This is a genomic window from Streptococcus mitis, assembly GCF_009496285.1.
Lineage (GTDB): Bacteria > Bacillota > Bacilli > Lactobacillales > Streptococcaceae > Streptococcus > Streptococcus mitis_BP.
This window is the reverse complement of sequence record NZ_WIJK01000009.1, coordinates 1-56904: the sequence shown is the minus strand read 5'-3', so window position 1 is coordinate 56904 and position 56904 is coordinate 1. Positions and strand designations below refer to the sequence as shown.

The 56904-nt window shown below is 40.4% G+C and carries 63 protein-coding genes, 1 pseudogene and 1 riboswitch (1 of these 65 only partly in view); of the genes and pseudogenes, 46 read left to right on the top strand and 18 right to left on the bottom strand.

What is annotated here, in order from left to right:
• From infB to groL, 17 genes are all read left to right on the top strand, one after another.
• Positions 1-373, top strand: partial view of a translation initiation factor IF-2 gene (infB, locus tag GEZ89_RS04365; RefSeq protein WP_153225101.1) — the 3' portion only. 2453 nt of this gene lie to the left of the window's left edge; only the last 373 of its 2826 coding nucleotides appear in the window; the start codon falls outside the window, past its left edge; its stop codon occupies positions 371-373.
• Positions 374-541: 168 nt separating this feature from the next.
• Positions 542-892 carry a 30S ribosome-binding factor RbfA gene (gene rbfA, locus GEZ89_RS04360; RefSeq protein ID WP_125389399.1) on the top strand — a complete coding sequence of 117 codons (351 nt, stop codon included), beginning with the start codon at positions 542-544 and terminating at the stop codon, positions 890-892.
• Positions 893-1048: 156 nt separating this feature from the next.
• Positions 1049-1540, top strand: a complete 492-nt coding sequence (locus GEZ89_RS04355) for a hypothetical protein (RefSeq protein ID WP_153225100.1) — start codon at positions 1049-1051, stop codon at positions 1538-1540.
• Between the two features lie 20 nt (positions 1541-1560).
• Positions 1561-2118 (top strand): hypothetical protein, encoded by a 558-nt coding sequence (locus GEZ89_RS04350; protein WP_153225099.1) that lies wholly within the window; start codon positions 1561-1563, stop codon positions 2116-2118.
• A 10-nt stretch (positions 2119-2128) separates the two neighbouring features.
• A complete protein-coding gene (locus GEZ89_RS04345) occupies positions 2129-3238 on the top strand; it encodes an SPFH domain-containing protein (protein ID WP_153225098.1) in 1110 nt (369 codons plus the stop codon).
• A gap of 201 nt (positions 3239-3439) precedes the next feature.
• Positions 3440-4219 carry a hypothetical protein gene (locus GEZ89_RS04340; RefSeq protein WP_153225097.1) on the top strand — a complete coding sequence of 260 codons (780 nt, stop codon included), beginning with the start codon at positions 3440-3442 and terminating at the stop codon, positions 4217-4219.
• A gap of 1 nt (position 4220) precedes the next feature.
• The gene (locus tag GEZ89_RS04335) at positions 4221-4403 is read left to right on the top strand and encodes a hypothetical protein (protein ID WP_045763661.1); all 183 of its coding nucleotides are present in this window, start codon (positions 4221-4223) and stop codon (positions 4401-4403) included.
• A gap of 327 nt (positions 4404-4730) precedes the next feature.
• Positions 4731-4964, top strand: coding sequence for a DUF1858 domain-containing protein (locus GEZ89_RS04330; RefSeq protein WP_153225096.1), 234 nt, complete (start codon positions 4731-4733; stop codon positions 4962-4964).
• Positions 4964-6298, top strand: a complete 1335-nt coding sequence (locus GEZ89_RS04325; RefSeq protein ID WP_153225095.1) for a DUF438 domain-containing protein — start codon at positions 4964-4966, stop codon at positions 6296-6298. The genes GEZ89_RS04330 and GEZ89_RS04325 overlap by 1 nt, the downstream gene beginning before the upstream one ends.
• A 9-nt stretch (positions 6299-6307) precedes the next feature.
• Complete coding sequence (locus tag GEZ89_RS04320; protein WP_049504265.1) at positions 6308-6562, top strand: DUF1912 family protein; 255 nt, start codon at positions 6308-6310, stop codon at positions 6560-6562.
• 76 nt (positions 6563-6638) lie between these two features.
• Positions 6639-6929: a DUF4651 domain-containing protein gene (locus GEZ89_RS04315; protein ID WP_153225094.1), complete on the top strand. Its 291-nt coding sequence runs from the start codon at positions 6639-6641 to the stop codon at positions 6927-6929.
• On the top strand, positions 6926-7243 hold the full coding sequence (locus GEZ89_RS04310; RefSeq protein ID WP_153225093.1) for a thioredoxin family protein: 318 nt from the start codon (positions 6926-6928) through the stop codon (positions 7241-7243). The genes GEZ89_RS04315 and GEZ89_RS04310 overlap by 4 nt, the downstream gene beginning before the upstream one ends.
• Positions 7244-7256: 13 nt before the next feature.
• On the top strand, positions 7257-7883 hold the full coding sequence (ytpR, locus tag GEZ89_RS04305; protein ID WP_153225092.1) for a YtpR family tRNA-binding protein: 627 nt from the start codon (positions 7257-7259) through the stop codon (positions 7881-7883).
• Positions 7884-7912: 29 nt separating this feature from the next.
• Positions 7913-8674 (top strand): SDR family NAD(P)-dependent oxidoreductase, encoded by a 762-nt coding sequence (locus GEZ89_RS04300; protein ID WP_153225091.1) that lies wholly within the window; start codon positions 7913-7915, stop codon positions 8672-8674.
• Positions 8675-8749: 75 nt separating this feature from the next.
• Entirely contained in the window at positions 8750-9145 is a 396-nt protein-coding gene (locus GEZ89_RS04295; RefSeq protein WP_049508919.1) for a single-stranded DNA-binding protein, read from the top strand.
• A gap of 155 nt (positions 9146-9300) precedes the next feature.
• A complete protein-coding gene (gene groES, locus GEZ89_RS04290; protein WP_049504255.1) occupies positions 9301-9585 on the top strand; it encodes a co-chaperone GroES in 285 nt (94 codons plus the stop codon).
• A 15-nt stretch (positions 9586-9600) separates the two neighbouring features.
• The gene (groL, locus tag GEZ89_RS04285; RefSeq protein WP_153225090.1) at positions 9601-11220 is read left to right on the top strand and encodes a chaperonin GroEL; all 1620 of its coding nucleotides are present in this window, start codon (positions 9601-9603) and stop codon (positions 11218-11220) included.
• A 98-nt stretch (positions 11221-11318) separates the two neighbouring features.
• Here groL and serS read toward each other — a convergent pair whose 3' ends face one another.
• From serS to GEZ89_RS04270, 3 genes are all read right to left on the bottom strand, one after another.
• Complete coding sequence (gene serS, locus GEZ89_RS04280; RefSeq protein ID WP_000884217.1) at positions 11319-12593, bottom strand: serine--tRNA ligase; 1275 nt, start codon at positions 12591-12593, stop codon at positions 11319-11321.
• A 213-nt stretch (positions 12594-12806) separates the two neighbouring features.
• Positions 12807-13178, bottom strand: coding sequence for a DUF956 family protein (locus GEZ89_RS04275; protein ID WP_153225089.1), 372 nt, complete (start codon positions 13176-13178; stop codon positions 12807-12809).
• Positions 13179-13180: 2 nt separating this feature from the next.
• Complete coding sequence (locus tag GEZ89_RS04270; RefSeq protein ID WP_153225088.1) at positions 13181-14545, bottom strand: aspartate kinase; 1365 nt, start codon at positions 14543-14545, stop codon at positions 13181-13183.
• 156 nt (positions 14546-14701) lie between these two features.
• Between GEZ89_RS04270 and GEZ89_RS04265 the strand changes: the two genes are divergently transcribed.
• The 15 genes and pseudogenes from GEZ89_RS04265 (at position 14702) to GEZ89_RS04195 (ending at position 26971) form a co-directional block, all read left to right on the top strand.
• Positions 14702-15259: a hypothetical protein gene (locus GEZ89_RS04265; protein WP_153225087.1), complete on the top strand. Its 558-nt coding sequence runs from the start codon at positions 14702-14704 to the stop codon at positions 15257-15259.
• Between the two features lie 110 nt (positions 15260-15369).
• Positions 15370-16155 (top strand): enoyl-CoA hydratase, encoded by a 786-nt coding sequence (locus GEZ89_RS04260; protein ID WP_153225086.1) that lies wholly within the window; start codon positions 15370-15372, stop codon positions 16153-16155.
• Between the two features lie 91 nt (positions 16156-16246).
• A complete protein-coding gene (locus GEZ89_RS04255; protein ID WP_075232026.1) occupies positions 16247-16681 on the top strand; it encodes a MarR family winged helix-turn-helix transcriptional regulator in 435 nt (144 codons plus the stop codon).
• Positions 16681-17655, top strand: coding sequence for a beta-ketoacyl-ACP synthase III (locus tag GEZ89_RS04250; protein WP_153225085.1), 975 nt, complete (start codon positions 16681-16683; stop codon positions 17653-17655). The genes GEZ89_RS04255 and GEZ89_RS04250 overlap by 1 nt, the downstream gene beginning before the upstream one ends.
• A gap of 56 nt (positions 17656-17711) precedes the next feature.
• The gene (locus GEZ89_RS04245) at positions 17712-17936 is read left to right on the top strand and encodes an acyl carrier protein (protein ID WP_000257838.1); all 225 of its coding nucleotides are present in this window, start codon (positions 17712-17714) and stop codon (positions 17934-17936) included.
• Between the two features lie 116 nt (positions 17937-18052).
• Positions 18053-19027, top strand: coding sequence for an enoyl-[acyl-carrier-protein] reductase FabK (gene fabK / locus GEZ89_RS04240; RefSeq protein WP_153225084.1), 975 nt, complete (start codon positions 18053-18055; stop codon positions 19025-19027).
• Positions 19020-19940 (top strand): ACP S-malonyltransferase, encoded by a 921-nt coding sequence (fabD, locus tag GEZ89_RS04235; RefSeq protein WP_153225083.1) that lies wholly within the window; start codon positions 19020-19022, stop codon positions 19938-19940. The genes fabK and fabD overlap by 8 nt, the downstream gene beginning before the upstream one ends.
• 32 nt (positions 19941-19972) lie before the next feature.
• The gene (gene fabG, locus GEZ89_RS04230) at positions 19973-20707 is read left to right on the top strand and encodes a 3-oxoacyl-[acyl-carrier-protein] reductase (RefSeq protein WP_153225082.1); all 735 of its coding nucleotides are present in this window, start codon (positions 19973-19975) and stop codon (positions 20705-20707) included.
• 22 nt (positions 20708-20729) lie between these two features.
• A complete protein-coding gene (gene fabF, locus GEZ89_RS04225; protein ID WP_153225081.1) occupies positions 20730-21965 on the top strand; it encodes a beta-ketoacyl-ACP synthase II in 1236 nt (411 codons plus the stop codon).
• Between the two features lie 2 nt (positions 21966-21967).
• On the top strand, positions 21968-22408 hold the full coding sequence (gene accB / locus GEZ89_RS04220; RefSeq protein ID WP_153225080.1) for an acetyl-CoA carboxylase biotin carboxyl carrier protein: 441 nt from the start codon (positions 21968-21970) through the stop codon (positions 22406-22408).
• The gene (gene fabZ / locus GEZ89_RS04215; protein ID WP_000565515.1) at positions 22405-22827 is read left to right on the top strand and encodes a 3-hydroxyacyl-ACP dehydratase FabZ; all 423 of its coding nucleotides are present in this window, start codon (positions 22405-22407) and stop codon (positions 22825-22827) included. The genes accB and fabZ overlap by 4 nt, the downstream gene beginning before the upstream one ends.
• An 11-nt stretch (positions 22828-22838) precedes the next feature.
• Positions 22839-24206 carry an acetyl-CoA carboxylase biotin carboxylase subunit gene (gene accC / locus GEZ89_RS04210; RefSeq protein WP_153225079.1) on the top strand — a complete coding sequence of 456 codons (1368 nt, stop codon included), beginning with the start codon at positions 22839-22841 and terminating at the stop codon, positions 24204-24206.
• Between the two features lie 34 nt (positions 24207-24240).
• Complete coding sequence (accD, locus tag GEZ89_RS04205; protein WP_153225078.1) at positions 24241-25104, top strand: acetyl-CoA carboxylase, carboxyltransferase subunit beta; 864 nt, start codon at positions 24241-24243, stop codon at positions 25102-25104.
• Positions 25104-25871, top strand: coding sequence for an acetyl-CoA carboxylase carboxyl transferase subunit alpha (locus GEZ89_RS04200; protein WP_153225077.1), 768 nt, complete (start codon positions 25104-25106; stop codon positions 25869-25871). The genes accD and GEZ89_RS04200 overlap by 1 nt, the downstream gene beginning before the upstream one ends.
• A gap of 384 nt (positions 25872-26255) precedes the next feature.
• A pseudogene (locus GEZ89_RS04195) lies at positions 26256-26971 on the top strand (CPBP family intramembrane glutamic endopeptidase).
• Positions 26972-27025: 54 nt separating this feature from the next.
• Here GEZ89_RS04195 and nusB read toward each other — a convergent pair.
• The 6 genes from nusB to gatC all read right to left on the bottom strand — a co-directional run bounded on the left by nusB (position 27026) and on the right by gatC (position 31756).
• On the bottom strand, positions 27026-27448 hold the full coding sequence (gene nusB / locus GEZ89_RS04190) for a transcription antitermination factor NusB (RefSeq protein WP_000203647.1): 423 nt from the start codon (positions 27446-27448) through the stop codon (positions 27026-27028).
• Positions 27441-27830 carry an Asp23/Gls24 family envelope stress response protein gene (locus tag GEZ89_RS04185; RefSeq protein ID WP_000510582.1) on the bottom strand — a complete coding sequence of 130 codons (390 nt, stop codon included), beginning with the start codon at positions 27828-27830 and terminating at the stop codon, positions 27441-27443. The genes nusB and GEZ89_RS04185 overlap by 8 nt, the downstream gene beginning before the upstream one ends.
• 28 nt (positions 27831-27858) lie before the next feature.
• Complete coding sequence (efp, locus tag GEZ89_RS04180; RefSeq protein ID WP_000568646.1) at positions 27859-28419, bottom strand: elongation factor P; 561 nt, start codon at positions 28417-28419, stop codon at positions 27859-27861.
• A 126-nt stretch (positions 28420-28545) separates the two neighbouring features.
• Positions 28546-29988, bottom strand: a complete 1443-nt coding sequence (gatB, locus tag GEZ89_RS04175) for an Asp-tRNA(Asn)/Glu-tRNA(Gln) amidotransferase subunit GatB (protein ID WP_153225076.1) — start codon at positions 29986-29988, stop codon at positions 28546-28548.
• Positions 29988-31454, bottom strand: a complete 1467-nt coding sequence (gene gatA / locus GEZ89_RS04170) for an Asp-tRNA(Asn)/Glu-tRNA(Gln) amidotransferase subunit GatA (RefSeq protein ID WP_153225075.1) — start codon at positions 31452-31454, stop codon at positions 29988-29990. The genes gatB and gatA overlap by 1 nt, the downstream gene beginning before the upstream one ends.
• Positions 31454-31756 carry an Asp-tRNA(Asn)/Glu-tRNA(Gln) amidotransferase subunit GatC gene (gene gatC / locus GEZ89_RS04165; protein WP_000705419.1) on the bottom strand — a complete coding sequence of 101 codons (303 nt, stop codon included), beginning with the start codon at positions 31754-31756 and terminating at the stop codon, positions 31454-31456. The genes gatA and gatC overlap by 1 nt, the downstream gene beginning before the upstream one ends.
• Before the next feature lie 212 nt (positions 31757-31968).
• Here gatC and GEZ89_RS04160 point away from each other — a divergent pair, with 212 nt between their 5' ends.
• Positions 31969-33513: a peptide chain release factor 3 gene (locus GEZ89_RS04160; RefSeq protein ID WP_153225074.1), complete on the top strand. Its 1545-nt coding sequence runs from the start codon at positions 31969-31971 to the stop codon at positions 33511-33513.
• Between the two features lie 1129 nt (positions 33514-34642).
• Here the strand turns inward: GEZ89_RS04160 and GEZ89_RS04155 are convergent.
• The 9 genes from GEZ89_RS04155 to trkA form a co-directional block, all read right to left on the bottom strand.
• A complete protein-coding gene (locus GEZ89_RS04155) occupies positions 34643-35971 on the bottom strand; it encodes a dipeptidase (RefSeq protein ID WP_153225073.1) in 1329 nt (442 codons plus the stop codon).
• Between the two features lie 18 nt (positions 35972-35989).
• Positions 35990-37498 (bottom strand): YfcC family protein, encoded by a 1509-nt coding sequence (locus GEZ89_RS04150; RefSeq protein ID WP_153225072.1) that lies wholly within the window; start codon positions 37496-37498, stop codon positions 35990-35992.
• Positions 37499-37568: 70 nt separating this feature from the next.
• Positions 37569-38516: a carbamate kinase gene (gene arcC, locus GEZ89_RS04145; protein WP_153225071.1), complete on the bottom strand. Its 948-nt coding sequence runs from the start codon at positions 38514-38516 to the stop codon at positions 37569-37571.
• Positions 38517-38774: 258 nt separating this feature from the next.
• Entirely contained in the window at positions 38775-39788 is a 1014-nt protein-coding gene (gene argF, locus GEZ89_RS04140; RefSeq protein WP_315640906.1) for an ornithine carbamoyltransferase, read from the bottom strand.
• 67 nt (positions 39789-39855) lie between these two features.
• A complete protein-coding gene (gene arcA / locus GEZ89_RS04135) occupies positions 39856-41085 on the bottom strand; it encodes an arginine deiminase (protein WP_153225069.1) in 1230 nt (409 codons plus the stop codon).
• A gap of 355 nt (positions 41086-41440) precedes the next feature.
• Complete coding sequence (locus tag GEZ89_RS04130) at positions 41441-42133, bottom strand: CPBP family intramembrane glutamic endopeptidase (RefSeq protein ID WP_153225068.1); 693 nt, start codon at positions 42131-42133, stop codon at positions 41441-41443.
• 60 nt (positions 42134-42193) lie between these two features.
• Positions 42194-42826 carry a hypothetical protein gene (locus tag GEZ89_RS04125; RefSeq protein WP_153225067.1) on the bottom strand — a complete coding sequence of 211 codons (633 nt, stop codon included), beginning with the start codon at positions 42824-42826 and terminating at the stop codon, positions 42194-42196.
• Positions 42827-42989: 163 nt separating this feature from the next.
• Positions 42990-44429: a TrkH family potassium uptake protein gene (locus GEZ89_RS04120; protein WP_153225066.1), complete on the bottom strand. Its 1440-nt coding sequence runs from the start codon at positions 44427-44429 to the stop codon at positions 42990-42992.
• Between the two features lie 3 nt (positions 44430-44432).
• Complete coding sequence (gene trkA, locus GEZ89_RS04115) at positions 44433-45782, bottom strand: Trk system potassium transporter TrkA (protein WP_153225065.1); 1350 nt, start codon at positions 45780-45782, stop codon at positions 44433-44435.
• Between the two features lie 392 nt (positions 45783-46174).
• On the opposite strand from trkA, the gene GEZ89_RS04110 reads away from it, so the two are divergent.
• From GEZ89_RS04110 to GEZ89_RS04050, 13 genes are all read left to right on the top strand, one after another.
• Entirely contained in the window at positions 46175-46678 is a 504-nt protein-coding gene (locus GEZ89_RS04110) for a tRNA (cytidine(34)-2'-O)-methyltransferase (RefSeq protein ID WP_045763706.1), read from the top strand.
• 48 nt (positions 46679-46726) lie between these two features.
• Positions 46727-46945, top strand: a riboswitch (FMN riboswitch).
• Between the two features lie 158 nt (positions 46946-47103).
• Positions 47104-47667, top strand: coding sequence for an ECF transporter S component (locus GEZ89_RS04105; protein ID WP_153225064.1), 564 nt, complete (start codon positions 47104-47106; stop codon positions 47665-47667).
• Entirely contained in the window at positions 47657-48307 is a 651-nt protein-coding gene (locus tag GEZ89_RS04100) for a phosphatase PAP2 family protein (protein ID WP_153225063.1), read from the top strand. Before GEZ89_RS04105 ends, GEZ89_RS04100 begins: the two co-directional genes overlap by 11 nt.
• 26 nt (positions 48308-48333) lie before the next feature.
• Positions 48334-48753 carry a chromosome partitioning protein ParB gene (locus tag GEZ89_RS04095; protein WP_153225062.1) on the top strand — a complete coding sequence of 140 codons (420 nt, stop codon included), beginning with the start codon at positions 48334-48336 and terminating at the stop codon, positions 48751-48753.
• Positions 48728-49210: a GNAT family N-acetyltransferase gene (locus tag GEZ89_RS04090; RefSeq protein WP_194251830.1), complete on the top strand. Its 483-nt coding sequence runs from the start codon at positions 48728-48730 to the stop codon at positions 49208-49210. The genes GEZ89_RS04095 and GEZ89_RS04090 overlap by 26 nt, the downstream gene beginning before the upstream one ends.
• Before the next feature lie 193 nt (positions 49211-49403).
• Positions 49404-49829 carry a 50S ribosomal protein L11 gene (rplK, locus tag GEZ89_RS04085; protein ID WP_001085808.1) on the top strand — a complete coding sequence of 142 codons (426 nt, stop codon included), beginning with the start codon at positions 49404-49406 and terminating at the stop codon, positions 49827-49829.
• A gap of 96 nt (positions 49830-49925) precedes the next feature.
• Complete coding sequence (gene rplA / locus GEZ89_RS04080; protein WP_153225060.1) at positions 49926-50615, top strand: 50S ribosomal protein L1; 690 nt, start codon at positions 49926-49928, stop codon at positions 50613-50615.
• A 211-nt stretch (positions 50616-50826) separates the two neighbouring features.
• Positions 50827-52527 carry an acetolactate synthase large subunit gene (locus GEZ89_RS04075; protein ID WP_153225059.1) on the top strand — a complete coding sequence of 567 codons (1701 nt, stop codon included), beginning with the start codon at positions 50827-50829 and terminating at the stop codon, positions 52525-52527.
• Positions 52520-52996, top strand: a complete 477-nt coding sequence (gene ilvN / locus GEZ89_RS04070) for an acetolactate synthase small subunit (RefSeq protein WP_001253809.1) — start codon at positions 52520-52522, stop codon at positions 52994-52996. Before GEZ89_RS04075 ends, ilvN begins: the two co-directional genes overlap by 8 nt.
• 65 nt (positions 52997-53061) lie before the next feature.
• Positions 53062-54084 (top strand): ketol-acid reductoisomerase, encoded by a 1023-nt coding sequence (ilvC, locus tag GEZ89_RS04065; protein ID WP_045763621.1) that lies wholly within the window; start codon positions 53062-53064, stop codon positions 54082-54084.
• Between the two features lie 80 nt (positions 54085-54164).
• Entirely contained in the window at positions 54165-55415 is a 1251-nt protein-coding gene (ilvA, locus tag GEZ89_RS04060; protein WP_153225058.1) for a threonine ammonia-lyase IlvA, read from the top strand.
• A gap of 82 nt (positions 55416-55497) precedes the next feature.
• The gene (locus tag GEZ89_RS04055) at positions 55498-56394 is read left to right on the top strand and encodes an SPFH domain-containing protein (RefSeq protein ID WP_153225057.1); all 897 of its coding nucleotides are present in this window, start codon (positions 55498-55500) and stop codon (positions 56392-56394) included.
• Positions 56395-56499: 105 nt separating this feature from the next.
• On the top strand, positions 56500-56715 hold the full coding sequence (locus tag GEZ89_RS04050) for a hypothetical protein (protein ID WP_001140700.1): 216 nt from the start codon (positions 56500-56502) through the stop codon (positions 56713-56715).
• Positions 56716-56904: the final 189 nt, after the last annotated feature.

Genomic DNA, 56904 nt, shown 5'->3' with positions numbered 1-56904 from the left:
GATCCGTCTCCACAGCATCATCTACAAGGTTATCGAAGAGATGGAAGAAGCCATGAAAGGGATGCTTGACCCAGAATTTAAAGAAAAAGTTATCGGTGAAGCGATCATCCGCGAAACCTTCAAGGTATCTAAAGTGGGAACAATCGGAGGATTCATGGTTACCAGCGGTAAAGTTACCCGTGACTCTAAAGTCCGTGTTATCCGTGATGGTGTTGTTATTTACGATGGCGCTCTAGCTAGCTTGAAACACTATAAAGATGACGTTAAAGAAGTTACAAACGGCCGTGAAGGTGGTCTCATGATTGACGGCTACAATGATCTTAAGATGGATGATGTGATTGAAGCCTACATCATGGAAGAAATCAAACGATAATAGAGAAACGATAGCCGATTTGACTCGTCGTCAACAGCGCCTTGATGAACTCGTAGTTCTATCTAAGGCTTGTTTCCTAGATTCAAATGGCTCTAGTTCCTCTATCTACTAGACAAAGCTAGGTCTGCTGGCCTAGCTTTTGGTTCAATTGAGAGAAAGGAAAAAAGCATGGCAAATCATTTCCGTACGGATCGTGTGGGCATGGAGATCAAGCGCGAAGTCAATGAGATTTTGCAAAAGAAAGTCCGTGATCCACGAGTCCAAGGTGTGACTATCACTGATGTTCAGATGCTAGGGGACTTATCTATGGCTAAGGTTTACTACACTATTTTGAGTAACCTGGCTTCAGATAACCAAAAAGCTCAAATCGGGCTTGAAAAAGCAACTGGAACAATCAAACGTGAACTGGGTCGCAATTTGAAATTGTACAAAATTCCAGACTTAACTTTCGTCAAAGATGAATCCATAGAGTATGGAAACAAGATTGACGAGATGCTACGCAATCTGGATAAAAACTAAGTAGAAAGAGGGGCAACCCTCTTTTTTGTGTGGAAAATAGGTGGAATTTAAAATGGAAAAATATTCTTTTAAAAATGAGATTCTGTATTTATAAAATGCTTTTTTTTTTTAGGAAATATGATATGATAATTTCATAAATAAAAGGAGATTCTATTAATGAATAATGTAAAAAAAGTTTGTCGTTTAGCCTTACTATGTCTGTCTGTTTCTACTCTAGTTGCTTGTAGTTCTCTGTCTGAAAAAACAAGTAATTCATCTAGTGATAGTAAAACAGAAAGTTCTGGGAAAAAAGGATTTTTAGATAAAGCAAAAGATAAATTAGGTTCTAGTGACTTTAATCCACAAGATGTCAGTGATGAGACAATTGAGTCTATCAAAACTTATGAAGATTATTTGACTATGTATGAGAAAATTGTCAATAATTACTATACCGAAGCAGATGAAGCCTTTAAGGGAACCGCTTTAGAAGATAGTGCTTCTATTCAAGAATTAAAAGATAGTACTAAAAAAGAAATGGAAGAACAGAAAAAACAATATGGTCCATTGAAGAAAGCACCTATTCAAGGAAAAGAGGAAATAATTCAGTTTTTAAAGGAATATCGTGATTCTCTACACGATCAAGTAGAACAGTGGAAAGCTAGTCTTTAATAAGAAGAATGGAGTTTGGGATGGACTATCAATTGTTACCTCATGAATACATGGTTATGAATAGTGACCATGTGAGTTTTGGGAAAAATGGTTTGTCTACAGATGAATTAATTTTAACAAATCTACACTTAATACATATCAAAAAAGGTATTTTTGGAGGAAAAAAAGATCAAACTACTATACCAATTAACCAAATTAAGGTTTTTGAGGGGAAACCACAAGTTTCAGTTACAAAATCCAATGGTATGAAACGATTAGAAATCTATTATAATGGTGGACAAGTTATCTTCTCATTCTCTAATACTAAGGATACTGAAAAGTGGGCAACGAATATTATTAAATTAATCTCTGGTGATACAAGCAACTTTGCAACCTTGGGTGATAATAGCTTATTTGGTGTAGAAATTTTGGCAGAGACTCTAAAAGATACGTTTGACACTTTCAAAGAAGGGTTTGGTATTAAGGATGCAGAACCAGAGAGACTATCTACTAAATGCAGTTTTTGTGGAGCTCCTCTGTCTGGAACCGTAAAACAAACTGTCAAATGTAGTTTTTGTGATATGGAACAGACCTTGTAGGAGATGAAATATGGGAATAATTAAAGCATTTACAGATTCAATTAGTGGTACTTTTGCAGATCAATGGAAGGAGATTATTACAGTTCAGGCTTTTGATGAACATACAGCTGTAAGTCCGGGTGTTCTTCAAGTCAGTAATAATGGTAGAGGAGTTAATAGTCAGGGGTCTATAGGTGTCATTTCAAATGGGTCTAAGATATTTATTCCTGAAAATACTGCTGCTTTTATTTTTAGTCAGTCTGGAATAGAAGAAATTATCACTGAACCAGGTGGATATGAATATCAAAATGGGGAGAGTAGTGTTTTTAATGGTGATGGGCTAAAAAAATCACTGTTTGATAATGTTGTTAATCGTGTTGGATTTGGCGGACAAAGTGATCAGCAAAAACAGATTTGTTTTGTCAATTTGAGAGAAATTCGCGATATTAGGTTTGGTACTCGTGGTCCGGTTATGTATAACGACTTGTTTTATGGTACAGACTTAGAAGTACGTGCTTTTGGAACTTTTTCTATTCAAATTACGGACGCTATCAAGTTTGTAAAAAATTTCCTTCCTGCAAATGTGACCTACTATAGCTTTGATAGTGCTCAAGCAAGGGCTCAGATAGTCACGGAATTTCTTCAATCCTTTATCGTTGCCCTTAATTCGTTATCAACAACTTATCGTATTTCACAGCTACCATCACAAGCATCAGTACTTGCAAAACAAGTATCGAATGATGAACAGTATGCTGGTACTTGGAAAGATCGTTTTGGGTTTGAGATTATAAAAGTTGCGATTGCTAATATAGAATTCTCACCAGAATCTAAGGAATTAGTTAAGAACTTTTCATCAAATAAGATGAATTTAAAGGCTTTTGATGATGTATCGCAGAAAGCTTCTAATATTGCTGCACAACAAAAAGTCGCATCAGGGATCGAACAACATGGGCTAGGAGATGGTGCGGGGATGATTTTTGGTATGAATATGGCACAACAGTTAGATGAAAAAGCAACTAAACCAAGTTTATCTTTTGATGAGCAAATCGAAGCTCTTACTAAACTAAAATCACTTTTAGATGCAGATATATTATCTCAGGAAGAGTTTGATCGAAAGAAAAAAGAAATTATGGACTTATAAGATTGACGAAATGCTATGCAATCTGGATAAACATTAAGCAGAAAGAGGGGCAACCCTCTTTTTTGTGTGTCTATAAGTAGGTCGTTGTCTAATCAGATTAGATGAGTAGAAATCAAGGAAATAAAATAGATCTTGAAAATATCATTTATTCCATAAATATGATAAGATAAAGCTTGATATGAATGAAAAATGGAGATAGAGATGGCTAAAGAAGATGTGGCGATGCAAGTGTTGCAACAGGTAGTAAAACTTCCTGTCGTCAAAGTGAATCGGTCAAAATTTTTAATGGACAAATTCTCTAAGGAAGTGGCTTCAAAGGATATTCCAAGATTATTGGAAGAAGGGCCGACAGCTTTATTATCTCAGGAAACCTTAGATCGAGTGGCCAATGCCTGTATTAAAGATAATGTTTTACTGGCAAGTGGGACATCTGTTTTGGCAGGTTTGCCTGGAGGTATTGCCATGGCAGTTACCATTCCGACAGATGTAGCCCAGTTTTACGCATTTTCATTGAAACTAGCCCAGGAGCTAGGCTATATTTACGGCTACGATGATCTCTGGGCTTCGCGAAATGAGCTGAGCGAAGAAGCTAAAGATACCCTCTTGCTCTATCTGGGAGTGATGTTGGGAGTAAATGGTGCGGGCACTCTACTTCGTTCTGGTGGGGTTACAGTTGCTAAGCAAGTGATGAAAATTGTGAACAAAAAGGCTTTGACAAAGACTCTTTGGTATCCAATTTTGGAAAAAGTTCTGAAAATCTTTGGAGTGAATCTAACTAAGGGAGGATTGGTTAAGGGGATGGGAAAAGTTATTCCTATCTTAGGTGGAGTCCTATCAGGTGGCTTAACCTTTGCGACTATGAAACCCATGGGAGAAAGATTGCAAAAAGAATTGTCCAAATTGATTAACTACGATGAAGCACAATATCAAAGAGATGTTGCCACTATCCAAAAAGAGGTTGAAATCATCGAAGGAGAATGACATGGGGATCATAACAGTACTGGCCAAAACCTACGGTAATTATCTTCTTACAAGGCAAGCTTTAAAAGTTGCAGAAACCATAAAAAAAGATGAAAACACAGTAGTTAGTTTGGCGAAATTAGTTCTCGTAGATAAGCTTATGGATACAGCCACTTGGTTGATGAAACCGGAGGATAAAGAATGAAATCTTTTTGGAGGTTCTTTACTCTTCTTTTTATAACACCAATTGTTGGTCTGATAAAAATACTCTGGTTCCTAATCTCTTTCGCCTTCCAATTACTGTTCTATAAGATTCTTTTCAAAATCATAGACTGGTTTTTCAAACTTCTTTAATGATAATACTAAAGATACATTAAGACTTTGGGATATTTACTAGGAAGAATCTATATATTTAGAAATAATGAAGTGATACGAAATAAACTAGCAAGTCTTCTACTGCTAGTTTTTTAATCTTTGCCCTTGTGGTATAATAAAAAAGAAAAAACTGTTAGAGAATATGATGGAGGTTATGATGGACAATATCATTGATGTATCTATTCCTGTTGCGGAAGTGGTGGACAAGCATCCAGAAGTTTTGGATATCCTAGTAGAACTTGGTTTTAAACCTCTTGCAAATCCCTTGATGCGAAATACAGTCGGACGAAAAGTATCGCTCAAACAGGGGGCTAAGCTGGAGGGAACTCCTATGGACAAGATTGTACGCACACTGGAAGCAAATGGTTACGAAGTGATTGGATTAGACTAATGGCAGATGAACGAATTCATGTCCTACGGGATATTTTATTAGAATTGCATAATGGAGCCTCCCCTGAATCCGTTCAGGAACGCTTTGATGAAACCTTTACAGGTGTATCAGCTATCGAGATTTCTCTCATGGAGCACGAGTTGATGAACTCTGACTCAGGTGTGACCTTTGAAGATGTCATGGAGCTTTGTGATGTCCATGCCAATCTCTTTAAAAATGCTGTTAGGGGTGTTGAAGTTGAAGATACCGACCATCCAGGTCATCCTGTCCGTGTTTTTAAGGATGAAAATCTAGCCCTCCGTGCTGCCTTGATTCGTGTTCGTAGACTGTTAGACACGTATGAGTCTATGGAGGATGAGGAAATGCTTGCGGAGATGCGTAAGGGTTTGGTTCGCCAGATGGGACTTGTAGGTCAGTTTGACCGTCACTACCAGCGCAAGGAAGAACTCTTCTTTCCTATCATGGAACGTTATGGACATGATTCGCCACCAAAAGTCATGTGGGGAGTGGATGACCAAATCAGGGAACTCTTTCAAAAAGCCTTGACGACAGCCAAGTCCCTACCAGAAGTGTCTATTAGCACTGTAAAGGCAGATTTTGAAGCTTTTGCGACAGAATTTGAGAGTATGATTTTTAAGGAAGAATCCATCCTCCTCATGATTCTACTCGAATCCTTTACCCAGGATGACTGGATTCAGATTGCCGAGGAAAGTGATGCTTATGGCTATGCCATTATCCGTCCGTCTGAGAAATGGGTTCCTGAACGTAAAAGCTTTGTTGAGAAGAAAAGTGTAGAAGAGCCAAGTCAGCCAGAAACTGTAGAAGACCAAGTTCAGAAGGTTATCGACACGCCAGAAGGTCAGTTTACTATCACCTTCACACCTAAGGAAAAGGAAGCGGTAGTAGATCGCCATAGTCAACAGGCTTTTGGTAATGGCTATCTGTCAGTCGAGCAGGCTAATCTTATTCTCAACCATCTGCCAATGGAAATTACCTTTGTTAATAAGGATGATATTTTCCAGTATTACAATGACAATACGCCAGCAGATGAAATGATTTTCAAGCGGACACCTTCTCAAGTAGGGCGAAATGTTGAGCTTTGTCACCCACCCAAGTACCTTGATAAGGTAAAGACCATTATGAAAGGTCTTCGTGACGGGGTCAAGGACAAGTACGAGATGTGGTTCAAGTCCGAGTCACGAGGTAAGTTTGTCCATATCACCTATGCTGCAGTACACGATGAAAATGGAGAATTTCAAGGTGTATTGGAGTATGTTCAGGATATCCAGCCTTACCGTGAGATTGATACAGACTATTTCCGTGGATTAGAATAAGGAGAAACAATGAGTTACGAACAAGAATTTATGAAAGAATTTGAAGCTTGGGTTAATACCCAAATCATGATTAACGATATGGCGCTCAAGGAAAGCCAAAAGGTCTATGAAGAAGATCAAGATGAGCGTGCTAAAGATGCCATGATTCGCTATGAAAGCCGCTTGGATGCCTACCAGTTCTTGCTAGGCAAGTTTGAAAATTTCAAGGCAGGCAAGGGATTCCATGATTTACCAGAAGATTTATTTGGAGAGAGAAACTATTAAGTTTTCAATATTGGTAAAGGGGAGTGGGACTCCCTTTTTCATTGTTCCTTGAGCCTTTTTGTGTTACAATGTTAGCATGAAAACGAAAAATATTATTAAAACAGGTTTAGTCGTGGCAGGGCTTGGAGCACTTGCCTTTGGTGCTAAGAAAATAGCTGATGATCACAAACTAATGGCAAGTCAAGAAGAATTAACTAGTAGAGTCCGAGAGGAATTCTCAAAAATGGGAGTTATTGCAACTCTTTACGTACAGCTTTACGAAAGTGATATGAATCGCTTGGTCGGAGGTGTCATGTTTGAAGATGGTCGTCACTATACCTTTGTCTACGAAGATGAAGATCTCATCTACGAGGAGGAAGTTTTATGATTTCTCCTAATAGTTTAGAAGAATTAGCAAATCTAGTAGAACAGGATGGCAAGAAGGTCTTCCTTTTTGTTGCGGATTGGTGTGGCGATTGTCGCTATATCTATCCAGCTCTGCCAGAGATTGAAGAGACCAATCCAGAGTTTACCTTTATACGAGTAGACCGTGATGAGTACATGGACTTAGCCAAACTTTGGGATGTTTACGGAATTCCAAGTCTTGTTGTCTTAGATAAGGACAAGGAGATTGGACGCTTTGTCAATCGTGACCGTAAAACCAAGGCACAAATAAACGACTTTTTAGCAGAATTAAAATAGGAGAAAAGAAAGAATGATTTTTACATATAACAAAGAACATGTCGGTGATGTCCTTATGGTCATCGTGAAAAATAGTGGCGATGCCAAACTAGATGTTGAGCGTAAAGGCAATGTGGCACGTGTATTCCTAAAGGAAACTGGTGAAACTGTTGCTTGGAACATTTTTGAAGTTTCTAGCTTATTCGAAATTGAGGAACGTGGCCAAGTATTTTTGACAGACGACCAAGTAGCTCGTTTGAACCAAGAATTACAGGCGGAAGGTTTTACAGAAGAAATTGTCAATGACAAGGAACCGAAATTTGTCGTTGGAGAAATTGTAGAAATGGTTGCGCATCCAGATAGTGACCACCTCAATATCTGCCAAGTGGCAGTTGCGAGTGATAAGACAGTGCAAATCGTTGCAGGAGCTCCTAATGCGCGTGTCGGTTTAAAAACCATTGTTGCTCTTCCAGGAGCTATGATGCCAAAAGGGAATCTCATTTTCCCAGGGGAACTTCGTGGTGAAAAGAGTTTTGGGATGATGTGCAGTCCTCGTGAACTTGCCTTACCAAATGCTCCACAAAAGCGTGGTGTCATTGAATTGTCAGAAGACCAAGTTGTCGGAACACCATTTGACCCAGCAAAACACTGGACAGCTTAAATTTGTTCAGTTAGATAGGAGAAAGTAAGATGGCAAAAAATGTTGTGATCACAGGTGCAACATCAGGCATCGGTGAAGCAATTGCGCGTGCCTATCTAGAAAAAGGTGAGAATGTCGTTCTTATAGGACGTCGAACAGAAAGACTTGAAGTCCTAAAAAACGAGTTTATAAAAGCCTATCCAAGTCAAAAAGTTTGGACCTTTCCGCTAGATGTAACAGATATGACAATGGTTAAGACTGTTTGTTCAGAAATTCTTGAAGCAGTAGGTTCTATTGATATTTTAGTTAATAATGCTGGCCTGGCTTTAGGTTTAGCTCCTTATCAGGATTATGAAGAGTTGGATATGCTGACCATGCTGGATACCAATGTCAAGGGTTTGATGGCAGTCACTCGTTGCCTCTTGCCTTCTATGGTGACTGCAAATCAAGGCCATATCATTAATATGGGTTCAACCGCAGGTATTTACGCCTACGCTGGTGCAGCAGTCTATTCAGCAACCAAGGCAGCTGTCAAAACTTTTTCAGATGGGATTCGGATTGACACCATAGCTACAGATATCAAGGTGACGACTATTCAGCCTGGTATTGTAGAGACTGACTTTTCTAAGGTCCGTTTCCATGGAGATGAGGCACGGGCTGCAACGGTCTATCAGGGACTCGAAGCCTTGCAGGCGCAAGATATCGCAGATGCTGTTGTCTATGTAACCAGTCAACCACGACGTGTACAAATCACAGATATGACCATCATGGCCAATCAACAAGCAACTGGATTTATGATTCACAGAGACTAACATTATTTTAAAAAAGTTACAAATTTTGTAACTTTTTTTGATTTCCTTCGAATAGATAAGTAGGAGGATGAAAAAATGTTTAATAAAATTATTCTTATTGGAAGAATTGTGGCAACACCAGAATTGCACAAAACCAACAATGACAAGTCCGTTGCACGAGCAACTATCGCAGTGAATCGCCGTTATAAAGATCAAAATGGGGAACGTGAAGCAGACTTCATCAATATTGTGGTCTGGGGCAAATTGGCTGAAACCTTGGCTAGCTATGGAAGCAAAGGTAGTCTCATTTCTGTGGATGGAGAACTTCGTACCCGTAAGTTTGAAAAGAATGGACAGACCAACTATGTAACAGAAGTTCTCTGTACAGGTTTCCAACTCTTAGAAAGCCGTGCCCAACGTGCTATGCGTGAAAATAATGCAGGCCAAGACTTAGCAGATCTTGTTTTGGAAGAGGAGGAACTTCCATTTTAAAATGACAAGAGTTTGAGAGTTTCTCGAACTCTTTTTTATGCTATAAATCAGACTTTTTTCTTGACTATTTTTGACCAAGTGATACAATAGAACTATGGTTTAGCACTCGTATACAAAGAGTGCTAATAATATGATTGAATTATGGAGGAAAACAGATGTTGAAACCATTAGGAGACCGTGTGGTCTTGAAAATTGAAGAAAAAGAACAAACTGTTGGAGGCTTTGTCCTCGCAAAATCAGCCCAAGAAGAAACGAAAACAGCTACAGTAGTGGCTACTGGACAAGGTGTTCGTACCTTGAGCGGTGAGTTAGTCGCTCCAAGTGTAAAAGTTGGAGATCAAGTTTTAGTCGAAGCTCATGCAGGTATCGAGGTCAAAGATGGGGATGAAAAATACCTCATCGTAGGTGAGGCTAGCATCTTGGCAATCGTTGAAGAATAAGAGGAGGAAATAAGTATGTCAAAAGAGATTAAGTTTTCATCTGATGCACGTTCAGCTATGGTCCGTGGTGTTGATATCCTAGCTGATACAGTTAAAGTAACCTTGGGGCCTAAAGGACGTAACGTTGTTCTTGAAAAATCATTCGGTTCACCATTGATTACCAACGACGGTGTGACAATCGCTAAAGAAATTGAACTAGAAGACCATTTTGAAAATATGGGTGCCAAATTGGTATCAGAAGTAGCTTCTAAGACTAATGATATCGCTGGTGACGGGACAACTACTGCAACAGTCTTGACACAGGTAATCGTTCGTGAAGGAATCAAAAACGTTACAGCAGGAGCAAATCCAATCGGTATTCGTCGAGGGATTGAAGCAGCGGTTGCTACAGCTGTAGAAGCCTTGAAAAATAATGCCATTCCTGTTGCCAACAAAGAAGCTATCGCGCAGGTTGCTGCTGTATCCTCTCGTTCTGAAAAAGTAGGTGAGTACATCTCTGAAGCCATGGAAAAAGTTGGTAAAGATGGTGTTATCACTATTGAAGAATCACGTGGTATGGAAACAGAGCTTGAAGTCGTAGAAGGAATGCAATTTGACCGTGGGTATCTATCACAGTACATGGTGACAGATAATGAAAAAATGGTTGCAGACCTTGAAAATCCATACATTTTAATCACTGACAAGAAAATTTCAAATATCCAAGAAATCTTGCCACTGCTAGAAAGCATTCTACAAAGCAGTCGTCCACTCTTGATTATTGCTGATGACGTTGACGGTGAAGCTCTTCCAACTCTTGTTTTGAATAAGATTCGTGGAACTTTCAACGTAGTTGCTGTTAAGGCACCTGGTTTCGGGGACCGTCGTAAAGCAATGTTGGAAGACATCGCAATTTTGACAGGTGGAACTGTTATCACAGAAGATCTTGGTCTTGAATTGAAAGATGCTACCATCGAAGCTTTAGGTCAAGCAGCTAAAGTGTCTGTCGATAAAGATAGCACAGTCATTGTAGAAGGTGCAGGTAATCCTGAAGCAATTGCTAACCGTGTTGCTGTCATCAAATCACAAATTGAAACAACAACTTCAGAATTCGACCGTGAAAAACTCCAAGAACGCTTGGCTAAATTGTCAGGCGGGGTAGCAGTTATCAAGGTCGGTGCAGCAACTGAAACTGAGTTGAAGGAAATGAAACTCCGCATCGAAGATGCCCTTAATGCTACTCGTGCAGCAGTAGAAGAAGGTATTGTTGCAGGTGGTGGTACTGCCCTTGTTAATGTTATCTCTGCTGTTGAAGCTTTAGAATTGACAGGAGATGAAGCAACAGGACGTAGCATTGTACTTCGTGCCTTGGAAGAACCTGTTCGTCAAATTGCCTACAATGCAGGCTATGAAGGTTCAATTGTTATTGATCGTTTGAAACATGCAGAAGCTGGTACAGGCTTCAACGCTGCAACAGGTGAATGGGTCAACATGATCGAAGCAGGTATTATCGATCCTGTTAAGGTTAGCCGTTCAGCCCTTCAGAACGCAGCTTCAGTAGCAAGCTTGATTCTAACAACAGAAGCAGTCGTAGCTAACAAACCAGAACCCGCTGCACCAGCGCCAGCTATGGATCCATCAATGATGGGTGGCTACTAAGAAATAAATAAAAACAGGTAGAATGAAAGATTTCTACCTGTTTCTTTTGAATTACTCAAAAAGAGGGAGCTCAGCTTCCTCTTTTTACATTCAATTAATTATGGTTTGATAACTTCAGCTCCACCCATGTATGGACGAAGAACTTCTGGAATGGTCACAGAACCATCTTCGTTTTGATAGTTTTCAAGGATAGCAGCGACTGTACGACCAACAGCAAGTCCAGAACCATTCAAAGTATGAAGAAGTTTAACCTTACCATCGGCTTCATCACGGTAACGGATTTGGGCACGACGAGCTTGGAAATCTTCTGTATTTGAACAGCTTGAGATTTCACGATATGTGTTTTGCGCAGGGATCCATACTTCCAAGTCATAAGTCTTAGCAGCAGAGAAGCCCATATCTCCGGTAGAGAGAGCAACTACGCGATATGGAAGGTTGAGTTTTTGAAGGATGTTTTCAGCGTTGGCTGTCATCTTTTCTAGTTCTTCGTATGACTCTTCAGGCTTGGCAAATTTCACCATTTCTACCTTGTGGAATTGGTGTAAACGAATCAAACCACGAGTATCACGACCAGCTGAACCAGCTTCAGAACGGAATGATGGGCTCATAGCAGTAAAGTAGATTGGTAAGTCTTTTCCATCAAGAATTTCATCACGGTAGTAGTTGGTCAGAGGAACTTCAGCTGTAGGAATGAGGACGTAGTTCGTATCTTTCAATTCAAACGTATCTTCTTTGAATTTTGGATATTGTCCTGTACCAAACATTGAGTCATGGTTAACCATGTAAGGTGTGATGACTTCAGTGTAACCTTCTTTTCCATGCTCATCCAACATAAAGTTGTAGATCGCACGTTCCAAACGAGCCCCAAGTCCTTTATAGAAGAGGAAGCGCGCTCCAGTTACCTTTCCACCACGTTCCCAGTCAAGAATACCAAGATCTTCACCTAGATCCCAGTGAGCTTTTGGTTCAAAGTCGAACTCGCGAGGAGTTCCCCAACGGCGAACTTCTACGTTATCATCTTCGTCTGCACCGATAGGCACGCTATCAGCTGGGATGTTTGGAAGAGTTGTGGTAAATTCTGTCAATTTAGCATCAATTTCTGCCAATTCAGCATCAAGAGCTTTGACCTCAGCAGATAGGGTTTGCATAGCTGCAATCTTGTCGTCTGCATTTTCCTTGTTACGTTTAGCTTGGGCAATCTCAGCAGAAACTGTGTTACGTTCAGCCTTGAGGGTTTCAACCTTAACCAAGATGTCACGTCGTTTGGCATCGATTTCTTTCATCTCGTTCAAGATAGCAGCATCTACACCACGTGTAGCTAGTTTTTCTGCGACAGCATCAAAGTCTGTACGAATACGTTTGATATCTAACATATAAACTCCTTTATGAAAAAAGCACACCTGACAAAGCGTTGGAGTGGCAGGGCCACGGTTCCATCCAACTTCACAGGTGTGCACTTGATTCTGTATTTGATTTAAAACAACGGTAGAATTTCAATTAAATCTTCTATCTGCTCGCAGCACCCGCAGACTTTCTGAAAGAAGGAAGTAACCTACTTATCCGTTTCTATGATTATACTAAACTTTCTATTTTTTTGCAAATAGATTTTTAATTTTTCGACCAATGATTTGGACTAAGGTAGGAAGTTTGACTACCTTGTCATTTCCCAATTTTTCACGAGCAATCTTAAGAATTTTTCCAGAGTCTTTTGAGGCGAAGAGGAATTTTCCTTGATCTGTAAAGATTTCAAAATGACGACTAACCTTGCGGCCTGAAACATTGGCTCCGATTTGATTAACGCTGGACCAAGGGATTTGAATATAGTCCTCGACATTACGATCTGAGTAAAATTCTAGGGCATGATCTCCGACCAGAAATTTTCCAACCTTTCCTGTAATGGAGAGATAGGAGGTTCCAGTTGTTTGCAAGTCGACGACCTTATTGAGGGATTGTGCCATGTTTAGTCTTCCTTATTTTCACCGAAAAATGCTTGGTAGAGAGCTTTAAGAGCGGCTTTTTCTTGGTCTTTGTGGACAACAAACATGATAGAAACTTCACTAGAACCTTGTGACATCATTTGGATGTTGATGTTGTTTTCAGATAAGGCACGAGTGGCTGTAGCAGTTACCCCGATATGACGCTTCATTTTTTCCCCAACAATCATAATGATAGAGAGGTCGTGTTCGATTTCAGCGTGGTCTACCTCTGCTTTTTGGACTAATTGACGAAGGATTTCTTCTTCCTTAATCGGAGTCAATTCTCGTGAACGTAAGATGATAGACAGGTCATCGATACCAGTTGGCATATGTTCCCAACCAATATTAAGGTCCTCAAGGATCTGAAGAACTTTACGACCAAAACCGATTTCGCGGTTCATCAGATATTTAGACATATTAATGCTGACAAAGCCAGAATCACCAGCGATCCCAACAACTGGAAATTTATCGCTGCTATGTTGTAGCACAATGCGAGTACCTGGGTGGTCTGGATTGTTGGTATTTTTAATGACAAGAGGAATTTTCCCACGGTAGGCAGGTAGAAGTGCTTCATCGTGTAGTACAGAGAATCCTGCATAGGCCAATTCACGCATTTCACGGTAGGTCAATTCAGGGATAGAGTGTGGCTTATGGATAATACCAGGGTGGGCTGCAAAGATTCCGTCTACATCAGTAAAGTTTTCATAGAGGTCAGCTTTGACACCAGCAGCAATGATAGAACCAGTGATATCTGAACCTCCACGTGAGAAGGTACAAATTTGATCTTCTTTCGTAACACCGAAGAAACCAGGGATAACAAGAACTTCAGTTGAATTTGTCAATTCCTCGATTTTATCGTAACTTGATGGGATGATACGTGCATTTCCAGGTTCGCTCGTAACGACGATACCAGCTTCTCTAGGATGAACATAACGCGCCTCCAAGCCATTTTGGTTAAAGTAGGCTGCAATCAACTTGGCATTGTTATTTTCTCCAGCTGCTAGAAAGGTATCATAGAGAAACTTATTATCTTCAATTGGAAGAGTTGCAAGAGCACGGATGCTTTTTGAGATTTTTTCTAGAACTGTTGGTTTGAGTTTTAGCTCACTAACCATGGCAGCATAGCGATCAATAATCCAGTTTTGACGTTTACTGATATCATTACCAGCTACATAGTCGCGGTAGTATTTAATCAAGGCATCTGTCACCTTGGTATCTTCAGAATTGCGTTTACCAGGCGCAGAGACGACTACAAAACGACGTTCTGGATCACTTTTGACAATATTTAAAACTTTTTCTAACTGACTAGCAGAGGCAAGCGAGCTTCCACCAAATTTAACAACCTTCATAAGAACTCCTAAAGTAAGTATTTTATACGATTATAGCAGAAAGAGGGGCTTTTTTCAATCTGGAAAATTTCCTATATAATTGTTTGAATGTCTCATCAGGAAAGCTTATAATAAAGGTGTAGGGGAAAACTCTTCTGATGAAAGGAGTTGGGAAAGATGATTAAAAGAGTGTTTTATTTAATACTATTCCTTACCTTCGTGATGATTCCTACAAGTATCGGAGCAACTTATCATCCTCTTCCCAGTGGTCGTTTGACTGGAGAAGAATTAGCGATTGAGTATGCTCAGGAAGGTCAGATATCAGTTGAGAGGGCTAAAATTATCTTATCTATCGGCTTGTCAGATAGTCAGTCAAGGACTTATCGAATTCTCTCTGAAAAGATTATCGTCAATCCTAACTATGAAGCTAGAGTCAAGTTTTACTGTCAAACAGATGAGAGTGGACAATTTAGAGGAATCACGAAACTCTTAGCTGCAAGTCTGGTCGACAAGGATGGGGATAAGGAAGTTCCTTTTACAGGAAATCTTTTTGCCTACCTTGAAGATCCAAATCGTGTTTTTTACATGGTTTCAGGAGAATTCTACCATAAGGGACCCAACCAAGCACAGCTCTATCAGAGAGAAGGAGGACGAATGCTTGAAGTGATTTATGATTTTATGGATGATACAAGTACTGGTTTTCCTGTATTTTTAGAGACCAAACTAAGCTTTTAAAATCGGCCGAGACACTTTCGGTCGATTTTTCTCTTGTTTAAAAAGCCGGAAAAAGATATAATTTGAAAATGAAATAATTTAAACATCATTGTAATTTGAAAGGAGTGGCTATGAATCATATTATCTATCAAGTTCAAGACGATTTAGCGATACTAACTTTAAATCGTCCTGAGGTGGCCAATGGTTTTCATATTCCTATGTGTCAAGAAATTCTAGAAGCATTGGAATTGGCTGAAAAAGATGCTTCGGTTTCGTTTGTTCTCATTAATGCTGCCGGCAAAGTCTTCTCTGTTGGGGGCGATCTAGTAGAAATGAAACGTGCTGTCGAAGAGGATAATATTGCCTCCCTCACCCAAATCGCGGAGTTAGTAAATACGATTTCCTATAAGATTAAACAAATTCCTAAACCAGTCATTATGGAGGTGGATGGAGCAGTTGCTGGGGCGGCGGCTAATATGGCCTTGGCAGTTGATTTCTGTATTGCATCGGACAAGGCTAAATTCATTCAGGCCTTTGTAGGTGTGGGCTTGGCTCCAGACGCGGGAGGTTTATTCTTGCTGACACGATCGCTAGGAACGACTCGGGCAACGCAGCTTGCCATGACCGGTGAAGCTTTTACAGCTGAGAATGCTTTAGAAGCAGGTGCTGTCTATCGTCTGTGTGCTAGTGATCAACTGGAAAAGACAAGAGAACAATTGTTGAAGAAGTTGAGAAGAGGCTCCTCTAACTCCTATGCTGCTATTAAGAAGTTAGTCTGGGAGAGCGAGTTTAAGCAGTGGCACGAGTACGCACAGCTAGAATTGGAATTGCAAAAATCTCTATCTTATACGGAGGATTTCAAAGAAGGTGTTCGTGCACATTCTGAAAGAAGACGTCCAAAATTTTTGGGGAAATAATAAAATACTTGCGCAATTCTTTGAAGTTTGATATACTTTTTCTGTCAAATGTTTTGATAGTTAAACTTTTTTGATGAGGGAGGGAAGAAAATTGGACTACCAACGGATCAATGACTATTTAACATCTATTTTTAATAACGTCCTTGTGATTGAGGAAGTGAGTTTGAGAGGTAGTCGTTTCAAGGATATCTCCATCAAGGAAATGCACACGATCGATGTGATTGGCAAGTTTCCAGATGTGACTCCAAGTCAAGTGTCCAAAGAGTTGATGGTAACTCTAGGAACCGTGACAACTAGCTTGAACAACTTGGAACGAAAAGGTTATATCGAGCGCTTGCGATCAGATCAGGATCGTCGTGTAGTACATCTGCATTTGACAAAGAAAGGTCGCTTGGTACATCGGCTCCATAGACGTTTTCACAAGGCCATGGTCGAAAGGATCATCGAAGGCATGAGCCCAGAGGAAATGGATGTTATGAGTAAAGGTTTGACCAATCTTTATCAATTTTTGGAGGATTTGAAATAATGGCTTTTGCGAAAATAAGCCAGGTTGCTCATTATGTTCCAGAGCAGATTGTCACAAATGAAGATTTGGCTCAGGTTATGGATACGAGTGATGAATGGATTTCAAGTCGAACTGGGATTAAGGAACGTCGCATTTCTAAGACAGAATCAACTGGAGATTTGGCAACGGCAGTTGCAAAACAACTCCTAGAGAAGTCAGGGATTTCTGCTGAAGAGTTGGATTTCATCATCCTAGCTACGATGACACCTGACTCAATGATGCCTTCTACTGCAGCACGTGTACAGGCTCGTATAGGTGCTCGTAAGGCCTTTGCATTTGATCTAACCGCCGCTTGTAGTGGTTTCACCTTTGCCCTTTCAACTGCAGAGAAGTTTATCTCTTCAGGAGCTTATCGTAAGGGTCTAGTTATCGGTAGTGAAACTATGTCCAAAACCTTGGACTGGACAGATCGTTCAACCGCTGTCCTATTTGGAGATGGAGCTGGTGGCGTCTTGTTAGAAGCAAGCGATAAGCAACATTTCCTAGCGGAGAGTCTCAATAGCGATGGTTCACGTAGTGAGTGCTTGACCTATGGGCAGACAGGCTTGACTTCGCCATTTTCAGTTCAAGAAAATCCAGATGCTTTCTTGAGAATGGACGGCCGAGCAGTTTTTGATTTTGCGATTCGAGATGTTGCTAAGTCTATAAAAAATACCATAGAAGAGAGTCCTCTGTCGGCAGAAGAACTAGATTATCTCCTGCTTCACCAAGCTAATATCCGCATTCTAGATAAAATGGCTAGAAAGATCGGTGTAGATCGAGACAAGCTTCCTGCCAATATGACCAAGTATGGAAATACCAGTGCGGCAAGTATTCCGATTCTACTTTCAGAGTGTGTAGAGGAAGGGCTCATTCGTTTGGATGGAAGCCAAAAAATTCTCTTGTCAGGCTTCGGCGGAGGTTTGACATGGGGCACGCTTATTGTTACAATTTAGGTAATCATGTGGTGAACACATTGTTATAAAAACTATTTATTTTAAAGGAGTCTATCATGGCAGTATTTGAAAAAGTACAAGAAATTATCGTTGAAGAACTTGGAAAAGATGCATCAGAAGTAACACTTGAATCTACTTTTGATGATTTGGATGCAGATTCATTGGACTTGTTCCAAGTGATCTCAGAAATTGAAGATGCTTTTGATATTCAAATCGAAGCAGAAGATGACTTGAAAACAGTTGGTGACTTGGTTGCCTACGTTGAAGAGCAAACAAAATAATTAAAATAAATGAAGAAGGAGTAGGGGGGCCCCGCTCCCTCTTGTTCAGGTAATAGTTTGACAGTCAAAGTATAATGCGGTCGAACTATTACCTAAGCAAGACTCATGGAGGCACTATGAAAACACGTATTACAGAATTATTGAATATTAAATATCCTATCCTTCAGGGAGGAATGGCCTGGGTTGCTGATGGTGACCTAGCGGGTGCTGTTTCAAAGGCAGGTGGTTTGGGTATCATCGGTGGAGGAAATGCTCCCAAGGAAGTGGTTAAGGCCAATATCGATAAGATTAAATCATTAACAGATAAGCCATTTGGTGTCAACATTATGCTTTTGTCTCCATTTGTTGAAGATATCGTTGATCTTGTGATTGAAGAAGGGGTTAAGGTTGTTACAACTGGCGCTGGAAATCCAAGTAAATATATGGAACGATTCCATGAAGCAGGGATTACTGTTATTCCAGTTGTCCCAAGTGTGGCTTTGGCAAAACGGATGGAAAAAATTGGTGCGGATGCCGTCATTGCTGAAGGTATGGAAGCTGGGGGACACATTGGCAAGTTAACAACTATGACCTTGGTTCGTCAAGTTGTAGCTGCTGTTTCAATTCCTGTTATTGCTGCTGGAGGTATAGCAGACGGCGAGGGTGCAGCTGCTGGCTTTATGCTTGGTGCAGAAGCTGTGCAAGTAGGAACTCGTTTTGTAGTTGCTAAAGAATCAAATGCTCATCCAAACTATAAAGCTAAAATTTTAAAAGCTCGTGATATTGACACAACCATTTCAGCACAACATTTTGGACACGCAGTTCGGGCTATTAAAAACAAATTGACACGTGATTTCGAGCAAGCTGAAAAAGATGCCTTCAAACAAGAAAATCCAGACTTAGAAATCTTTGAACAAATGGGCGCTGGAGCCTTAGCTAAGGCTGTTGTCCATGGTGATGTGGATGGCGGTTCAGTGATGGCTGGTCAGATTGCAGGCCTAGTTTCGAAAGAAGAAACTGTTGAAGAAATCTTAAAAGATATTTACTACGGTGCAGCTGAAAAGATTCAAGCAGAAGCTGCTCGTTGGGCAGGAGTTACAAGAAATGACTAAAACAGCCTTTCTATTTGCAGGTCAAGGAGCCCAGTACCTAGGAATGGGGCATGAACTCTATGACCAATATGCTATCGTCAAGGAAACAATTGACCAAGCTAGCCAAGTCTTGGGATATGACCTTCGTGACTTGATTGATAATGATGAAACAAAGCTACATCAGACTCGTTACACGCAACCAGCTATTTTGGCTACGTCCGTTGCTATCTATCGTCTTTTAAAGGAAAAAGGTTACCAACCTGATATGGTGGCAGGTCTGTCTCTTGGAGAATATTCTGCCCTTGTAGCTAGTGGTGCCTTGGATTTCGAAGATGCGGTGGCTCTAGTAGCTAAACGCGGGGCTTATATGGAAGAAGCAGCTCCTACAGGGTCAGGTAAGATGGTAGCTGTCCTCAACACACCAGTTGAAGTTATCGAGCAAGCTTGTAAGGACGCTACAGAACTTGGCGTGGTAACTCCAGCTAACTACAATACGCCGAGTCAAATTGTTATTGGTGGTGAGGTAGTGGCGGTAGATCGTGCAGTTGAACTTTTGCAAGAGGCAGGAGCAAAACGCTTGATTCCGCTCAATGTTTCTGGACCTTTCCATACAGCTTTATTGGAACCCGCTAGTCAAAAATTAGCTCAAGTCCTTACAGAAGTTGAATTTTCTGACTTTGCTTGTCCACTTGTTGGTAATACAGAAGCAAAGGTTATGGAAAAAGAACGAATTGCAGAACTCTTGACTCGTCAAGTTAAGGAGCCTGTCCGTTTTTATGAAAGTATTGCAGTCATGCAAGAAGCTGGTGTGAATCGTTTTATCGAGATTGGTCCTGGGAAGATCTTGTCAGGATTTGTCAAAAAGATTGATAAAACTGCTCAACTGGCTAATGTGGAAGATCAAGCAAGTTTACAAGCACTCTTAGAAAATTAGACCAAAATGGTAGAAGTTTTGAAAGGAGAAACATGAAACTAGAACAGAAAAATGTCTTTATTACAGGCTCAAGTCGAGGAATTGGTCTTGCCATTGCCCATAAATTTGCCAGCTTGGGAGCCAATGTTGTTTTGAATAGTCGTGGTGAAATCTCCGAGGAACTTCTTGCCGAATTTAAACCATACGGGGTGAAGGTCCTTGCTATTTCTGGTGACGTTTCTGATTTTGCGGACGCAAAGCGTATGGTGGACCAAGCCATTGAAGAGCTGGGTTCAGTTGATGTCCTCGTTAATAATGCTGGGATTACTCAAGACACTCTCATGATTAAGATGACAGAAGAAGATTTTGAGAAGGTTTTAAAAGTCAATTTGACAGGGGCTTTCAATATGACACAATCAGTCTTGAAACCGATGATAAAAGCTCGCGAAGGTGCTATCATCAATATGTCTAGTGTTGTTGGTCTGATGGGAAATATCGGTCAAGCCAACTACGCTGCTTCCAAGGCTGGTTTGATTGGTTTTACTAAGTCTGTAGCGCGTGAGGTTGCTAATCGTAATGTGAGAGTAAATGCTATTGCGCCAGGGATGATTGAATCGGATATGACCGCAGTCTTGACAGATAAAGTAAAGGATGCCATGTTGTCACAAATTCCGATGAAACAGTTTGGACAAGCAGAGCAGGTTGCTGATGTTACAGCCTTTCTCGCTAGCCAAGATTATCTAACAGGACAAGTCATTGCAATTGATGGTGGACTAACCATGCAATAAGAGTTAAAATAGAGGTAGAAGAATGAAACTGAATCGAGTAGTAGTGACAGGTTATGGAGTGACATCTCCAATCGGAAATACACCAGAAGAATTTTGGAATAGTTTGACAACTGGAAAAATCGGAATTGGTGAAATCACCAAGTTTGATCATAGTGAATTTGCGGTGCATAATGCGGCAGAAATTCAGGATTTTCCTTTTGACAAATATTTTGTAAAAAAAGATACCAACCGTTTTGATGCTTATTCTTTATATGCACTATATGCAGCACAAGAAGCAGTGAACAATGCTAATCTTGATGTAGAGACTCTTGATAGAGACCGCTTTGGTGTCATCGTTGCTTCAGGTATCGGTGGAATCAAGGAAATCGAAGATCAAGTGCTTCGACTTCATGATAAGGGACCAAAACGTGTAAAACCATTGACACTTCCAAAAGCTTTACCAAATATGGCATCAGGAAATGTTGCTATGCGTTTTGGAGCAAACGGTGTTTGTAAATCTATCAATACTGCTTGTGCTTCTTCAAATGATGCAATTGGGGATGCCTTTCGTTCCATCAAGTTTGGTTACCAAGATGTTATGCTAGTTGGTGGTTCTGAGGCTTCTATCACTCCATTTGCCATTGCAGGTTTCCAAGCCTTGACAGCTCTTTCAACAACTGAAGATCCAAGTCGTGCCTCGATTCCTTTTGATAAAGACCGTAATGGTTTTGTCATGGGAGAAGGATCAGGAATGTTGGTTCTTGAAAGTTTAGAGCATGCTGAAAAACGGGGAGCAACTATCCTAGCTGAAGTTGTTGGTTACGGAAATACTTGTGATGCCTACCATATGACTTCACCACATCCAGAAGGTCAAGGAGCTATTAAGGCCATCAAATTAGCCTTGGAAGAAGCTGAGATTTCTCCAGACCAAGTAGCCTATGTCAATGCTCATGGAACCTCGACTCCTGCCAATGAAAAAGGAGAAAGTGGTGCCATTGTATCTGTTCTAGGTAAGGATGTTCCAGTTTCTTCAACCAAATCCTTCACAGGTCATTTGCTGGGAGCAGCAGGGGCTGTTGAAGCCATTGCTACTATTGAAGCTATTCGTCATAGCTATGTTCCAATGACAGCCGGAACGAAAGAATTATCAGACTATATCGAAGCGAACGTTATCTATGGACAGGGATTGGAGTGTGAAATTCCATATGCTATCTCAAATACCTTTGGATTTGGTGGGCATAATGCAGTCCTTGTTTTCAAACGTTGGGAGAATAAGTAAAGATGAATTTAAATGAAATCAAAGATTTGATGGCGCAATTTGACCAGTCAAGCTTGAAAGAATTTTCTTATAAAAATGGAACGGATGAGTTGGTCTTCAGTAAGAATGAAGCGAAACTTGTTGCAGAAGCAAGTCCAGCACCTCAAGCTCAAACTACACCAGCTGTAGAAGTAGTTTCAGAATCAAGTGCTAGTGAATCTGTAGCTGAGGGGGACCTTGTAGAAAGTCCACTTGTCGGAGTTGCTTACTTGGCTGCCGGACCAGACAAATCTAATTTTGTTTCAGTCGGTGATACTGTTAAAAAAGGCCAAACCTTGGTCATCATCGAAGCCATGAAGATCATGAATGAAATTCCAGCACCTAAAGATGGTGTTGTAACAGAAATTCTAGTTGAAAATGAAGAAATGGTTGAGTTTGGGAAAGGCTTGGTACGTATCAAATGATTGATATTCAAGGAATTAAAGAAGCTTTGCCACACCGTTATCCCATGCTCTTAGTGGATCGTGTCTTAGAAGTTAGCGAAGATACCATTGTTGCTATTAAAAATGTGACGATTAACGAACCTTTCTTCAATGGTCATTTTCCTCAATACCCAGTTATGCCTGGAGTCCTCATTATGGAAGCTTTGGCACAAACAGCAGGTGTTTTGGAATTATCAAAACCTGAAAACAAAGGGAAGCTTGTCTTCTATGCTGGTATGGACAAAGTTAAATTTAAAAAGCAAGTTGTTCCTGGTGATCAGCTTGTCATGACAGCAACTTTTGTCAAACGTCGTGGCACAATCGCCGTAGTAGAAGCGAAGGCAGAAGTAGATGGTAAGCTTGCAGCAAGCGGTACTCTGACCTTTGCTATTGGAAACTAGGGAGGTTTTCCATGTTTCGTAAGATTTTAATTGCCAATCGTGGTGAAATCGCTGTTCGTATTATTCGTGCGGCACGAGAATTAGGAATTGCAACAGTCGCTGTCTATTCGACTGCTGACAAGGAAGCTCTCCACACGCTTTTGGCTGATGAGGCTATCTGTATCGGCCCTGGGAAGGCTACAGAATCTTATCTGAACATCAATGCTATCCTTTCAGCTGCGGTCTTGACTGAAGCTGAAGCCATTCACCCTGGATTTGGCTTTTTAAGTGAAAATTCCAAATTTGCAACCATGTGTGAAGAAGTTGGGATTAAATTTATCGGACCATCAGCTCGTGTCATGGATATCATGGGAGATAAAATTAACGCCCGTGCTCAAATGATTAAGGCAAACGTGCCTGTCATTCCAGGATCAGATGGAGAAGTCCATACAGCAGAAGAGGCCCTCTCTATTGCCGAAAAAATTGGTTATCCAGTTATGCTCAAAGCTTCAGCTGGAGGTGGTGGAAAAGGGATTCGTAAGGTTGAAAAGGCAGAAGATCTTGTATCAGCCTTTGAAACAGCCTCTAGTGAAGCTAAGGCTAACTTTGGCAATGGGGCCATGTATCTTGAACGTGTCATTTATCCTGCTCGCCACATTGAAGTACAGATTCTTGCTGACCAGATGGGTCATGTTATTCACCTTGGTGAACGTGACTGTTCGCTTCAACGGAATAACCAAAAGGTTTTAGAAGAAAGTCCTTCGATTGCTATCGGGAAAACACTTCGTAATGAAATTGGTGCAGCGGCAGTTCGTGCAGCGGAATCTGTTGGTTACGAGAATGCTGGTACCATTGAATTCCTACTAGATGAAGCAAGTGGTAAATTCTACTTTATGGAGATGAATACGCGTGTCCAAGTGGAACACCCCGTAACCGAATTTGTATCTGGTGTGGATATTGTCAAGGAACAAATCCGTATCGCAGCAGGTCAACCTTTGACCTTGAAGCAAGAAGATATTGTTCTAAAAGGACATGCTATTGAGTGCCGTATCAACGCAGAAAATCCAGCCTTTAATTTTGCACCAAGTCCTGGTAAGATTACCAATCTTTATCTCCCAAGTGGTGGTGTGGGCTTGCGCGTAGATTCTGCAGTTTATCCAGGTTATACTATTCCACCCTACTATGATAGTATGATTGCTAAAATTATTGTTCATGGTGAAAATCGTTTTGATGCACTCATGAAAATGCAACGAGCTCTTTATGAACTCGAAATTGAAGGGGTTGTCACCAATGCTGATTTCCAACTTGATCTGATTTCAGATCGTCGCGTGATAGCAGGAGACTACGATACTTCATTCTTGATGGAAACTTTCTTACCATACTATCAAGAAAAAGAATAATGTAAAAAGACTATGAGACCGAAAAGGGGGATATATGGCTCTATTTAGTAAAAAAGATAAATATATTCGAATCAATCCCAATCGTTCGACTGTAAATCAACCTCAGATCAAGCCAGAGGTTCCAGATGAGCTCTTCTCCCAATGTCCAGGTTGCAAATATACAATTTACCAAAAGGACTTGGGGAGTGAGCGGATATGCCCTCACTGTGGCTATACCTTCCGTATTTCAGCTCAAGAGCGTTTAGCTTTAACCATTGATATGGGGACGTTTTTGGAAATGTTTAAAGGGATTGAGACTCAGGATCCTTTGAATTTTCCAGGCTATCGTAAAAAGTTGACCTTGATGCGTGAAAAGACAGGTCTTGATGAGGCTGTTGTGACAGGAACAGCTTTGATTAAGGGAGAGAAGGTTGCCCTTGGCATCATGGATTCTAACTTTATCATGGCATCCATGGGGACAGTTGTTGGTGAAAAAATTACTCGCTTATTCGAATTTGCCACAGATGAGAAATTGCCAGTCGTCTTGTTTACGGCTTCTGGTGGTGCCCGTATGCAAGAAGGAATCATGAGTTTGATGCAGATGGCTAAAATCTCTGCAGCTGTTAAACGCCATTCCAATGCAGGTCTCTTTTATCTGACAATCCTTACGGATCCAACAACTGGAGGTGTTACAGCTTCCTTTGCTATGGAAGGGGATATCATCTTAGCGGAACCTCAAAGTCTTGTTGGTTTTGCTGGACGCCGTGTGATTGAAAATACGGTAAGGGAAGACTTACCAGAGGATTTCCAGAAGGCAGAGTTTCTTCTAGAGCATGGCTTTGTAGATGCAATTGTAAAACGGCGAGAATTGCCAGATATGATTGCTCGATTAGTAAGGTTGCATAAGGGGAATTGTTGATGAATATAGCGAAAATCGTTAGAGAAGCACGTGAACAAACTCGACTAACAGCCTTAGATTTTGCGACAGGAATATTTGATGACTTTATAGAGCTACATGGTGATCGCTCTTTCAGAGATGATGGTGCTGTGGTTGGTGGTATCGGATGGTTGGGAGACCAAGCAGTAACTGTAGTTGGAATCCAAAAAGGTAAAAGTTTACAAGATAATCTTAACCGCAACTTTGGTCAACCCCATCCAGAAGGTTATCGCAAAGCCCTTCGTTTGATGAAGCAAGCTGAAAAATTTGGCCGGCCAGTTGTAACTTTTATCAACACTGCGGGAGCCTATCCTGGTGTAGGAGCAGAAGAACGGGGTCAAGGTGAAGCTATTGCCCGTAACCTCTTTGAAATGAGTGATTTAAAAGTTCCCATCATTGCGATTATTATCGGTGAAGGTGGATCTGGTGGTGCCCTTGCCCTTGCTGTAGCAGACCGTGTTTGGATGCTTGAAAATTCCATCTATGCCGTACTGAGTCCTGAAGGATTTGCTTCTATCTTATGGAAAGATGGAACTCGTGCCATGGAAGCAGCTGAGTTGATGAAAATCACCTCGTATGAGTTGTTGGATATGCAAGTTGTAGATAAGGTCATTTCTGAAGTTGGTCTTTCAAGCAAAGATTTAATCAAGCAAGTGAAGGAACAACTCCAAGCAGAACTTGATGAACTTGGTAAACTTCCGCTAGATCAACTCATTGAAGAACGTTATCAACGCTTTAGAAAGTATTAAAAAGAAAGCTAGAACTAAAAACGGTTCTAGCTTTTTGGTTTCTCTCAAAAATTCATTTCAGGATTAATAATTGATAGTTGAGGAAATGGAACTGAGGGGCGTTTAAAAAAGATGTATATTTTATAATAAGGAATGATAATCTATAAGTGCTACAGAGAATAGATTAATACTCAATGAAAATCAAAGAGCAAACTAGGAAGCTAGCCGAAGGCTGTACTTGAGTACGGCAAGGTGAAGCTGACGTGGTTTGAATTTGATTTTCGAAGAGTATAAGTTTTTATAGATTTTATGCTGTGCTAGGTCAGTATATAACTGATAAACTGAATAGGGAGTTGTTAATTTTTCCCTCCATCAAGGTAATTTTAATTTTTTTAAGGAATGAGTATGAAAAAACTTTGGCATTTGGGAGTCTATATCTTACTGGTATTTCTATCGGTTTATCTACCAGAGTTAGGGATTATGCATCTAACTAAGTTTTTAGAATGGGGGATAGATGGCTATTATAGCATTTCAGCAGTTGGGGAAGTAACTCTTTTAGTTATGTTTGTTTGCTGGTTGAAAAAGAAAAAGATGCTCTATATTTTCGAAAAAAAGGGTTCAAAGAAGTCAAGATTCTTTTTCCTTGTAGCTGGTCTAGTGGCTACTTATTTTTATCGTCAATTAGTGGATGCTTTTCAATTACAGTTTCATCACTTAATTGATAACAAGTATATCTTTCAAGACCTTCTTTCGACTTTATACTCCAATGGGCAACCAACTTTTCTATCAACTGTTCTCAGTTTTAGTTTAATAGTAGTCGTCGCACCTATATTGGAGGAGATAGTTCTGAGAGGAATACCTTCTTTTCAAATTCCAAGTATTATCTGGATGTTATCTTATCAGCTCTTATCTTTGGGCTCAGTCACTTGGTATTATCGCATCGTGATCCTATCAGTTTGATGTTTTATAGTTTAGGCGGTCTCTTCTATGCCCTGATCTACCGTTGGACAAAGAATCTAAAGCTCACAATCCTTTGCCATAGTTTTTTCAACTTTCTCATTTATGCCAAGCCCATCTGGATATTTGTTTATAATTATGTCTATTACCACTTTTTTAGATAGTGGAAGGCAAAGAAAAAAGTGTTTGATCGGAGTCAAACACTTTTTCTATATTATTTAATCTTCTTCTGTCACAAATTGACTGAGGAGTCCATTGATGAAACGGGCTGACTTTTGATCTGAAAAGCTCTTAGCAAGTTCAATAGCTTCGTTAACAGCCACGAGCTGAGGAGTATCAAATGAAGTGATTTCAAAAACTCCTAGGCGTAGTAAATTCTTTTCTACCAAAGTCAGACGATCGATGGTCCAACCAGTTTTCAAATGTTGAGTGATTTGTTTGTCCAGATCATCCTTCTTAGCTTGGACACCAGAAACGAGCTCTACAAGGAAGTTAGGAAGTTGTACGTCTGTATCTTCGCGATCATGTGTGTAGGCAAAGCGACAAGCAGTTTCTAGATCTGAACCATATTCAAGACTCATCAAGGCTTGGAAAGCACACTTACGTAGTTCACGTCTAGATTCTAATAATGGACTAGTCATTGAGGAAGTCCTCGTCGAATAAGTCTTTCAATTCTGGTTTTGGTGTTTTATCTGGAACGATACCTGAAACGTGAATGTTGACAGCAGAGATTTCAACATCAGCCATGTTACGGACAGCATCCTTAACAGCTTTCTGGATAGCCATAGCAACCTTAGGAACTTTGACACCGTACTCTAGGTAGAGGTAGATATCAGCTGTGAGCTCATCGTTTGCTTCTTTTAGATATACGCCACGACCAAGAGAAAGTTTTGAAAGGGTGTCAGATACTGATTTGTTTGAAAAAGAGTGTACGCCTTCAACTTTCGCAGTTGCAATAGCAATGATTTTTTCTAGTACACGTGGGGCGATGACGATTTCGCCAAGTTGTTCTTCAATTCCCATAGAATGACCTCTTTCTAGTTTCTAGAGATTAGGCGCGAGAAACGTAAGTTCCTTCTGCAGTGTTGATAATCAATTTTTGACCTGCTTCGATGAAATCTGGAACGTTCACGACAAGACCAGTTTCCATTGTTGCTGGTTTACCAGAACCTGTAACAGTAGCACCTTTGATAGATGGTTGTGTTTCAGCAACTGTCAATTCAACAGTAGTTGGTACAGTCACACCGATTACTTCAGTTCCGTAGAATTGGATTTTTACATCTGAGTTTTCAAGGATGTAAAGCAATTCGTTTTCAACATTTACAACAGGAATTTCGTATTGGTCATAAGTTTCTGTATTCATGAAGTAAGCTGTGTCGTCCATTTTGTACAAGTATTGAGCTGGAACTGTTTCGATAATAGCTTGCTCAAATTTTTCTTCTGGGCGGTAGCTTGTTTCAAATGTTGAACCAGTACGGACATCACGCAATTTCATACGCATGATAGTGTTTCCTTTACCTGGTTTGTGGTGGCTAGCTTCCAAAACGCGGATCAATTTTCCTTCAGCTGTTTCAAAAGTCATACCAGCCTTTAGTTTACTTGCTTCAATCATATTTTTACCTCTTTAATAAATATTATTACTCTTCATTCTACCATAAAATGGTCTGAAAATAAAGCCAAAATGGTTTTGAAAGATACCAGAAGGGTAACATTAACCTTCTGGCTGCTTTCCTTCCGCTTAATCTTCTTTCAACTTAGCCAATTCTTGGGCAAGTAGTTTAAGGGCGACTTGTGGGTTGGCTTGACCCTTGGTTGCTTTCATGAGGAATCCTGTGAAGGCCTTGTCGGCGTTACGTTTTCCTGACTTGAAGTCGGCAACAGCGGCTTCATTATCCGCAAAGACTTGATGAATAATTGGAATCAAAACATCAGGATCTGAGATTTGAACTAAACCAGCTTTTTCCACGTATTCACGAGCGCCACCACCATTTTTAGCTAGGTGAACAAAGACTTTCTTGGCAATCTTAGACGAAATAGTACCGTCTTCGATAATGGCAATCATTTCAACCAAGTTTTCTGGTGTCAATTCGATTTGTTCCAGTGTCTTACCTTCGGCGTTCAAGAATTGAGCGACTTCACCTTGGAGCCAGTTAGAAACTTGTTTAGTATCACCACCGAGGGCAACAGCTTTCTCAAAGAAGTCAGAAGTAACTTTATTAGCTGTCAACTGGCTAGCATCGTAGTCTGACAAGCCGAGGTCAGAGACATAGCGTGCACGGCGCTCTTTTGGAAACTCTGGTAACTCCGTACGCATTTCTTCAATCCACTCGTCAGAAATTTCAAAGAGTGGTAGGTCTGGTTCTGGGAAGTAGCGGTAGTCTGCAGCACCTTCTTTGACACGCATGAGGATGGTTGCTTTATTCGCTTCATCGTAACGGCGTGTTTCTTGGCGAATTTGACCGCCTGAGCGAAGGATTTCAGCCTGGCGTTGGACTTCGTATTCAAGACCCTTGCGAACGTTTGAGAAGGAGTTGAGGTTTTTCAACTCAGTCTTGGTACCGAATTTTTCTTGACCATAAGGACGAAGAGAAATGTTGGCATCCACACGCATGGAACCTTCTTCCATCTTAACGTCAGAAATGCCAGCGTATTGGATAACTTCCTTGAGGGCGGTTAGATAAGCATAGGCTTCTTCTGGAGAACGCATGTCTGCTTCAGAGACAATCTCAATCAATGGAACCCCTTGTCGGTTGAGGTCAACATAAGAGTAGCCATCTGTACCGTGGGTGTTTTTACCAGCGTCTTCCTCTAAGTGGGCACGTTCGATACCGATTTTCTTAGTCGTACCGTCTTCTAGCTCGACTTCAATCCAACCATTATAGCCGATAGGCTCATCAAACTGAGAAATTTGGTAGGCTTTTGGGTTATCAGGGTAGAAGTAGTTTTTGCGGTCAAAGTGCATCTTTTTGTGGATGTCCATGTTGAGGGCAAGAGCAGCCTTGATACCGGCATCGACAACACCTTTATTGAGAACTGGCAGTACTCCTGGGAAAGACCAGTCAATCACGTTAGTGTTGGCATTTTGGTCATTTCCGAAGTGGGCAGATGTAGGTGAGAAGATTTTTGAATTGGTGTTGAGCTCTACGTGGACTTCAAGTCCAATGACTGTTTCAAAGTTCATTAGTTATCACCTCCAAAAATCACAGGTTGTTGTTTGTGGTAGTCTGTTGTTGCTTCAAAGGCAGCAGCAGCTTGGTAAATGGTTTCCTCAGAGTACTTAGGACCAATCAATTGTAGACCGACTGGTAGACCTTGAGAGAATCCAGCAGGAATCGAAATCCCTGGTAGACCAGCCAAGTTGACAGGGATGGTCAAAAGGTCAGCCAAGTACATAGCGACTGGGTCGTGGTTGAGTGAATCCAAGTCATAAGCAACACTAGGAGCAGTTGGTCCCAAAATCAAGTCATAATCCGCAAAGACTTTTTCGAAATCTTGGATGATAAGGGTGCGAACTTGTCCAGCCTTCTTGTAGTATGCATCGTAGTAACCAGATGAAAGGCTGAAAGTACCTAGCATGATGCGGCGTTTCACTTCTTCACCGAAACCTTGACTACGGCTGTTTACATAGATTTCATCAAGGTTGCTTGCATCCTCTGCGCGGTAGCCGTAACGAATACCGTCAAAACGTTGCAAGTTTGATGAAGCTTCTGATGAAGCGATGATGTAGTAAACGGCAACACCGTATTTTGAGTGAGGAAGGCTAACTTCTTCAACGATAGCACCCAGTTTTTCAAAGTGTTTAGCAGCATTAAGGATGGTTTCTTTAACCTCTGGATCAATTCCTTCACCGAGGTATTCTTTAGGCAAAGCGATTTTCATGCCCTTGATGTCTTGACCGATTTTTGAAGTAAAGTCGGCAATACGGACAGGAGCAGAAGTAGAGTCTTTGGCATCTTCGCTGGCAATAGCGTTGAGCAAGAGGGCATTTTCCTTAACAGTTGGTGCGAAAGGTCCAATCTGGTCTAATGAGCTACCAAAGGCAATGAGACCGAAACGAGAAACTGTTCCGTAGGTTGGTTTGAGACCAACAATCCCGTTGAAGGCAGCAGGTTGGCGGATGGAACCACCAGTATCAGAACCAAGTGACAAGCGAACTTGCCCTGAAGCTACAGCTGCAGCAGAACCACTAGATGATCCACCAGGAACCTTGTTGTGGTCCCAGGCATTTTTAGTTGCACCGTAGTAAGATGTTTCACCAGAACCACCCATGGCAAACTCGTCCATGTTGGTTTTCCCAACAACGATCATGCCCTTAGATTTTGCATTGGCAACAGCTGTCGCATCAAAGATTGGTTCGTAGTTGTAGAGCATTTTTGAAGCTGCAGTTGTTAGGATGCCATCTGTAGAGATGTTATCCTTAACTGCTAGCGGAATTCCTGAAAGGACATTGTCAGCGTCAATTCCAGTTTCGTCAATAGCTTTAGCTTGAGCAAGAGCTTGATCTTCAGCGATAGTGACAAAGGCATTAATAGCCGCTTCACGCGCCTTGATATCTTCAAGCGTTGCTTGCGTTAGTTCGGTTGCAGAAATTTCCTTGGATACAAGGAGGTTGTGCAACTCTTCAATCGTTTTATTGTTAAAAGTCATTAGGCATCTCCTCCATCGTCTAGGATAGCTGGTACCTTGATATAGTAGTTGTCTTTTTCAGGTACGTTTTTAAACAAGCGATCGCGGTCTGTTCCTTCTTCAGCCACATCAGGGCGGAGTACAGTCTTGCGATCAGCCATGGTTGTAGTAGGTGCGACACCAGTTGTGTCAACTTCGCCCAGCAATTCGACCATGTCAACAATCTTAGACAAGGTAGTCGCAAAGGCAGCAGTTTCTTCTTCAGAGAATCTTAATTTTGAAAGATTAGCAACGTGTGTTACCTCTTCTTGCGTAATTTTCATCTTGCATCCTTTCGTGAAATGATGATTTTTAGTCTGTTCTATTTTACCATATTTTCCTATAAATAAGGGAGGGATAAGTGAAAAGAAATAGAAATTGAAAAAAATGCTAAAATCCGATATAATGGAGTGTTGAAAGGAATGGTAAAATCCAATGTAGAAATCATTCTTAGTTATTGAAACAAGAAAAATAGAGAATCAAAGAAAGAGAACTTATGAATATTCAAGAAGAAATTAAGAAACGCCGTACCTTTGCCATCATCTCTCACCCGGACGCGGGTAAAACGACTATTACAGAGCAATTGCTCTATTTTGGGGGAGAGATTCGTGAGGCAGGTACTGTAAAAGGAAAGAAAACTGGGACTTTTGCCAAGTCTGACTGGATGGATATCGAGAAACAACGTGGGATTTCGGTAACCTCATCTGTCATGCAGTTTGACTATGATGGCAAGCGCGTCAACATTCTAGATACTCCAGGGCACGAGGACTTCTCAGAGGATACCTATCGTACCTTGATGGCGGTGGATGCTGCGGTCATGGTAGTGGACTCTGCCAAGGGTATCGAGGCCCAAACCAAGAAATTGTTTGAGGTTGTTAAACACCGTGGCATTCCAGTCTTTACCTTTATGAACAAGCTGGACCGTGACGGTCGTGAACCACTAGATCTCTTGCAAGAATTGGAAGAAGTCTTGGGCATAGCTAGCTACCCGATGAACTGGCCAATCGGGATGGGGAAAGCCTTTGAAGGTTTGTATGACCTTTATAACCAACGTTTAGAGCTCTATAAAGGGGATGAACGCTTTGCTAGTCTGGAAGATGGGGACAAGCTATTTGCTAGCAACCCATTCTACGAGCAAGTCAAGGATGACATCGAGCTCTTGCAAGAAGCTGGAAATGAATTCTCAGAAGAAGCCATCCTTGCGGGTGAATTAACACCAGTATTCTTTGGTTCAGCCCTCACTAACTTTGGGGTGCAGACCTTCCTTGAGACCTTCCTTAAGTTTGCTCCAGAACCACATGGACACAAGAAAACAGATGGCGAAATTGTGGATCCTTATGACAAGGATTTCTCAGGATTTGTCTTTAAAATCCAAGCCAACATGGACCCTCGTCACCGTGACCGTATTGCCTTTGTTCGAATCGTATCGGGTGAATTCGAGCGTGGTATGAGTGTTAATCTCCCTCGTACTGGTAAGGGAGCTAAGCTGTCAAATGTTACTCAGTTTATGGCGGAAAGTCGTGAAAATGTGACCAATGCCGTGGCAGGTGATATTATCGGAGTTTACGATACTGGTACTTATCAGGTGGGAGATACTTTGACAGTTGGGAAAAACAAATTTGAATTTGAACCACTGCCAACCTTTACTCCTGAGATTTTCATGAAAGTTTCTGCTAAGAACGTCATGAAACAAAAATCTTTCCACAAGGGGATTGAGCAATTGGTGCAAGAGGGAGCTATTCAGCTTTATAAGAATTACCAAACAGGCGAGTACATGCTAGGAGCTGTTGGTCAACTCCAGTTTGAAGTCTTTAAGCACCGTATGGAAGGCGAGTACAATGCTGAAGTAGTCATGAGCCCAATGGGTAAAAAGACTGTTCGTTGGATCAAGCCTGAGGACTTGGATGAACGGATGTCATCAAGCCGAAATATCTTGGCCAAAGACCGTTTTGACCAGCCAGTCTTCCTCTTTGAGAATGACTTTGCCCTCCGCTGGTTTGCGGACAAGTATCCAGATGTAGAGTTGGAGGAGAAGATGTAACTCAGTACCAACAATTGGAACTAAAGTTCCTAATTGTTGGACGCTAGTCGCTATTTGGCGAACTAGCTAACTGCCTTACTAACTGAGTTTTACAAATGGAATCGATTTGTAAAACTCAGTGTCGTAATCTAATAATCGGTAACTGCTATTGCTGTTTACCTAAACGCTTCATTAGGAAAAATCCGCGAATGGTTTTGATTCGTGGATTTTCCCGTCGTAAGGGGTAGTAAGTGGTCTAGCTACCTGCCTTACTAACTACGTTTGGCAAATAGAATCGATTTGCCAAACTCCGTGTCGTAATCTAATAAATGGTAACCGCTATGGCAGTTCACCTAAACGCTTCACTAGGCAAAGTCCACGAATAGTTTCGATTCGTGGACTTTTTCGTCGTAATAGTTAGAAAGCAGTCTAGCTACCTGCTTTACTAACTCATCGGCGAAAAATAATCGTTTTCGCCTCTTCGTGTCGTAACATTTAGGAAGTGTTATAGCTAACTGCCTCACTAACTACGTTTGGCAAATGGAATCGATTTGCTAAACTCTGTGTCGTAATCCAATAATCGGTAACTGCTATTGCTGTTTACCTAAACGCTTCATTAGGAAAAATCCGCGAATGGTATCGATTCGTGGACTTTTTCGTCGTAATAGTTAGAAAGCAGTCTAGCTACCTGCTTTACTAACTCATCGGCGAAAAATAATCGTTTTCGCCTCTTCGTGTCGTAACAGAAAGGAAGCGGTCTAGCTAACTGCCTTACTAACTGAGTTTTACAAATGGAATCGATTTGTAAAACTCAGTGTCGTAATCTAATAAACGGCAACCGCTATGGCAGTTCACCTAAACGCTTCACTAGGCAAAACCCACGAATGGTATCGATTCGTGGGTTTTGCCGTCGTAACAGAAAGGAAGCGGTCTAGCTGCCTGCCTTTCTAACTGCGTTTGGCAAATAGAATTGATTTGTAAAACTGTGTGTCCTAATGAAAAAAGAGTGCCTGAGTTGGTAACTTACCTTAAAACTATTACAAAAAGCCAAGAAGATATTTTTCTTGGCTTTTCTTGTAGCTTGCTATTCAAAATTTTCCTAATTTTCCTAAAACTCCGCCCCAATATGGGGCGGAGTTTAGGAGGTCTTTTAGGTCGCTAATCGGTAAACAGCTTCAGCATAGATATCCATAGCATGATAGAGATCATCTAAGATAGCATATTCATTTGCTTGGTGTTCTGTTTGCTCTCTTCCTGGGAAGAGGGCACCAAAAGCGACACAGTTTGGCATGGTACGTGCAAAGGTTGCGCCGCCAGATGATAGAGCGGGACTATTGTCACCAGTTTTTTCTTCATAAACCTGCATGAGTGTAGTGACGAGCATACTATCTCTTGCAACGTAAAGTGGTGCTAGGTAGTCAAATTCTTGGTAGCTAAGTTGGTAAGATTTTGCACAATCTATCAGCTGATTGACAAGGGCATCCTTGTCTGCAAGGACTGGGATTCGGATATCAATTCGAATCTCAGAACTTTCGGGAGTAATGGTTAAGGCGGCCACATTAAAGGATAAATGTCCAGAAGGCTGGTCGCTGATATCACCAAAAATTCCTTTTCCTTGACCATCTTGATCAACTTCTTTGGCAAGAAATGTCAGTGCAGGATGGGATTGAATGGAATCAAGGACGGTGGCTAGTCGAATGACTGCATTAATCCCCTGGCTGGCATCCTTGGCATGCTTAGATAGTCCTATAACAGTAAGGGACTGATCATTTTGTTGGTAATCGTAACCAGCAGCTATTAGACCTTCTTGGAGTTGTTCCATAAGTAATCCTTGATAAGTTGCCTTATCAGGTACGATATTAAAGGCTCCACCTATATCTAAGGCGAGTTGTTCTGATCCAGGTCCATGAAGTTTGACTTGAAGGAGCCCTTTTTCTGCATAGGTTAATGGGAATGATGAGTCAGGAGCAAATCCCATGCTGGCTTGTTCTTCAATGGTATTATATCTTGCCATACAACGCCAAAGGGTTTCCTCATCAGTACCAAATATGAACCGAACCCTTTTTTTGAATGGAATTCCTTGGTCAAGCAAGCTCTTGACTGCGTAAAGGGCTGCAAGAGAAGGTCCTTTATCATCCTGCGCACCCCGACCATAAATCCGTCCATCTCTGATACTAGCTTCAAATGGAGGAGTTTCCCAGTCTGTCAAATCGCCTGCAGGAACGACATCTAGGTGGCAGAGGATAGCAAGGAGATCCCCCTCACCAACTTCTGCATACCCATAATATCCTTGAGGATCCAGATAGGTTTTAAAACCAAGTTCTTGACACAAGTCCAGAGTTTTTTTCAGGACATCTTGAATGGCTTGACCAAAGGGAGTGCCATTTTCACTTTCATTGAGAACAGAAGGATAAGAGATGATTGTTTTCAAACTTTGAAGAAAATCCTCTTTGATTGATTCTGTAATATAGGATTTCATCCGTATTTCCCCTTTTGACTATAAGAATGGCACTAGGGTACCCAAGATAAGAAGTAGAATACTTGCAACGACAATGACGATGACGAGTTTTCCAACAAATTTCCACCAAGTTCCAAGGCTGACACGACCAAGAGCAAGAGCACCCATAACAATACCTGAAGTAGGAGTCACAAGGTTAAGGACACCAGATGCAGATTGGTAGGCAGTGACGATAAGGCTTGCTTTAACATTGACGAATTCTCCAAGAGGAGCCATGATCCCCATGGTTGCACTAGCAAGACCAGATGAAGAAGGAATAAGGAAGGACATAGGTAGGTAGAAGATATAGGTCAATACGATGAAGACTTGAGGAGAGAGACCTTGAAGGCCAATTTCACCCCAGTGTAGGATGGTTGCAGTGATCATACCATCGTTCATGATAACTTGGATACCACGAGCAACCGCACAAATCAAGGCTACTGAAAGCAAATCTGCAGCACCAGTTAGGAAGGTTGAGACAATCTTGCTTTCTTTGAGACCATAGACAACACCGATCAAAATCCCCATAACGGCAAAGAGCATAGCGCCTTCTGGGAAGTACCAGCTACCAAATGGTAGAGCAGATGAACCGATAACTCCTCCAATTACAGGAAGTCCGATTAACCAATTCTTGAAGTCTTCAAATACAGTAACATGCAAATCAACCCAAGGGATGAAACTTGCAATCATAATGATAAAGGTTAATACAAATAAAGCGAGGACATGTTTTTGTTTCTTGCTCAAGGTAGATGGTGCATCATCGTTTTCTGAAACATTGAAGTGTTTGATATCTTCTTCGCGTTGAGCGTAAACGAGTGATTTAGTCGGATCTTTCTGAATCTTTTCTGCATAACGATAGACAAAGTAAGTACTGATACCTGTCATTACAAACCAGAAGATAACACGGAGAATAACCCCATCCATAGAAGAGATTCCCGCAGTATCAGAAGCGATAACAGTAGCAAATGGATTCAATGTAGATGCCAAACAACCAACTTGAGAACCTAGTAAGATGATGGCTACGGCAGTGATACTGTCAAAACCAACTGCCATCATTACAGGAATAAGAAGGGGGTAGAAGGCCATGGTTTCTTCTCCCATACCATAGGTAGTTCCTCCAAGTGCGAAGAGGGGCATGAGGATGAGAATCAACATTTTTTCGCGGCCCTTGTATTTTTTAACGATGGAGGCAATCCCTACATCGAGTGTACCAGTAGCGTTTACGACACCAAGGAAACCTCCGACCATAAGGATAAAGAAGGCAACATCGATGGCTGCGCTAGTTGGTTCGTGACCGAGCATGGCACGAATTGGTGCCATGAGGACATCGTAAATCCCTTGAGGATTTGAGTCAACAGTTTGATAGGTACCTGCGATGAGGTTACCTGCTTCATTGGTATCATACTTACCTGCTGGAATGATCCAGGTTAAAAATGCCATGATGGTAATGATGATAATCAAAACAGTGTATGATGAGGGCATTTGAAACCTTTTTTTATTTTCACTCATTTGTTTTTCCTCCTAAACTATGTCACACAGTATAAAAACGAATGATGTGGCAAGAGTGCTGACTAAACTATTATTCTTTCACGATGATTGTTCCGCTATCAGATTCAATCAAGGCTCCCAAATTGCTGAGGGAAGTGATGACGGCTTTTCCTGCTGGACGATTGGTCACAAAATCAATGGCAGCTTGGATTTTTGGTAGCATACTACCAGGAGCAAATTGCCCCTCTTTGATGTATTCTTGGAGTTGGTTAACAGTTACTCGCTCCAACTTTTCTTGATTTGGTTTGTTATAGTTGATATAGGCATAATCGACGCCAGTTAAAATGATGAAGAGATCTGCTTCGACTAGCTCTGCCAAGCATTGCGATGCAAAATCCTTATCGATGACAGCTTCTACTCCTGAGAAGTAACCGTTTTCATTTTTGGTTACAGGAATACCTCCACCGCCTGCTGCGATGACAATTTGTCCCTTATCTAAGAGTGCGCGTATACTATCGATTTCTTTGATATGAACAGGTTTTGGAGAAGCCACTACCTTACGCCAGCCACGTCCTGCATCTTCTTTAAAGTTAGCCCCAGTTTTTTCGCTTTCTGCTTTAGCCTCTTCTTCTGAGTAGAATGGACCAATGGGTTTACTTGGATTGAGAAAGGCAGGATCATTCTTGTCCACGACAACTTGTGTGACAACAGAAACGACAGTTTTATCAAGATGAATATCCTGTAAAGCATTTTCCAGAGCATTCTGGAGCCAAAAACCGATGCTACCCTCAGTCATAGCAACAAGTGAATCGAGAGGAAAGGCAGGATTTTTTTCGGAATTCGCTGCTAGGTGTTGGAGGAGAAGGTTACCAACTTGCGGTCCATTGCCATGGGTGATAATCAATTCATCACCATTTTGGATGAGTTTCACCAGATGGTGTGCTGTTTCTGCCAGAGCAGCTTCTTGAGCTTGAGCAGATGGATCTGTGGAAAGAATGGCATTTCCTCCAAGAGCGACAACGATTTTACGATGAGACATGAGCGCTCCTTTCTTTTGGATGAACAAAAGCCAATTTTGGTTAAAGGCTTGGGTTTGGAAGTTGAGAAGAAAGATTTTGTAGGGACGAGTTGAGTTGGAATTTCGAAATGCGAATAACTGGAAGGCAGTTACTTGTTATGAGGTTTTTGCTTGAATGGTGACTAGTGGTGAATTCCAACTCAGAGCTCGTAACTATTACAAAAAGGGACCGGACTAAAACACTAGTCTCAGCCCCTAAGCTGTTTCTTATAGTTTGTATCACACTTTAGGAATGTAGAGATTTCCTAGTGTAGCAGCCATAACGGCTTTGATGGTGTGCATACGATTTTCTGCTTGATCAAACTGACGAGCATATTTGCTATGGAAGACCTCATCAGTTACTTCCATTTCTTTTACACCAAATTTCTCAGCTACTTGTCTGCCGTAGATTGTGTTCGTATCATGAAAGGCTGGTAAGCAGTGGAGGAAGATTAAGTTTTCATTGCCTGCTTTCTTAACAAGATCCATATTGACTTGATAAGGTTTTAGCAAAGCGACGCGTTCTGCAAACTTATCTTCTTCGCCCATAGATACCCAAACATCAGTGTAAAGGACATCAGCCCCTTTTACAGCTTGATCAGCATCTTCTGTGATGAGGATGTGAGCCCCACTTTCTTTGGCATATCCCTCAGCCAGTGCAACAACTGCCTGATCTGGGAAGAGTTCTTTTGGTGAAAAGACATGAACGTTCACACCAAGGATCGCTCCTGTTACTAGAAGGCTATTGGCAACATTGTTACGACCGTCACCACAGTAAACCAATGTCAAACCTTCAAGATGTCCGAAATTTTCTAGTACTGTCAAGTAGTCTGCAAGCATTTGAGTTGGGTGCCATTTATCCGTCAAGCCATTCCAAACAGGAACACCAGAGAATTTAGCTAATTCTTCAACCATATCTTGACTAAAACCACGGAATTCAATACCATCAAACATACGTCCCAAAACTTTTGCGGTATCTTCCGTAGTTTCTTTTTTACCTAGTTGAATATCGTTTGCCCCCAGGTATTCTGGATGTGCACCAAGATCGATTGCTGCAGTGGTGAAGGCTGCGCGTGTACGTGTAGAAGTTTTTTCAAATAAAAGAGCAATATTTTTACCAGCTAGATAGCGGTGTTCGATGTTTCGTTTTTTAAGATCCTTCAAGTGAGCTGAAAGTCCAATCAAATATTCGAGCTCTGCACGGGTAAAATCTTTTTCAGCTAGAAAACTTCTTCCTTGAAATACTGAATGTATCATTCTATATATCCTTTTCTAACAAGCATGATTCTGCTAGCAGATGCTAGGCAGAAATAGGAAGAATTTAAATGTCTTCGCGTTCAAACGGCATTGACATACAACGAGGTCCACCACGACCGCGTACCAACTCCCTGCCGCGAATCTTAATGAGACGAAGTCCATGTTCTTCAAGTTTCTTATTGGTCACAGTGTTGCGTTCATAAACAACTACGACACCTGGTGCGATAGCGAGTGTGTTAGAGCCATCATTCCATTGTTCACGAGCAGCTGCAACGATATTCCCATCACCACAAGGAATGAGTGTAACTTTTTCTAAACCAAGGTTTTGAGCAAGGAGCTCTGCCAAATCTCCTTTTTCTTCAACAATCTTGAGTTCTTCATTTTCGTAAGTGACGGAATAGACGCGAAGATTGCCTTGGATTTCTGGGTGGATTGTAAATTTGTCATAGTCTACCATGGTGAAGACAGTATCCAAGTGCATGAACTTACGGCTGTTTGAAAATTCAAAAGCTAAAACTTTCTTGAAGCCAACATTCTTTTTGAAGATATTAACCAAAAGTTTTTCGATAGAAGCGGCATCAGTCCGTTGAGAGATCCCAACTGCTAGGACATCTTTTGAAAGAACAAGTTCATCTCCACCTTCAATCCGAGTAGTTTCTTCACGGTTATAGATGAGCTCTACTTTGCCACCATAAATTGGGTGATGCTTGAAGATGTACTTACCATAAAGTGTTTCGCGATTGCGTGTATCGGCGTACATGTGATTAAGTGATACTGCATTCCCGATAGTCGCAAATGGGTCGCGGGTGAAGTAAAGATTTGGCATTGGATCAATGGCAAACGGATAGTCAGATTCAACCAAGTCAGTTAATCCTTTGCCTTCTTCAGGGATGTCAGGTAATTCAACTTTTTGAACACCTGCCATTGTTTTCTTGATCAGTTCAAGATTGTCGTCAATATCATGAAGCAGTTTTCGGATGGCATTTTTAGTTTGTCGACCACGAATATTTGCTTCGTTGAGATATTCTTCGATGAACTGGTCGCGTATTTCTGGAGAAGTTAATGATTCAGCAGCCAACTGTTCAAGATAGAGCACTTCGATTCCTTCGTCACGGAGTGCTTGAGCAAAGGCGTCGTGTTCACTTTGGGCATCTGCTAAAAATGGAATGTCATCAAAGAGCAACCTCTCAAGGTGATCTGGCATCAAGTTTTCTAATTCTTGACCCGGACGGTGCAACATAACTTTTTTCAGTTTCCCAATTTCTGAGAAAACATGAATTGGATGTGAAGACATGTGTATCCTCCTTTTTTTCTCGTGTGTACCAAATGATATTGGTATCGCTTACAAGTTAATAGTATCACAATTTAATATGCATTACAAGGGATATGATAAGGCCTAAAAGGCTTTAAAATGGCTATTTTAAAGGATTTCTTACATTTTTTTATAAGATTATTCATAGACATGTATGTTAATTTAACTTATTTTTATATTCTATAAAATTTATGCATAAAAATATTTTTAAAATTTTTTTAAAAAAATTTTGAGATTGTAGAAAAAAGTGGCTTTTCTGAGGTGAAAAGTTTGTTGAAATAAAAAAATCCCTTAGACTAGGACGATTGATCTAGCCTAAGGGAAGAATAGTTGGGTATTAGATACCGAAATTTTTCATAAAAATTGTAAAGAGTGCCAGTAAGATGAAACTGATACTATTAAGTAGCATATGGACTGAGATAGACATTTCCAAACGTCTGGTACGATAAGCAGTCCAAGTGAGGACAGCAGACATCCAGCCATAAATCAAGAAGGAAGGGAGATTAGAAGGTCTGTGTGCAAGGAGGAAGATCAACCAACCAATAACATAGCCAAACTTTTCGTAGCCTTGGAAGAGTTTGGTAGGAATAATCCCGCGACAGATGATTTCTTCACAAATAGGTGCGATTAAAACGATGAGGAAGAAACTGCTAATCAGAGAGCTTTCGGAAATAAGGTTGTTAATTACTTGCTGATTAGAAGTTGTTGTTTGTTTTATGAGTTGTAACCAGATGCCACCTACAAGATTTCCAACAAAGATTGTCAAATAACTCAAAACAATACGAGGAAGATCATTAATCGTTAAGAGTTTAGGCTTAAATACTAGTAACTTGCTCTTATGGGCTCCGTATAAAAAGATAGCGATCACAAGAATCGAAATAAGAGCTACGATAAGTGATGACCATATAGGATCAATCTGACTTATTGCTAGCAGAGCTAGAGTTTGCATTGGGATTTGAGAGAGAAAGATAGCTACTAACAAAATCCCAAACCACGCGAGTCGTTTACGAAAATCTTTAAAAAAGTTCATTGATAGGTCTCCTAAAATTTTTATCTAATTATAACACAATTGCTGAGAGGATTCTATTTGTTACCATAAGAGGAACGTACAGACGACAAATAGAATATCCCGAATCAAATGACCGTAGAATGATACCTCCTGTCTCAAATTTTTTGGGAATAAAAAGCTGAGAAATAGAGCACCAAGGCCAATATAAAAAGCAATCGATAAAATGGTGATTGGGTTACGCAGGAAGATTAAAATAGAAATGATGATGACGGAAAATCTCACTTCCTTGCTACTGGAATTTTTTTGTAACCTTCTCCATTTTTTCAAGGGGAGAAAGGTAATAAGGTCAACTCCAAAGAGAAAAAAGAAGGAGGGGAGGATGAGTTCTACAGCTTCTTTTTGAAGTAAGTTGACAGTAACGATAGTCTCTGATAGAACCAGCCCAACCCCGCAGAGGTTGACCACAATCATCATACTATAAAATAAAAAGATAAAGCGACTCCTGTCAATCAGTCTATCTCTTTTTAAGTTATGACTAGATAAATAATGCATAAAGGCACAAGACCCAGATAAGCCCAATAAAGCCAGTAGAAAATAAAAACAGGATTGTTTGAGGGCCAGAGAGGTTCCAGACCAAAAGATACAACTACAAAGTGCCAGTTGGATTAAGGCAAAGAACAAGAGTAGTCGAATTGATTTTATGACTTTTTCCATAAAGTATCCCCTATATTTTTTTCTTATTATAGCTAAAAGATAGGAGAGAAAAAGCCTTAAATTCCCAATTGTCGATTTTTAGGGCTGTCTTGTCTTTTGAAAACAAAAAATCCCTCTTCAAGGGTTCCTTGAAGAGGGGAGATAGGGTGTACAGTTGATTGTTCTAACGTTTAGACCAGGTTCGCTTCATAAAGAGTAGTATGATTGGATAAATTTCAAGACGTCCTGCAATCATTGCAAAGGATAGTAGAAGTTTTGAAAATGGACTAAAAATTGAGAAACTTGCAGTTGTTCCTAAAATAGGACCGATATTATTAAAACAACTGAAAACAGCACTCGTAACAACCATTAAATTATTGGTATCTAAACTGACGATGAAAATCAAACTGAGTAAAATCATGATATAAACCACAAAGTACTTCAGAATCTTGTGCTGGGTATCCTTATCAATAACCGTTTGATTAACCTGAAGGGTTAAAATGCGGTGAGGTGATATGGTAGACAAGACTTGATTTTTAGCAATTTTAGAGAGGATAACTCCACGGATAACCTTGAGACCACCTGCAGTGGAGCCGGCAGAACCACCGATTGCCATCAGCATTAGCAAGATGTATTGAGAGAACAAAGGCCAGTTCGTGATATCTCCATATCCAAAACCGGTAGTGGTAATGATGTTAGATACTTGGAAGAAGGCCATCTCAAAGCTTTGTGAAACTCCGCTATAGAGGTGGAGTGTGTTAAGCGTGATTAAGCCAGTTGATATGGCTACAATCAAGAGATAGGCTCGGAGTTCTTCATCAAAAAAGAATTCCTTGATACGACGGAGCATGAGGTAGTAGTAGAGATTGAAATTGACACCAAACATCAAAACCCCGACACTTGTCAGATAGGTGATGAGAGAACTGTGATAGTGGGCAATTCCGTCATTATAAACAGTAAAGCCACCAGTACCAGCAGTACCCATAGCGATAACAAAACTATCGTAGAGTGGCATCCCAGCAAGGAAATAAATAACCACAAAAAGGGCGAACATAGCCAGGTAGAGGATATAGAGGATTTGGGCTGTATTTTTTAGTTTAGATACAACCTTGCCAAATACTGGTCCAGGAACCTCTGCCTTCATAACCTCTAAGTGACTGTTTTTTGCATTGTCCATGATAGCTAGGGCAAAAACCAGCACCCCCATCCCTCCGATAAGGTGAGTAAAACTCCTCCAAAATAGAAGGGAACGGCTTAAGACAGAAACATCATTTAAAATGGTTGCTCCCGTTGTTGTGAAGCCAGAACTAATCTCAAAGAAGGCATCTATCATATCGGGAATTTGCCCTGAAAAGACAAAGGGAAGGGCACCAAAGAATGACCAGAGGATCCAACAGAGAGCTACAATTAAGACCCCTTCTTTTGCATAGATTCGCTGTTTTTTAGGCTTGCTGATGATGCCGAGAACTCCTAGAACTACAAGTATACCAATAGTAGAAAAAAGAGCTGTGAAAACTTGGCTAGATTCTCGATAATAGAGAGCAACACTAACAGGAACTAAGAGTAGTACAGCTTCTATCAAGAGCAATTTTGCGAGAAGAAAGCGAATCATACTTCTATTCATAGCTTACCTCTCTAACAGATCATAAATCTTGGTGATATTTGATAGTAGTGTGATGACAACTAACTTATCACCGACTTGAAGGTTATCTTCACCTGTTGGGAAGATTGTTTTCCCATTACGAATAATAGCAGCGATCAACAACTCTTTTTTGAATTTCAATTGAGACAAGGGTTTGCCAGTCATTTTATTGGCTTCCTTGATGAGAAATTGAAGTGTCTCAACCTGTCCATTTGCTAGGTGGTGCATAGCTTGAAGGTCTGAATATTGGGCATTGGCACGACCGTGAATAAAGTGCATAATGGTATCGACAGCGATTGTTTTTGGTGTGATGATACTAGAAAACTCTGGAGCATGGATAATCTCTAGAAGGCTGGTTCGGTTGACCTTAGTGATATTTTTCTGAACACCTACACTATCTAAGAACATAGAAGTAATGATATTTTCTTCGTCAACGCCAGTAAGAGTTGCGACAGCATCGTAATGTTGGGCACTTTCTTCTAGGAGAATATCTTTTGCAGTTCCGTCCCCCTGTACAATATAGAGTTTTGGATATTTTTGGCTGAAAAATGCTGCACGATCTGGATTGAGTTCAATGACCTTGGTATCAATACGGCTATCTTTCAAAATACCAACAAGGTAGTAGGCGATTTTTCCGGCTCCGATAATGAGTAAACTCTTAACGACACGAGATTTGACATAGTTATGAAAAAGCATCATATCGACACGATGACCTGTTACAAAGATACGGTCTTTATCTTCTAAAATAAGGTCGCCACTAGGGATCATCAGTTTATGATTGCGCTCAATAGCACAGACAATCACATTACCAAACTTTTTCCGGAAGTCTGCGATAGACATCTGACAGATATTGCTATCCTTACGGACAACAAATTCCATCAAACTAACCAAGCCACCTACAAAACGCTCAACAGAAAGAGCATTTGGGAAGTCGATGATGTTAGCAATAGCACGAGCCGCTAGGAGTTCTGGATTGACAATGAGAGAAAATCCGAGAATATTTTTTTCTTTAAAGTAAGGGTTGGAATACTCAGGATTGCGGACACGGACGATGGTTTCTTTAGCCCCCATCTTTTTAGCTAAGACAGCAGAGACCATATTGACCTCGTCATATTGAGTCATAGCAATGAAAATATCGCAGTCTTGAACATTGGCAGCTTCTAGCATGGCAAAGTCAGCCCCATTACCTGCAATTCCAATAATATCAAAACGGCTTGTCATGTAATTAAGAACTGTTTCGTTCTGTTCAATTAAGACAACATCATGATTGTCAGCGACAAGTGAACGACAAAGGGCAGAACCAACTTTCCCCCCTCCGACAAGAATAATCTTCATGTTATATAACCTACTTTTTCAATATGTATCTATCATACTCTTTTTTAGAATAAAATGCACTCGGCAACCGACTCTTTTCATTATTGGGGTGGGAAATTGTCCTATTGATAATCTTACTTATTAAAAATTTAAGATATAAATCAGCTATTTTCGTCTAATTCTAATGAATACAGAAGCATTTTTAACTAATGTAAATATGTTTGTAAAAAAATGAAAAAATCAAGTCATTTCTATTGACAATCAAGCTGAAAGTGATATACTAAAACAGTAGTTTCGCTGATTTACTTCAAACCTGTTGTGAGGTAAGTTAACGATGCCTTAACCACGCTGTTTGCTGAGCTTGACTCCGGGCAGTGTGGCTATTTTTTTGCACTAGTGAGAGGAAACAAGGCATGGCAAATCACATTGTATTATTTGAACCCCAAATTCCACAAAATACGGGTAATATTGCTCGTACTTGCGCAGCAACGAATGCGCCCCTTCATATTATTAAACCGATGGGCTTTCCTATCGATGACCGTAAGATGAAGCGAGCAGGTCTAGATTATTGGGACAAGCTTGAGATTCATTTTTATGATAGTTTGGCTGATTTTATGGAAAAAATGGATGGTCAGCTCTACTTGATTTCCAAGTTTGCAGAAAAAGTCTATTCAGATGCAGATTTTACGACAGAAGGAGATCATTATTTTCTTTTTGGGAGAGAAGATAAGGGATTGCCTGAGGAATTTATGCGTGAGCATCCAGAAAAAGCTCTCCGCATTCCTATGAATGATGAGCATGTTCGTAGTCTCAATGTTTCAAATACAGTTTGTATGATTGTTTATGAAGCACTTCGTCAACAAAACTTTGCGGGTCTCGAACTGGTTCACACTTACGAAACAGATAAGTTGAAATAAACACTTAGATAAAATGCTTGCGCTTGCAAGCTTTTTTTGTTATCATAAAGGGGTCTTCAGGGCAGGGTGAAATTCCCGACCGGCGGTAAATTTGACTAGCTATTTTAGCTTTCTCGTCGTTGTCTTGTCTCGATATACTTTAAGTATTATCTTCGACTACGACGCCTAGATAAATCTAAAATATCTTAGCCAAATAAGTCCGCGAGCGCAAGCTGATGTGGTGAGATTCCACAACCGACAGTATAGTCTGGATGGGAGAAGACGAAAGAATGGCTTTGTCTATTCTAATTGATTTTTTATAGGTAAATTGCAACCGCTTGCTAAAAAAAGAGTGAGGGGGAACTTTTGGAATATAAAAATAAAGGATAGATAGAGGAATCCTTTCCAACTTCTTCTGATTTTATAGAAAATTGGAGGAACCTGTTATGACAAACACACGTCGACTTTCGACCATTGCAATTCTATCAGCACTTTCATTTGTGTTGATGTACTTTGACTTTCCGCTTTTGCCAGCGGCATCCTTTTTGAGGATTGAGTTCAGTATTTTACCGGTCCTTGTGGGCTTGGTAGTCTTGGATTTACCAGCAGCTTTTGGAGTGCTTTTCCTTCGGTCCTTGTTGAAAATCCTTCTGAACAATCAAGGGGTTAGTACCTATATTGGTTTACCGATGAATATTGTTGCCTTGGGAGTCTTTGTACTTGCTTTTGGTTTGATTTGGGAAAAAGAGCGAACAACCATGCGTTTCGTCCTAGCTTCACTAGCTGGTACGCTTGGTTTAACTCTAGCTATGCTAGTTCTAAACTATGTTTATGCTGTTCCTTTGTACGCTAAGTTTGCTAATTTTAATATTGAGAAAATCTTAGGATTGAGCAACTACCTGATGACTATGGTTTTGCCTTTTAATCTGATTGAAGGTATTATCTTTGCCATCTCTTTCTGGTTGTTGTTTGTCCTTTTGAAACCAACTTTAAAATACTATGAAAGATAAACAAACATTTATGATGAAGGGCTCTTTTGCCCTTTTACTTTTTATGATTATTGGCTATATTGTCAAATTTTATCCAGAAATGCTGGTCGGTTTTGATCAGCCGATTCAGACTGCCATTAGAGGTGATTTACCTGAGACCTTAACGCTTCTTTTTCGGGCAATTACGCACTTAATTGATATCCCAGTCATTATTAGCTGGGTTTTAATTGTAGCTTTTATTTTTTACCGTAAGCAATGGAAACTGGAAAGTTATCTCATGCTGGGTAATTTGACTTTAGCTGGAATCTTAATCGTAACCTTTAAAAATATCTACCAACGACCTAGACCAGAAATAGTACATCTAGTGGAGGAAAAAGGTTTCTCATTTCCTAGTGGACATTCTCTGGCTGTGACGCTCATGGTAGGATCTTTGATTGTGATTTTGAGCCAACGGATTAAGAATACAACCTGGAGAAAAGTCGTGCAAATCGGACTTGGTATATACTTAGTCAGTGTATTGGTATCAAGAATTTATCTGGGAGTTCACTACCCATCAGATGTGATTGCCAGCCTTTGTGTAGGCCTAGGAGTTTTGTTTATGGAGTTTCCTTTCTACGATAAACTGCGTTTTCAATGGCGCTTCAAAGGAAAGCAGAAGTAGGAATTGCCCCTTCTTGAGGAGATAAAATGGAAGTCAACATAAAAGATCTTCATCCGACTCAACTATACTTATCAGAAAAGAAGTTACAAGATATCCAGATGCTTTATCAGTCGAAAGAAAAGCCCAATATCAATCCAATTAGCGTTCTTGCGTTTGGAAATTGCTTCTTGATTACAGATGGCCATCACAGGGCTTATCAGGCTTTGTTGGTAGGCCAGGATACAATTTCTGCTGAGTGGGATAGAGATGGAGGTGATGAACTATATCATCTCTATGCGCAAGCTTGTGAGAAAAGAAAGATATACTCTGTTCTGGATTTAAAAAATCATATCTTACCTCAAGATGAATATGAAGCAAGATGGTATAACTGGTGTGATGGTTTTAATCAAGCAGCGGAGCTAGTATTAGGAGTAGAAAATGATGACAAAAATCATTCAGATAGATAATTCCTTGCGTCTAGTTCCCTATTTTTTAGCAGATCATCATGATGCAGCTTTGGCCTGGTATCAAGATATGGATTTGGTGGAACTTGTAGACGGTATTAAAATACCCTATAGTTCAGAAAAATTAAATGCCATGTATTCCTATTTAGAAAGACACGGGGATTTGTTCTGGATTGAGTTTCGAGAAAAGGGAGAGTGGCTTCCAATTGGGGATGTCACCTTATCTCAGGAGAATCTTCCTATTGTGATTGGCAATCCAACTTATCAACATCAGGGACTTGGACGCAAGGTTTTGAAGGCTTTGATTGATCTAGCTCGGCAAAAGGGTTGGAAACAATTGAAAGTTCAAGAAATCTACACTTTCAACCGTATCTCTAGAAGATGTTTTGAGTCTCTTGGATTTGTGGAAAGTGGTACTACTGAAAATGGAGTGAGCTTTGTACTGACTTTGATTGAATGAATTCACTCCATCGTGATAGAAGATTCTGAAGATTGATTTCACCAAAAAATTGTAACATAAAGAAATATCAAAAATAAAAATTTCTCTTGCATTTTTTAAAAAATAGTGTATAATAGATGGGTATGTGTAAAGCATACTTGTGGGAGGTAAAAATCTCTAAATTACCGCCAAAACCACAAAGGAGGATTTAAAAATGGCTAAAAAAGTCGAAAAACTTGTAAAATTGCAAATCCCTGCTGGTAAAGCTACACCAGCTCCACCGGTTGGACCTGCTCTTGGTCAAGCTGGTATCAACATCATGGGATTCACAAAAGAGTTCAACGCTCGTACTGCTGACCAAGCTGGTATGATCATTCCAGTTGTTATCTCAGTATACGAAGACAAATCATTTACTTTCGTTACAAAAACACCACCAGCTGCTGTTCTTTTGAAAAAAGCTGCAGGTGTTGAAAAAGGATCAGGTACACCTAACAAAACTAAAGTTGCTACAGTTACTCGTGCACAAGTACAAGAAATTGCAGAAACTAAGATGCCAGATTTGAACGCTGCAAACATTGAGTCTGCAATGCGTATGATCGAAGGTACTGCTCGTTCTATGGGATTCACTGTTGTTGACTAATCAATAACATCCCTATATAACCCGCAAGACTTCATCATTTCGAGAAGTGACGTGGGAGATGAAAATCGATTGAACCACTTACAAGGAGAATAGAAAATGGCTAAAAAAAGCAAACAACTTCGTGCTGCTCTTGAGAAGATCGACAGCACAAAAGCATACAGCGTAGAAGAAGCTGTAGCTCTTGCAAAAGAAACTAACTTCGCAAAATTTGACGCAACTGTAGAAGTTGCTTACAACCTGAACATCGACGTGAAAAAAGCTGACCAACAAATCCGTGGAGCAATGGTATTGCCAAACGGTACTGGTAAAACAGCTCGCGTTCTTGTATTTGCACGTGGTGCAAAAGCTGAAGAAGCAAAAGCTGCTGGTGCAGACTTCATTGGTGAAGATGATCTTGTTGCTAAAATCAACGACGGTTGGTTGGACTTCGACGTAGTTATCGCTACGCCTGACATGATGGCTCTTGTTGGACGTCTTGGACGTGTCCTTGGACCACGTAACTTGATGCCAAACCCTAAAACTGGTACTGTAACAATGGATGTTGCTAAAGCAGTTGAAGAGTCTAAAGGTGGTAAAATCACTTACCGTGCAGACCGTGCAGGTATCGTACAAGCGATCATCGGTAAAGTTTCATTTGAAGCTGACAAGTTGGTTGAAAACTTCAAAGCATTCAACGAAACAATCCAAAAAGCTAAACCAGCTACTGCTAAAGGTACTTACGTAACAAGCTTGACAATCACAACTACTCAAGGTGTGGGTATCAAGGTTGACGTTAACTCACTTTAATTAGTAATGATTTAACATGAAAGGTTGAAGACAAGTTTGTCTCAACCTTTTTTCTATTAAAAAATAAAAATACGTATAAACTTTCTAATCTATTTGATATTGTAAAGTATCTAGATAGAAAATTCAGAAAATTTGCTCTTTTCCCTTGAAAATTTTTGAAAAAATGGTATCATAGTAACAAGCTATTTTTAAGAGAAGAGAAAGGGGAACGATGGAGAAAATCATTTTAGACTCACCTAAGTCGGGATCGGATCTTGTTTTGGAAACACTTCGTGACTTAGGAATCGATACGATTTTTGGTTATCCTGGTGGAGCGGTACTTCCTTTATATGATGCTATTTATAATTTTAAGGGAATCCGCCATATTCTAGGTCGCCATGAGCAGGGCTGTCTTCACGAAGCTGAAGGTTATGCTAAGTCAACAGGAAAACTGGGTGTTGCAGTCGTCACAAGTGGACCAGGAGCTACAAATGCCATTACAGGGATCGCAGATGCTATGAGCGATAGTGTTCCCCTTTTAGTCTTTACTGGCCAAGTGGCACGTGCTGGAATTGGGAAAGATGCTTTTCAAGAAGCTGATATCGTTGGTATCACCATGCCAATCACTAAGTATAATTATCAGGTTCGAGAAACTGCGGATATTCCACGGATTATTACGGAAGCTGTGCATATTGCGACTACAGGTCGTCCAGGGCCAGTCGTCATTGACCTTCCAAAAGATGTTTCTGCGCTTGAGACAGACTTTATTTACTCTCCAGAGATAGATTTACCAAGTTATCAGCCAACACTTGAGCCAAATGACATGCAGATCAAGAAAATCTTGAAGCAATTGTCTAAGGCTAAAAAGCCAGTCTTGCTAGCTGGTGGTGGGATTAGTTACGCTGAGGCTGCAGTAGAGTTAAATGAATTTGCAGAGCGTTATCAAATTCCTGTTGTGACAAGTCTTTTGGGACAGGGAACAATCGCAACTAGCCATCCACTGTTTTTGGGAATGGGTGGAATGCATGGTTCCTTTGCAGCTAACATTGCCATGACAGAAGCAGATTTTATGATTTCTATTGGTTGTCGTTTTGATGACCGTTTGACAGGAAATCCTAAGACCTTTGCTAAGAATGCAAAAGTAGCGCATATTGATATCGATCCTGCAGAGATTGGTAAGATTATCGCAGTTGATATTCCAGTTGTTGGAGATGCGAAAAAAGCTTTGCAGCAGTTGCTAGCTGAGCCAATTGTTCGTAACAATACTGAAAAATGGATTGAAAAAGTTACCAAAGATAAGAACCGTGTTCGATCTTATGATAAGAAAGAACGTGTGGTTCAACCTCAAGCAGTTATTGAACGTATCGGTGAATTGACCAAGGGTGATGCTATTGTTGTAACAGACGTTGGGCAACACCAAATGTGGACGGCTCAATACTATCCTTACCAAAACGAGCGTCAATTGGTTACGTCAGGTGGTTTAGGAACTATGGGATTCGGAGTCCCTGCAGCTATTGGTGCTAAGATTGCCAATCCAGATAAAGAAGTTGTTCTCTTTGTCGGAGATGGTGGTTTCCAGATGACCAATCAGGAATTAGCAATCTTAAATATTTACAAGATTCCAATCAAGGTCATCATGCTAAATAATCATTCACTTGGGATGGTCCGCCAGTGGCAAGAAGCCTTCTATGATGGTCGAACATCTGAATCAGTCTTTGATAGCCTTCCAGATTTCCAATTGATGGCTCAAGCCTACGGTATTAAAAATTATAAGTTTGATAATCCTGAAACTCTTGAGAAGGATTTGGAAGTCATCATGGAAGATGTACCAATGTTTATTGAAGTAGACATTTCTCGTAAAGAACATGTTTTACCGATGGTACCAGCTGGTAAGAGTAATCATGAGATGTTGGGGGTGAAGTTTAATGCGTAGAATGTTAACAGCCAAACTTCAAAACCGTTCAGGTGTTCTCAATCGCTTCACAGGAGTCTTATCGAGACGTCAAGTCAATATTGAAAGCATTTCTGTGGGCGCAACGGAAAATCCTAATGTATCACGAATTACCATTATCATTGATGTTGCCTCACATGATGAAGTTGAGCAAATCATCAAACAACTTAATCGTCAGATTGATGTGATTCGCATTCGTGATATCACGGATCAGCCCCACTTAGAACGAGAAGTAATTCTTATAAAGGTTTCAGCGCCTGCTGAAAAACGTGCAGAAATTTTGGCTATTATCCAACCTTTCCGTGCAACAGTAGTCGATGTAGCTCCAAGTTCCATTACCATTCAGATGACTGGGAATGCAGAAAAGAGTGAAGCTTTGATTCGAGTGATTCGACCATATGGTATTAAGAATATCGCTCGTACGGGTGCAACTGGATTTACCCGCGACTAAAAATCCAACCTAAATTTGTTAAACTAGCCTAACAGGCAATAAAAATAGAAAAGAGAGAAAAAACTATGGCAGTTCAAATGGAATACGAAAAAGATGTAAAAGTAGCAGCACTTGACGGTAAAAAAATCGCCGTTATCGGTTATGGTTCACAAGGTCATGCTCACGCTCAAAACTTGCGTGATTCAGGTCGTGATGTGATCATCGGTGTACGTCCAGGTAAATCTTTTGATAAAGCAAAAGAAGATGGTTTTGACACTTACACAGTAGCAGAAGCAACTAAATTGGCTGATGTTATCATGATCTTGGCACCAGATGAAATCCAACAAGAATTATATGAAGCAGAAATTGCACCAAACTTGGAAGCTGGAAATGCTGTTGGATTTGCACATGGTTTCAACATCCACTTCGAATTCATCAAAGTTCCTGCAGATGTTGATGTCTTTATGTGTGCTCCTAAAGGACCAGGACACTTGGTACGTCGTACTTACGAAGAAGGATTTGGTGTTCCAGCGCTTTACGCTGTCTACCAAGATGCTACAGGAAATGCTAAAGACATCGCTATGGACTGGTGTAAAGGTGTTGGTGCAGCTCGTGTAGGTCTTCTTGAAACAACTTACAAAGAAGAAACTGAAGAAGATTTGTTTGGTGAACAAGCAGTACTTTGTGGTGGTTTGACTGCCCTTATCGAAGCTGGTTTCGAAGTCTTGACAGAAGCAGGATATGCTCCAGAATTGGCTTACTTTGAAGTTCTTCACGAAATGAAATTGATCGTTGACTTGATCTACGAAGGTGGATTCAAGAAAATGCGTCAATCAATTTCAAACACTGCTGAATATGGTGACTATGTTTCAGGTCCACGTGTAATCACTGAACAAGTCAAAGAAAATATGAAAGCAGTTCTTGCGGACATCCAAAATGGTAAATTTGCCAACGACTTTGTAAATGACTACAAAGCTGGACGTCCAAAATTGACTGCTTACCGTGAACAAGCAGCTAACCTTGAAATTGAAAAAGTTGGTGCAGAATTGCGTAAAGCAATGCCATTTGTCGGTAAAAACGACGATGATGCATTCAAGATCTACAACTAATTTTTAAGAATATAAACAGAAGGCGAGTTGGGGGGAACCTAACTCGCTTTTTATCTTGAAAACTCATCGAGGAGGAGATTATGCTAAGTGCAAAAGATGTGGTGAAAGCCCACAAGATTTTGAATGGTGTAGTAGCCAATACGCCACTTGACTACGATCATTATTTATCCGAAAAATACGGAGCGAAAATTTATCTTAAAAAGGAAAATGCTCAACGTGTCCGTTCTTTTAAAATTCGTGGGGCTTATTACGCAATTTCCCAATTGACAAAAGAGGAACGTGAACGTGGTGTAGTGTGTGCTTCAGCGGGAAATCACGCTCAAGGAGTTGCCTACACATGTAATGAGATGAAGATTCCTGCAACAATCTTTATGCCAATTACGACACCTCAACAGAAAATTGGTCAGGTTCGTTTCTTTGGAGGAGATTTTGTTACGATCAAATTAGTAGGGGATACTTTTGATGCTTCAGCCAAGGCTGCTCAAAACTTTACCGTAGCTGAAAATCGTACTTTTATTGATCCCTTTGATGATCCCTATGTTCAAGCTGGTCAGGGTACGGTAGCCTATGAAATTTTAGAAGAAGCTCGTAAAGAATCCATTGATTTTGATACTGTCTTGGTACCTGTTGGAGGTGGAGGCCTCATTTCAGGCGTTTCTACTTATATTAAAGAAACAAATCCTCAAATTGAGGTCATTGGAGTCGAGGCTGAAGGTGCTCGTTCTATGAAGGCTGCCTTTGAAGCTGGGGAACCGGTTAAACTTAAAGAAATTGATAAATTTGCGGATGGGATTGCAGTGCAAAAAGTAGGGCAGTTGACCTATGAAGCAACACGAAAAAATGTTGAAACTCTTATCGGTGTAGATGAAGGTTTGATTTCTGAGACCTTAATTGATCTTTATTCTAAACAAGGGATTGTAGCAGAGCCTGCGGGTGCTGCTAGTGTTGCAGCCTTGGAAGTATTATCCGATTATATTAAGGGTAAGACCATTTGTTGTATCATTTCTGGAGGGAATAATGACATCAACCGTATGCCAGAGATGGAAGAACGTGCCTTGATTTATGATGGTATCAAGCATTACTTTGTAGTGAATTTCCCACAACGTCCGGGAGCACTTCGAGAGTTTGTAAATGATATCTTAGGACCTCATGATGATATTACTCGTTTTGAATATATCAAACGAGCTAGCAAGGGAACTGGTCCAGTATTGATAGGGGTTGCACTTGCTGATAAACATGATTATGCGGGCTTGATTCATAGGATGGAAAAATTTGACCCATCTTATATTAATTTGAATGGGAATGAAACTCTTTATAATATGCTTGTTTAATTTCCTATAGAATTTTTATCATATTATTTGCCTAACCTATTTACTAGTGCTATAATGTAAGTGAAGAAAGGGGGAGATTCCCATGGTTTTAAAAGTTATACTTGTTCTAATTATTCTAATGCTTATTGTAGGAGCTATATTAATGAGCTCAATCTATGTTGTTCGACAACAATCAGTAGCTATCATTGAACGATTTGGTAAGTATCAAAAATTGAGCAATAGTGGTATTCACCTAAGAGCACCATTTGGAATTGATAAAATTGCAGCTCGTGTACAACTGCGTCTCTTGCAAAGTGAAATCATTGTGGAAACCAAGACTCAAGATAACGTATTTGTGACGATGAATGTTGCGACACAGTACCGAGTAAATGAACAAAATGTTACAGATGCTTACTATAAACTAATGAGACCTGAGGCTCAAATCAAATCTTATATTGAAGACGCATTGCGCTCATCAGTTCCTAAGTTAACTTTGGATGAATTGTTTGAGAAAAAGGATGAAATTGCATTAGAAGTTCAAAAACAAGTAGCGGAAGAAATGTCAACGTATGGGTACATTATCGTCAAAACGCTCATTACCAAAGTAGAGCCGGATGCGGAAGTCAAGCAATCAATGAATGAAATCAATGCTGCTCAACGTAAGAGAGTAGCAGCACAAGAATTGGCCGAAGCAGATAAAATTAAGATCGTAACAGCGGCCGAAGCAGAGGCAGAAAAGGATCGCCTACATGGTGTGGGGATCGCAGAGCAACGAAAAGCAATTGTTGATGGACTTGCTGATTCTATTAAAGAGTTAAAAGGAGCCAATGTTGAATTAACTGAAGAGCAAATCATGTCAATCTTGTTAACTAACCAGTATTTAGATACATTGAATAATTTTGCAGAAAAACAAGGTAATAATGCAATTTTCTTACCAGCAAATCCTAACGGAGTTGAAGATATACGAACCCATATATTATCGGCTTTAAAAGCCAAGTAAACTAAATCTTAACGTCTTATTTGATTGGATATATGTTTTTTTATTGACAAATGCCATAAAAACGTATACAATTAAATATCGTAAAGAATAAAATAGGAGAAAAACATGGCTAAGACTAACTTTGAAAAAGTAGAATCAGTTGTTAGCTGGGTTCGTGATAAGAAGATCACTGGTTATCGTATTTCTAAAGAAACGAATGCACGTGAAATGTCTATCATTGCTCTAGCTCAAGGACGTGCAAAAGTTAAAAATATTTCCTTTGAAACAGCCCTTGGATTAATTGATTTCTATGAAAAAAATCATGAAAAATTTGAAGATTAATCTTTGGATACAAGCAGACTCTAATTAGGGTCTGCTTTTATTTATGGAATGGAGAAATAGCCGGCTCATTGTCAACTGTAGTGGGTTGAATAAAAACTAACATCTGGAGAGGACAATTGATGTCCTCTTCATTTTTATATTCAGAGCGATGAAAATTCGTTTCTTAAAGTTGTCAAAGTTCCGAAATCC

Coding starts and splice junctions, on each gene's coding strand:
- rbfA (WP_125389399.1), top strand. CDS start 542: ATGGCAAATCATTTCCGTACGGATCGTGTGGGCATGGAGATCAAGCGC.
- GEZ89_RS04125 (WP_153225067.1), bottom strand. CDS start 42,826: ATGGAAAAAGTCATAAAATCAATTCGACTACTCTTGTTCTTTGCCTTA.
- fabD (WP_153225083.1), top strand. CDS start 19,020: ATGACTAAAACAGCCTTTCTATTTGCAGGTCAAGGAGCCCAGTACCTA.
- GEZ89_RS04300 (WP_153225091.1), top strand. CDS start 7,913: ATGGCAAAAAATGTTGTGATCACAGGTGCAACATCAGGCATCGGTGAA.
- fabF (WP_153225081.1), top strand. CDS start 20,730: ATGAAACTGAATCGAGTAGTAGTGACAGGTTATGGAGTGACATCTCCA.
- GEZ89_RS04120 (WP_153225066.1), bottom strand. CDS start 44,429: ATGAATAGAAGTATGATTCGCTTTCTTCTCGCAAAATTGCTCTTGATA.
- GEZ89_RS04345 (WP_153225098.1), top strand. CDS start 2,129: ATGGGAATAATTAAAGCATTTACAGATTCAATTAGTGGTACTTTTGCA.
- trkA (WP_153225065.1), bottom strand. CDS start 45,782: ATGAAGATTATTCTTGTCGGAGGGGGGAAAGTTGGTTCTGCCCTTTGT.
- arcC (WP_153225071.1), bottom strand. CDS start 38,516: ATGTCTCATCGTAAAATCGTTGTCGCTCTTGGAGGAAATGCCATTCTT.
- GEZ89_RS04315 (WP_153225094.1), top strand. CDS start 6,639: ATGAAAACGAAAAATATTATTAAAACAGGTTTAGTCGTGGCAGGGCTT.
- ilvN (WP_001253809.1), top strand. CDS start 52,520: ATGCGTAGAATGTTAACAGCCAAACTTCAAAACCGTTCAGGTGTTCTC.
- groL (WP_153225090.1), top strand. CDS start 9,601: ATGTCAAAAGAGATTAAGTTTTCATCTGATGCACGTTCAGCTATGGTC.
- nusB (WP_000203647.1), bottom strand. CDS start 27,448: ATGACTAGTCCATTATTAGAATCTAGACGTGAACTACGTAAGTGTGCT.
- gatC (WP_000705419.1), bottom strand. CDS start 31,756: ATGAAAATTACGCAAGAAGAGGTAACACACGTTGCTAATCTTTCAAAA.
- accD (WP_153225078.1), top strand. CDS start 24,241: ATGGCTCTATTTAGTAAAAAAGATAAATATATTCGAATCAATCCCAAT.
- fabG (WP_153225082.1), top strand. CDS start 19,973: ATGAAACTAGAACAGAAAAATGTCTTTATTACAGGCTCAAGTCGAGGA.
- GEZ89_RS04325 (WP_153225095.1), top strand. CDS start 4,964: ATGGCAGATGAACGAATTCATGTCCTACGGGATATTTTATTAGAATTG.
- ilvC (WP_045763621.1), top strand. CDS start 53,062: ATGGCAGTTCAAATGGAATACGAAAAAGATGTAAAAGTAGCAGCACTT.
- gatB (WP_153225076.1), bottom strand. CDS start 29,988: ATGAACTTTGAAACAGTCATTGGACTTGAAGTCCACGTAGAGCTCAAC.
- GEZ89_RS04250 (WP_153225085.1), top strand. CDS start 16,681: ATGGCTTTTGCGAAAATAAGCCAGGTTGCTCATTATGTTCCAGAGCAG.
- GEZ89_RS04245 (WP_000257838.1), top strand. CDS start 17,712: ATGGCAGTATTTGAAAAAGTACAAGAAATTATCGTTGAAGAACTTGGA.
- GEZ89_RS04330 (WP_153225096.1), top strand. CDS start 4,731: ATGGACAATATCATTGATGTATCTATTCCTGTTGCGGAAGTGGTGGAC.
- GEZ89_RS04150 (WP_153225072.1), bottom strand. CDS start 37,498: ATGAGTGAAAATAAAAAAAGGTTTCAAATGCCCTCATCATACACTGTT.
- GEZ89_RS04275 (WP_153225089.1), bottom strand. CDS start 13,178: ATGGCACAATCCCTCAATAAGGTCGTCGACTTGCAAACAACTGGAACC.
- GEZ89_RS04295 (WP_049508919.1), top strand. CDS start 8,750: ATGTTTAATAAAATTATTCTTATTGGAAGAATTGTGGCAACACCAGAA.
- GEZ89_RS04105 (WP_153225064.1), top strand. CDS start 47,104: ATGACAAACACACGTCGACTTTCGACCATTGCAATTCTATCAGCACTT.
- efp (WP_000568646.1), bottom strand. CDS start 28,419: ATGATTGAAGCAAGTAAACTAAAGGCTGGTATGACTTTTGAAACAGCT.
- GEZ89_RS04110 (WP_045763706.1), top strand. CDS start 46,175: ATGGCAAATCACATTGTATTATTTGAACCCCAAATTCCACAAAATACG.
- gatA (WP_153225075.1), bottom strand. CDS start 31,454: ATGACTTTTAACAATAAAACGATTGAAGAGTTGCACAACCTCCTTGTA.
- groES (WP_049504255.1), top strand. CDS start 9,301: ATGTTGAAACCATTAGGAGACCGTGTGGTCTTGAAAATTGAAGAAAAA.
- GEZ89_RS04310 (WP_153225093.1), top strand. CDS start 6,926: ATGATTTCTCCTAATAGTTTAGAAGAATTAGCAAATCTAGTAGAACAG.
- GEZ89_RS04320 (WP_049504265.1), top strand. CDS start 6,308: ATGAGTTACGAACAAGAATTTATGAAAGAATTTGAAGCTTGGGTTAAT.
- ytpR (WP_153225092.1), top strand. CDS start 7,257: ATGATTTTTACATATAACAAAGAACATGTCGGTGATGTCCTTATGGTC.
- GEZ89_RS04155 (WP_153225073.1), bottom strand. CDS start 35,971: ATGAAATCCTATATTACAGAATCAATCAAAGAGGATTTTCTTCAAAGT.
- GEZ89_RS04340 (WP_153225097.1), top strand. CDS start 3,440: ATGGCTAAAGAAGATGTGGCGATGCAAGTGTTGCAACAGGTAGTAAAA.
- GEZ89_RS04265 (WP_153225087.1), top strand. CDS start 14,702: ATGATTAAAAGAGTGTTTTATTTAATACTATTCCTTACCTTCGTGATG.
- GEZ89_RS04095 (WP_153225062.1), top strand. CDS start 48,334: ATGGAAGTCAACATAAAAGATCTTCATCCGACTCAACTATACTTATCA.
- GEZ89_RS04260 (WP_153225086.1), top strand. CDS start 15,370: ATGAATCATATTATCTATCAAGTTCAAGACGATTTAGCGATACTAACT.
- arcA (WP_153225069.1), bottom strand. CDS start 41,085: ATGTCTTCACATCCAATTCATGTTTTCTCAGAAATTGGGAAACTGAAA.
- GEZ89_RS04185 (WP_000510582.1), bottom strand. CDS start 27,830: ATGGGAATTGAAGAACAACTTGGCGAAATCGTCATCGCCCCACGTGTA.
- fabK (WP_153225084.1), top strand. CDS start 18,053: ATGAAAACACGTATTACAGAATTATTGAATATTAAATATCCTATCCTT.
- GEZ89_RS04355 (WP_153225100.1), top strand. CDS start 1,049: ATGAATAATGTAAAAAAAGTTTGTCGTTTAGCCTTACTATGTCTGTCT.
- GEZ89_RS04270 (WP_153225088.1), bottom strand. CDS start 14,545: ATGAAGGTTGTTAAATTTGGTGGAAGCTCGCTTGCCTCTGCTAGTCAG.
- ilvA (WP_153225058.1), top strand. CDS start 54,165: ATGCTAAGTGCAAAAGATGTGGTGAAAGCCCACAAGATTTTGAATGGT.
- rplA (WP_153225060.1), top strand. CDS start 49,926: ATGGCTAAAAAAAGCAAACAACTTCGTGCTGCTCTTGAGAAGATCGAC.
- accB (WP_153225080.1), top strand. CDS start 21,968: ATGAATTTAAATGAAATCAAAGATTTGATGGCGCAATTTGACCAGTCA.
- GEZ89_RS04090 (WP_194251830.1), top strand. CDS start 48,728: ATGACAAAAATCATTCAGATAGATAATTCCTTGCGTCTAGTTCCCTAT.
- GEZ89_RS04350 (WP_153225099.1), top strand. CDS start 1,561: ATGGACTATCAATTGTTACCTCATGAATACATGGTTATGAATAGTGAC.
- GEZ89_RS04050 (WP_001140700.1), top strand. CDS start 56,500: ATGGCTAAGACTAACTTTGAAAAAGTAGAATCAGTTGTTAGCTGGGTT.
- accC (WP_153225079.1), top strand. CDS start 22,839: ATGTTTCGTAAGATTTTAATTGCCAATCGTGGTGAAATCGCTGTTCGT.
- GEZ89_RS04335 (WP_045763661.1), top strand. CDS start 4,221: ATGGGGATCATAACAGTACTGGCCAAAACCTACGGTAATTATCTTCTT.
- GEZ89_RS04075 (WP_153225059.1), top strand. CDS start 50,827: ATGGAGAAAATCATTTTAGACTCACCTAAGTCGGGATCGGATCTTGTT.
- GEZ89_RS04100 (WP_153225063.1), top strand. CDS start 47,657: ATGAAAGATAAACAAACATTTATGATGAAGGGCTCTTTTGCCCTTTTA.
- fabZ (WP_000565515.1), top strand. CDS start 22,405: ATGATTGATATTCAAGGAATTAAAGAAGCTTTGCCACACCGTTATCCC.
- GEZ89_RS04055 (WP_153225057.1), top strand. CDS start 55,498: ATGGTTTTAAAAGTTATACTTGTTCTAATTATTCTAATGCTTATTGTA.
- GEZ89_RS04160 (WP_153225074.1), top strand. CDS start 31,969: ATGAATATTCAAGAAGAAATTAAGAAACGCCGTACCTTTGCCATCATC.
- GEZ89_RS04130 (WP_153225068.1), bottom strand. CDS start 42,133: ATGAACTTTTTTAAAGATTTTCGTAAACGACTCGCGTGGTTTGGGATT.
- rplK (WP_001085808.1), top strand. CDS start 49,404: ATGGCTAAAAAAGTCGAAAAACTTGTAAAATTGCAAATCCCTGCTGGT.
- GEZ89_RS04200 (WP_153225077.1), top strand. CDS start 25,104: ATGAATATAGCGAAAATCGTTAGAGAAGCACGTGAACAAACTCGACTA.
- serS (WP_000884217.1), bottom strand. CDS start 12,593: ATGTTAGATATCAAACGTATTCGTACAGACTTTGATGCTGTCGCAGAA.